Annotated in this window: 47 protein-coding genes and 8 pseudogenes (2 of these 55 running past the window's edge); 18 read left to right on the forward strand and 37 right to left on the reverse strand. The window is 44.2% G+C overall.

Annotated elements, in window-relative coordinates; translation table 11 throughout:
- The 13 genes from thiL to ACMAZD_RS13875 all read right to left on the reverse strand — a co-directional run.
- Nucleotides 1-634 carry the 5' portion of a thiamine-phosphate kinase gene (gene thiL, locus ACMAZD_RS13815; protein ID WP_435247651.1) on the reverse strand. The gene continues 341 nt to the left of window position 1, outside the view, so 634 of the gene's 975 nt are visible here — the first part of the coding sequence; it begins with the start codon at nucleotides 632-634; its stop codon lies beyond the left edge, outside the window.
- Between the two features lie 115 nt (nucleotides 635-749).
- Nucleotides 750-1217, reverse strand: coding sequence for a transcription antitermination factor NusB (nusB, locus tag ACMAZD_RS13820; RefSeq protein ID WP_004734399.1), 468 nt, complete (start codon nucleotides 1215-1217; stop codon nucleotides 750-752).
- On the reverse strand, nucleotides 1217-1687 hold the full coding sequence (ribH, locus tag ACMAZD_RS13825) for a 6,7-dimethyl-8-ribityllumazine synthase (protein ID WP_004734398.1): 471 nt from the start codon (nucleotides 1685-1687) through the stop codon (nucleotides 1217-1219). The genes nusB and ribH overlap by 1 nt, the downstream gene beginning before the upstream one ends.
- A 326-nt stretch (nucleotides 1688-2013) precedes the next feature.
- Nucleotides 2014-3123, reverse strand: coding sequence for a bifunctional 3,4-dihydroxy-2-butanone-4-phosphate synthase/GTP cyclohydrolase II (ribBA, locus tag ACMAZD_RS13830; RefSeq protein WP_017060784.1), 1110 nt, complete (start codon nucleotides 3121-3123; stop codon nucleotides 2014-2016).
- Nucleotides 3124-3231: 108 nt separating this feature from the next.
- Complete coding sequence (locus ACMAZD_RS13835) at nucleotides 3232-3888, reverse strand: riboflavin synthase (protein ID WP_435247652.1); 657 nt, start codon at nucleotides 3886-3888, stop codon at nucleotides 3232-3234.
- Nucleotides 3889-3972: 84 nt separating this feature from the next.
- Complete coding sequence (ribD, locus tag ACMAZD_RS13840) at nucleotides 3973-5082, reverse strand: bifunctional diaminohydroxyphosphoribosylaminopyrimidine deaminase/5-amino-6-(5-phosphoribosylamino)uracil reductase RibD (protein ID WP_435249382.1); 1110 nt, start codon at nucleotides 5080-5082, stop codon at nucleotides 3973-3975.
- Between the two features lie 40 nt (nucleotides 5083-5122).
- Nucleotides 5123-5572, reverse strand: a complete 450-nt coding sequence (gene nrdR / locus ACMAZD_RS13845) for a transcriptional regulator NrdR (protein ID WP_435247653.1) — start codon at nucleotides 5570-5572, stop codon at nucleotides 5123-5125.
- A 155-nt stretch (nucleotides 5573-5727) separates the two neighbouring features.
- Nucleotides 5728-6978 carry a glutamate-5-semialdehyde dehydrogenase gene (locus tag ACMAZD_RS13850; RefSeq protein ID WP_435247654.1) on the reverse strand — a complete coding sequence of 417 codons (1251 nt, stop codon included), beginning with the start codon at nucleotides 6976-6978 and terminating at the stop codon, nucleotides 5728-5730.
- A gap of 66 nt (nucleotides 6979-7044) precedes the next feature.
- Nucleotides 7045-8229: a glutamate 5-kinase gene (gene proB, locus ACMAZD_RS13855; protein WP_435247655.1), complete on the reverse strand. Its 1185-nt coding sequence runs from the start codon at nucleotides 8227-8229 to the stop codon at nucleotides 7045-7047.
- Nucleotides 8230-8305: 76 nt separating this feature from the next.
- Entirely contained in the window at nucleotides 8306-8695 is a 390-nt protein-coding gene (gene crl, locus ACMAZD_RS13860; protein WP_017091097.1) for a sigma factor-binding protein Crl, read from the reverse strand.
- A 144-nt stretch (nucleotides 8696-8839) separates the two neighbouring features.
- Nucleotides 8840-10093 (reverse strand): esterase FrsA, encoded by a 1254-nt coding sequence (gene frsA, locus ACMAZD_RS13865; protein WP_435247656.1) that lies wholly within the window; start codon nucleotides 10091-10093, stop codon nucleotides 8840-8842.
- A 90-nt stretch (nucleotides 10094-10183) separates the two neighbouring features.
- The gene (tet(34), locus tag ACMAZD_RS13870; protein WP_017084190.1) at nucleotides 10184-10648 is read right to left on the reverse strand and encodes an oxytetracycline resistance phosphoribosyltransferase domain-containing protein Tet(34); all 465 of its coding nucleotides are present in this window, start codon (nucleotides 10646-10648) and stop codon (nucleotides 10184-10186) included.
- 84 nt (nucleotides 10649-10732) lie between these two features.
- Entirely contained in the window at nucleotides 10733-12022 is a 1290-nt protein-coding gene (locus ACMAZD_RS13875; RefSeq protein WP_435247657.1) for an NCS2 family permease, read from the reverse strand.
- Between the two features lie 1060 nt (nucleotides 12023-13082).
- Between ACMAZD_RS13875 and ACMAZD_RS13880 the strand changes: the two genes are divergently transcribed.
- Nucleotides 13083-14555: an aminoacyl-histidine dipeptidase gene (locus tag ACMAZD_RS13880; protein ID WP_435247658.1), complete on the forward strand. Its 1473-nt coding sequence runs from the start codon at nucleotides 13083-13085 to the stop codon at nucleotides 14553-14555.
- Between the two features lie 303 nt (nucleotides 14556-14858).
- On the opposite strand, the pseudogene ACMAZD_RS13885 reads toward ACMAZD_RS13880, so the two are convergent.
- Nucleotides 14859-15409, reverse strand: a pseudogene (locus ACMAZD_RS13885) (DUF3332 family protein).
- A 270-nt stretch (nucleotides 15410-15679) separates the two neighbouring features.
- On the opposite strand from ACMAZD_RS13885, the gene ACMAZD_RS13890 reads away from it, so the two are divergent.
- Complete coding sequence (locus ACMAZD_RS13890) at nucleotides 15680-16726, forward strand: succinylglutamate desuccinylase/aspartoacylase family protein (protein WP_435247659.1); 1047 nt, start codon at nucleotides 15680-15682, stop codon at nucleotides 16724-16726.
- Nucleotides 16727-16860: 134 nt separating this feature from the next.
- Here the strand turns inward: ACMAZD_RS13890 and ACMAZD_RS13895 are convergent, their stop codons facing one another.
- Nucleotides 16861-17175: a DUF3622 domain-containing protein gene (locus tag ACMAZD_RS13895; protein WP_435247660.1), complete on the reverse strand. Its 315-nt coding sequence runs from the start codon at nucleotides 17173-17175 to the stop codon at nucleotides 16861-16863.
- A 362-nt stretch (nucleotides 17176-17537) separates the two neighbouring features.
- On the opposite strand from ACMAZD_RS13895, the gene ACMAZD_RS13900 reads away from it, so the two are divergent.
- The gene (locus ACMAZD_RS13900) at nucleotides 17538-18545 is read left to right on the forward strand and encodes an adenosine deaminase (RefSeq protein WP_435247661.1); all 1008 of its coding nucleotides are present in this window, start codon (nucleotides 17538-17540) and stop codon (nucleotides 18543-18545) included.
- A gap of 137 nt (nucleotides 18546-18682) precedes the next feature.
- On the opposite strand, the gene ACMAZD_RS13905 is transcribed toward ACMAZD_RS13900, so the two are convergent.
- Nucleotides 18683-19867: an NnrS family protein gene (locus ACMAZD_RS13905; RefSeq protein WP_435247662.1), complete on the reverse strand. Its 1185-nt coding sequence runs from the start codon at nucleotides 19865-19867 to the stop codon at nucleotides 18683-18685.
- Nucleotides 19868-20156: 289 nt separating this feature from the next.
- Between ACMAZD_RS13905 and ACMAZD_RS13910 the strand changes: the two genes are divergently transcribed.
- Nucleotides 20157-20708 carry a gamma-glutamylcyclotransferase family protein gene (locus tag ACMAZD_RS13910; protein ID WP_435247663.1) on the forward strand — a complete coding sequence of 184 codons (552 nt, stop codon included), beginning with the start codon at nucleotides 20157-20159 and terminating at the stop codon, nucleotides 20706-20708.
- 33 nt (nucleotides 20709-20741) lie between these two features.
- Here the strand turns inward: ACMAZD_RS13910 and ACMAZD_RS13915 are convergent, their stop codons facing one another.
- Complete coding sequence (locus ACMAZD_RS13915) at nucleotides 20742-21239, reverse strand: outer membrane beta-barrel protein (protein WP_435247664.1); 498 nt, start codon at nucleotides 21237-21239, stop codon at nucleotides 20742-20744.
- Nucleotides 21240-21684: 445 nt separating this feature from the next.
- Here ACMAZD_RS13915 and ebgR point away from each other — a divergent pair.
- Both ebgR and ACMAZD_RS13925 read left to right on the forward strand, forming a co-directional pair.
- Nucleotides 21685-22357: pseudogene (ebgR, locus tag ACMAZD_RS13920) on the forward strand (transcriptional regulator EbgR); the annotation flags it as partial.
- A gap of 343 nt (nucleotides 22358-22700) precedes the next feature.
- Nucleotides 22701-24040 (forward strand): annotated as a pseudogene (locus tag ACMAZD_RS13925) (MATE family efflux transporter).
- A gap of 400 nt (nucleotides 24041-24440) precedes the next feature.
- On the opposite strand, the gene ACMAZD_RS13930 reads toward ACMAZD_RS13925, so the two are convergent.
- Nucleotides 24441-25370, reverse strand: coding sequence for a LysR family transcriptional regulator (locus tag ACMAZD_RS13930; protein WP_435247665.1), 930 nt, complete (start codon nucleotides 25368-25370; stop codon nucleotides 24441-24443).
- Between the two features lie 101 nt (nucleotides 25371-25471).
- Between ACMAZD_RS13930 and chrA the strand changes: the two genes are divergently transcribed.
- Nucleotides 25472-26617, forward strand: coding sequence for a chromate efflux transporter (chrA, locus tag ACMAZD_RS13935; RefSeq protein ID WP_435247666.1), 1146 nt, complete (start codon nucleotides 25472-25474; stop codon nucleotides 26615-26617).
- A gap of 117 nt (nucleotides 26618-26734) precedes the next feature.
- On the opposite strand, the pseudogene ACMAZD_RS13940 reads toward chrA, so the two are convergent.
- Nucleotides 26735-27087: pseudogene (locus ACMAZD_RS13940) on the reverse strand (tetratricopeptide repeat protein); the annotation flags it as partial.
- 2 nt (nucleotides 27088-27089) lie between these two features.
- On the opposite strand from ACMAZD_RS13940, the pseudogene ACMAZD_RS13945 reads away from it, so the two are divergent.
- The 4 genes and pseudogenes from ACMAZD_RS13945 to ACMAZD_RS13960 form a co-directional block, all read left to right on the forward strand.
- A pseudogene (locus tag ACMAZD_RS13945) lies at nucleotides 27090-27356 on the forward strand (helix-turn-helix domain-containing protein); the annotation flags it as partial.
- An 83-nt stretch (nucleotides 27357-27439) separates the two neighbouring features.
- Nucleotides 27440-29128, forward strand: coding sequence for an AMP-binding protein (locus ACMAZD_RS13950; protein ID WP_435247667.1), 1689 nt, complete (start codon nucleotides 27440-27442; stop codon nucleotides 29126-29128).
- Nucleotides 29129-29195: 67 nt separating this feature from the next.
- Nucleotides 29196-29508, forward strand: a pseudogene (locus ACMAZD_RS13955) (LysR substrate-binding domain-containing protein); the annotation flags it as partial.
- Nucleotides 29509-29553: 45 nt separating this feature from the next.
- Entirely contained in the window at nucleotides 29554-29766 is a 213-nt protein-coding gene (locus ACMAZD_RS13960; protein WP_435247668.1) for a VF530 family DNA-binding protein, read from the forward strand.
- Nucleotides 29767-29990: 224 nt separating this feature from the next.
- Here ACMAZD_RS13960 and fusA read toward each other — a convergent pair whose 3' ends face one another.
- Together fusA and radA are read right to left on the reverse strand one after the other, a co-directional pair.
- Entirely contained in the window at nucleotides 29991-32078 is a 2088-nt protein-coding gene (gene fusA, locus ACMAZD_RS13965) for an elongation factor G (RefSeq protein WP_017106964.1), read from the reverse strand.
- 234 nt (nucleotides 32079-32312) lie between these two features.
- Nucleotides 32313-33695 (reverse strand): DNA repair protein RadA, encoded by a 1383-nt coding sequence (gene radA / locus ACMAZD_RS13970; RefSeq protein ID WP_435247669.1) that lies wholly within the window; start codon nucleotides 33693-33695, stop codon nucleotides 32313-32315.
- Between the two features lie 160 nt (nucleotides 33696-33855).
- Here radA and ACMAZD_RS13975 point away from each other — a divergent pair, with 160 nt between their 5' ends.
- On the forward strand, nucleotides 33856-36204 hold the full coding sequence (locus tag ACMAZD_RS13975) for a PilZ domain-containing protein (RefSeq protein ID WP_435247670.1): 2349 nt from the start codon (nucleotides 33856-33858) through the stop codon (nucleotides 36202-36204).
- A 127-nt stretch (nucleotides 36205-36331) separates the two neighbouring features.
- On the opposite strand, the gene serB is transcribed toward ACMAZD_RS13975, so the two are convergent.
- Nucleotides 36332-37312: a phosphoserine phosphatase gene (gene serB, locus ACMAZD_RS13980; RefSeq protein ID WP_435247671.1), complete on the reverse strand. Its 981-nt coding sequence runs from the start codon at nucleotides 37310-37312 to the stop codon at nucleotides 36332-36334.
- Nucleotides 37313-37421: 109 nt separating this feature from the next.
- On the opposite strand from serB, the gene ACMAZD_RS13985 reads away from it, so the two are divergent.
- Nucleotides 37422-38033, forward strand: coding sequence for a YtjB family periplasmic protein (locus tag ACMAZD_RS13985; protein WP_435247672.1), 612 nt, complete (start codon nucleotides 37422-37424; stop codon nucleotides 38031-38033).
- A 200-nt stretch (nucleotides 38034-38233) separates the two neighbouring features.
- On the opposite strand, the gene deoD is transcribed toward ACMAZD_RS13985, so the two are convergent.
- The 12 genes from deoD to ubiT form a co-directional block, all read right to left on the reverse strand.
- Entirely contained in the window at nucleotides 38234-38947 is a 714-nt protein-coding gene (gene deoD / locus ACMAZD_RS13990; RefSeq protein WP_435247673.1) for a purine-nucleoside phosphorylase, read from the reverse strand.
- Nucleotides 38948-39011: 64 nt separating this feature from the next.
- A complete protein-coding gene (locus ACMAZD_RS13995) occupies nucleotides 39012-40232 on the reverse strand; it encodes a phosphopentomutase (protein ID WP_435247674.1) in 1221 nt (406 codons plus the stop codon).
- A gap of 76 nt (nucleotides 40233-40308) precedes the next feature.
- Nucleotides 40309-41637: a thymidine phosphorylase gene (gene deoA, locus ACMAZD_RS14000; protein ID WP_029225893.1), complete on the reverse strand. Its 1329-nt coding sequence runs from the start codon at nucleotides 41635-41637 to the stop codon at nucleotides 40309-40311.
- Nucleotides 41638-41749: 112 nt separating this feature from the next.
- On the reverse strand, nucleotides 41750-42526 hold the full coding sequence (deoC, locus tag ACMAZD_RS14005; protein WP_435247675.1) for a deoxyribose-phosphate aldolase: 777 nt from the start codon (nucleotides 42524-42526) through the stop codon (nucleotides 41750-41752).
- Between the two features lie 520 nt (nucleotides 42527-43046).
- Entirely contained in the window at nucleotides 43047-44309 is a 1263-nt protein-coding gene (locus ACMAZD_RS14010) for a NupC/NupG family nucleoside CNT transporter (RefSeq protein ID WP_435247676.1), read from the reverse strand.
- A 204-nt stretch (nucleotides 44310-44513) separates the two neighbouring features.
- Nucleotides 44514-45326, reverse strand: coding sequence for a TatD family hydrolase (locus ACMAZD_RS14015; protein WP_435247677.1), 813 nt, complete (start codon nucleotides 45324-45326; stop codon nucleotides 44514-44516).
- Entirely contained in the window at nucleotides 45307-45462 is a 156-nt protein-coding gene (locus ACMAZD_RS14020; protein WP_435247678.1) for a DUF5363 family protein, read from the reverse strand. The genes ACMAZD_RS14015 and ACMAZD_RS14020 overlap by 20 nt, the downstream gene beginning before the upstream one ends.
- A gap of 98 nt (nucleotides 45463-45560) precedes the next feature.
- Nucleotides 45561-47141, reverse strand: a complete 1581-nt coding sequence (prfC, locus tag ACMAZD_RS14025) for a peptide chain release factor 3 (RefSeq protein ID WP_435247679.1) — start codon at nucleotides 47139-47141, stop codon at nucleotides 45561-45563.
- 171 nt (nucleotides 47142-47312) lie between these two features.
- The gene (gene rimI, locus ACMAZD_RS14030) at nucleotides 47313-47768 is read right to left on the reverse strand and encodes a ribosomal protein S18-alanine N-acetyltransferase (protein WP_435247680.1); all 456 of its coding nucleotides are present in this window, start codon (nucleotides 47766-47768) and stop codon (nucleotides 47313-47315) included.
- The gene (locus ACMAZD_RS14035; RefSeq protein ID WP_435249383.1) at nucleotides 47761-48159 is read right to left on the reverse strand and encodes a DNA polymerase III subunit psi; all 399 of its coding nucleotides are present in this window, start codon (nucleotides 48157-48159) and stop codon (nucleotides 47761-47763) included. The genes rimI and ACMAZD_RS14035 overlap by 8 nt, the downstream gene beginning before the upstream one ends.
- 155 nt (nucleotides 48160-48314) lie before the next feature.
- Nucleotides 48315-48818 carry a GNAT family N-acetyltransferase gene (locus ACMAZD_RS14040; protein WP_435247681.1) on the reverse strand — a complete coding sequence of 168 codons (504 nt, stop codon included), beginning with the start codon at nucleotides 48816-48818 and terminating at the stop codon, nucleotides 48315-48317.
- Nucleotides 48802-49329 carry a ubiquinone anaerobic biosynthesis accessory factor UbiT gene (gene ubiT, locus ACMAZD_RS14045; protein ID WP_435247682.1) on the reverse strand — a complete coding sequence of 176 codons (528 nt, stop codon included), beginning with the start codon at nucleotides 49327-49329 and terminating at the stop codon, nucleotides 48802-48804. Before ubiT ends, ACMAZD_RS14040 begins: the two co-directional genes overlap by 17 nt.
- A gap of 257 nt (nucleotides 49330-49586) precedes the next feature.
- Between ubiT and ACMAZD_RS14050 the strand changes: the two genes are divergently transcribed.
- The 5 genes and pseudogenes from ACMAZD_RS14050 (at nucleotide 49587) to ACMAZD_RS14070 (ending at nucleotide 55203) form a co-directional block, all read left to right on the forward strand.
- Complete coding sequence (locus tag ACMAZD_RS14050) at nucleotides 49587-51626, forward strand: EAL domain-containing protein (protein ID WP_435247683.1); 2040 nt, start codon at nucleotides 49587-49589, stop codon at nucleotides 51624-51626.
- 211 nt (nucleotides 51627-51837) lie between these two features.
- Nucleotides 51838-52497 (forward strand): annotated as a pseudogene (locus ACMAZD_RS14055) (peptidase U32 family protein); the annotation flags it as partial.
- A gap of 94 nt (nucleotides 52498-52591) precedes the next feature.
- Complete coding sequence (locus ACMAZD_RS14060) at nucleotides 52592-53785, forward strand: IS91 family transposase (protein WP_435247018.1); 1194 nt, start codon at nucleotides 52592-52594, stop codon at nucleotides 53783-53785.
- Nucleotides 53786-53952: 167 nt separating this feature from the next.
- Nucleotides 53953-54306 (forward strand): annotated as a pseudogene (locus ACMAZD_RS14065) (peptidase U32 family protein); the annotation flags it as partial.
- An 18-nt stretch (nucleotides 54307-54324) separates the two neighbouring features.
- On the forward strand, nucleotides 54325-55203 hold the full coding sequence (locus tag ACMAZD_RS14070; RefSeq protein ID WP_435247684.1) for a U32 family peptidase: 879 nt from the start codon (nucleotides 54325-54327) through the stop codon (nucleotides 55201-55203).
- An 82-nt stretch (nucleotides 55204-55285) separates the two neighbouring features.
- Here the strand turns inward: ACMAZD_RS14070 and ACMAZD_RS14075 are convergent, their stop codons facing one another.
- From ACMAZD_RS14075 to nlpI, 3 genes are all read right to left on the reverse strand, one after another.
- Nucleotides 55286-56623: an MATE family efflux transporter gene (locus tag ACMAZD_RS14075; protein WP_435247685.1), complete on the reverse strand. Its 1338-nt coding sequence runs from the start codon at nucleotides 56621-56623 to the stop codon at nucleotides 55286-55288.
- Between the two features lie 93 nt (nucleotides 56624-56716).
- Nucleotides 56717-57124, reverse strand: coding sequence for a MarR family winged helix-turn-helix transcriptional regulator (locus ACMAZD_RS14080; protein ID WP_029223253.1), 408 nt, complete (start codon nucleotides 57122-57124; stop codon nucleotides 56717-56719).
- A gap of 156 nt (nucleotides 57125-57280) precedes the next feature.
- Nucleotides 57281-57671 carry the end of a lipoprotein NlpI gene (gene nlpI, locus ACMAZD_RS14085; RefSeq protein WP_435247686.1) on the reverse strand. The gene runs 533 nt beyond the window's last position, so 391 of the gene's 924 nt are visible here — the last part of the coding sequence; the start codon falls outside the window, past its right edge; its stop codon occupies nucleotides 57281-57283.

A 57671-nucleotide genomic window follows, 5' to 3' on the forward strand; every position in this document is an offset into this window, starting at 1 on the left:
TATCAATGGCAGACGAAGCAAGGTTCACTAATGCCTGACCAGCCAAAACTCGTGGAGTGCTCAGATAGTGTCTCTCTTCAAGCTCTAACGCATAAGGCTTAGCTTTGTTCTGTTCAGGGTCTAATATCACCTTTAGGCCTGCTTTACTGTCGCCTAAGTTACCCGTTACGTAAATCCAGTCACCCACTTTCGCGCCATCTCTACGCAGTGCTCGGCCTTCTGGCACAAAGCCCTGCACAGTAAGCGTTAAACTCAGCGGTCCTTTGGTCGTGTCGCCACCGATTAGTTGAATACCAAAGTAGTCTGCAAGTTTGAAAAAAGAATCACAAAATGGAGCAAGCCACGCTTCATCGACTTCAGGCATGGTTAACGCAAACGAAACCCAAGCAGGCGTCGCGCCCATAGCCGCAAGATCGCTGATATTCGAAGCCAAGGCTTTGTGTGCCACCCAAGTTGGGTTTGCTTCCGCTAAGAAGTGAGTGCCCGCCACTAAGGTGTCCGTACTGATCGCAATCTGAACATTATTTGGCGCTTTGACCAAAGCACAGTCATCGCCCGCTGCCAGATGTACGTCTTTACGTTGTGGTTGTCGATTTACAAAATATTTTTCAATCAGGTTAAATTCGCCAGACATCACATGCCCTATCTTTAGTCTTCATACAAATCACCATAATTATTGATATTACAGAAATTTAGTTACAAAAAAGGCCAGCATGAAAGCTGACCTTTAGATTCATTATACGAACGTCTTATTTCTTACGAACGTGCGGTGCAGCTTTATCAAGCACACCGTTAACAAACTTATGGCTGTCTTCTGCTGCGAATACTTTCGCAAGCTCGATAGCTTCGTTGATAACCACTTTGTATGGTACATCTTCACGACGAGTCATCTCGTACATAGCTAAACGTAGAAGCGCTAGTTCCATCAAATCCAGATCTTGCATAGGGCGAGATACGAATGGACGAAGCTTGCTATCAAGTTCCATGTGGCTAAGAGCAACACCAGTTAGTAGGTCGCGGAAGTATGCAACGTCTGTTTCTGGCATAGCTAGAGCAGGTTCTGCGGCATGATGCTCTTCTTCATCATACTTACCACCAGATAAGAACTGTTCTTCAACGGTAGCAATATTTTCTTTAGTAATTTGCCAAGAATAAATTGCTTGTAGAGCAAATTGACGTGCGTTACGACGTGCGGCTGGTTTCACACTGGCCCCCATTAGGAATCGATTTCAGAAAGAACGTTGATCATCTCAAGTGCGCTAAGTGCTGCTTCTGCACCCTTATTACCAGCCTTGGTTCCTGCGCGTTCAATAGCTTGATCGATCGTATCAACAGTAAGAACACCAAACGCTACTGGAAGAGAAAATTCCAGAGACACTTGTGCCAAACCTTTATTACATTCACTACAAACATAGTCAAAGTGAGGTGTACCGCCACGGATTACTGTACCAAGAGATACAATCGCATCGAACTTACCCGTTTTTGCAACGCGCTGCGCTACAAGTGGAAGTTCTACTGCACCAGGGCAACGAACAACAGTGATGTTGTCTTCGCTTACTTGTCCATGACGCTTTAAAGTATCGATTGCACCAGAAAGTAAACTTTCGTTAATAAAACTGTTGAAACGAGCAATAACGATAGCAATTTTTGCATTTGGCGCTGGGAAGCCACCCTCGATCACTTTCATAAGCCTTCCTTTAACTATTTTCATCAAGTGAGAATCGCCGGATTCTAGCACAAAACTGTGAGCAATATCTAATGCTAATTTAGAAGAAAGGACACCGGATATGTAACGATGTAACGATGTAACGATGTAACGATGTAACGATGTAACGATGTAACGATGTAACGCAATGCTGCTCCCAACCGTATGGAACAACAAGTCGCTAAACTCATGTGTTTAACTCGCTGTAAATCTGGCTTAGCGACTTTGCTCTTTTGGTCTGGTTGGTTACCAAAAGAGCTATCGGTACCATCACTGATTTGTGTTGCTACAAACTCATATGCAAGTGACTACTCGCAAACGTATTCAACAACGTTAAGACCAAAGCCGCCCAATGCATGGTAACGCTTGGTGCTTGAAGAGAGCAAACGCATATCGTGAACGCCTAGGTCTTGTAGAATCTGAGAACCCACACCAACACGACGAGAAGTACCTTGCTTCTTAGCCATGGTAGGTTGCTCATTCTTATCTTGCGCTTCGAACGTCTTCACTTTGTGGATCAAAGAATCAGACGACTCTTCGTTACCCAGAATAACCAACACACCGCCTTCGTCGCCAATGCGCTTCATCGCTTTATCTAGCGACCAGCTACGCTCAGTACCGCGGTCGGAGTGAAGCAGATCGGTAAACGTATCATGCAGGTGAACACGCACTAAAGGAGCACCTTCAGACAAGTCGCCTTTTTGCATCGCATAGTGGATCTGGTTATCAATCGTGTCACGGTAAGTCACAAGCTCAAAGTCACCAAACTCTGTTGGTAAATGGCATTGTGCTACACGTTCAATCGTCGTTTCTGTATTGTTGCGGTATTCAATCAAGTCAGCAATGGTGCCTAATTTGATATCGTGTTTTTCAGCGAAGACTTCAAGATCAGGGCGACGTGCCATGGTGCCGTCGTCATTTAGGATCTCAACGATAACCGATGCTGGCTCACAGCCCGCTAAACGAGCTAAATCACAACCTGCTTCGGTGTGTCCAGCGCGAGTCAGAACACCGCCATCTTGCGCTGTCAGAGGAAAAATATGACCAGGTTGAACAAGGTCAGCCGCTTTTGCGTCTTTTGCCACAGCCGCTTGAACAGTAACGGCGCGGTCTGATGCAGAGATACCCGTTGTTACGCCCTCAGCAGCTTCGATTGAAACCGTAAAGTTCGTCGTGTATTGAGCGTTGTTGTCTTGAACCATAGGCGCTAGGCCCATACGATTTGAGCGCTCTTTGGTCAACGTTAGACAGATTAAGCCACGGCCATACATCGCCATAAAGTTAATCGCTTCTGGCGTGACATGTTCTGCCGCCATGATCAGATCACCTTCATTCTCACGATCTTCATCATCCATCAGGATAACCATTTTTCCTAGGCGAATGTCTTCAATAATTTCTTGAGGAGTACTAATTGGCATTGTTCTATATCCTTTGAAATGGTTCTGCTTCCTAGAACCGACACTATTTAAACCTGATGATATTGCTTCGCTTTACAAAGTCTCGCTTAACACACTTTGTATCAACGATTAGGCAAAACCATTCTGCTGTAAGAATTCCATAGTTAATCGAGATTCAGGCTCAGACTCTTGTTGCTGACCTTGCAGTAGACGCTCCATGTAGCGCGCTAATACATCGACTTCTAGATTCACTTTACGACCAACATTAAATTGATCAATGGTGGTTTCTGAAGAGGTGTGAGGAACAATCGTCAGCTTAAAGGCATTCTTGCGTAAATCATTCACAGTCAGGCTAATACCATCAACGGTGACTGAACCTTTTTGAGCCACGTACTTTGAGATCTCTGCTGGCATTTCAACCCAGAACTCAATAGCACGACCGACTTGATTACGCTCAACAATCTCACCCACGCCATCAACGTGACCCGATACAATATGACCACCAAAACGCGTGGTCGGTAGCATTGCTTTCTCTAGGTTGACCTTATCGCCAGCTTGGTAGTCCACAAAACCCGTTTTGTTCAGGGTCTCAAGCGAAAGGTCTGCACTGTAGCTATGGTCGTTATACTCAACAACCGTCAAACAAACACCATTGGTCGCAATACTGTCGCCTAAATTAACGTCAGCCATATCAAGACTACCAACATTAACCGTTACGGTGATGTCTTCTCCGCGGGGAGTGATTGCACTCAATGTACCTTCGGCTTCTACAATTCCTGTAAACATTTTAAAACTCTTTTTGTTGTCAACGACACGTATGTAGTTGGAGTAACTATTTCCACAGTGGTTTCGTCACGATTTACTGCGCGACTATTGGTTAGCCGCAATTGGTTTCGCGACAGTAGGTTTCGTAATAATAGGTTTAGCCACGATGCGAATATCCACACCAACCTGTCGAACATCTTTAATTTCTAGGTCAATAACATCAGACATTGAAGTGAGCCCTAATGCGCCCATCAAACCTCGTCCGTCACTACCCATAAATTTAGGTGCTAAATAGAGGATTAGCTCATCCACCAGCTGTTCTTCAATCAAGCTTTTTGCCAATGTCGCGCCCGCTTCGACCCAAATATGGTCGATATGATTTGCAGGTAATTGACGCATCAGATCGTGCAAATCGAGCTGACCAGCCTCTGTGGTTCCGACTTCAATATCAGCAGGCGCTTCAGCAACTCTCAATACCGATGTTGGAGTTTGGAATAACTTGAGCTCAGGACGCAGTTGATTTTGACGATCAAGAATCACACGAATCGGCTGACGCAGCTCGTCTTCAGCGTAATGATCTTTGATACTGCTTGGCAACTCTGCCCAACGAACATTCAACGACGCGTTGTCTTCAGTCACCGTCTGGCTAGTTGATAGTACAGCGCCTGACTTTGCTCGGTAATTCTGAACATCACGACGCGCTTCTGGTGATGTGATCCACTGGCTTTGACCATTTTCCAATGCCGTTTGGCCATCAAGGCTAGCGGCCATCTTTAACTGAACGAATGGCATGCCCGTTTGCATACGCTTGATAAATGCAGGATTCAAGTCGAGAGCATCTTGCTCTAATAAACCGATTTCAACCTCAATGCCGGCGTCGCGCAGCATTTTAATACCACGACCTGCAACTTTTGGATTTGGGTCCTGCATGGCACAAATGACTTTGGCCACTTGAGCCTTAATCAAACCTTCAGCACAGGGCGGCGTTCGACCGTAATGAGAACAAGGTTCTAGTGTGACATAAACAGTCGCACCTTTTGCTTTGTTGCCCGCCATTCGCATGGCATGTACTTCAGCATGAGGTTCACCCGCTTTAGCGTGAAACCCTTCACCAACGATCTGGCCATCAGTTTGTACAATAACACAACCCACATTCGGGTTTGGTGCTGTGGTGTAAATGCCGCGTTTCGCTAACTGAATAGCACGCGACATCATTTGAAAATCTAGGGGAGTAAAGTTAGACATGATTGAGGGGTTAGTCCTCCAATTTAGCGATTTCTTCGCCAAACTCTCGAATATCTTCAAAGCTGCGGTAAACAGAGGCGAAACGGATGTACGCCACTTTGTCCAATTCTTTCAATTGGTCCATCACAAGGTTGCCAATCATTTCGCTTGGTACTTCACGCTCACCAGTTGCACGGAGTTGTGACTTAATCGTACTGATTGCAAGTTCAATGGCGTCAGCACTCACTGGGCGTTTTTCCAGGGCGCGCTGTACGCCACCCACCATTTTATCTTCATTAAATGGTTCGCGGTTTCCATTCGACTTTATGACTTTAGGCATTACAAGTTCTGCCGATTCGAACGTCGTAAAACGTTCACTACATGCAAGGCATTGACGGCGGCGACGAACCTGATGGCCATCAGCTACCAGTCTTGAATCGATTACTTTAGTGTCGTTCTCTGAACAAAAAGGACAATGCATATCACCTCCAAATAATTGAATATCAGTGTAACGGAATTGCCAAACGTTAGGAAAGAAAAAGGGCCAATTAAGGCCCTTTTGTGTGGTAATTCATTGATTATTGCTCCGCGATAGCAATTTCTAAAATGAGCTGAGGAGTAAAATTAACGTGAACGTTAACCACGAACTAAATAGTTCGCCTTACCCACCCATTTGTAGCTCGTCAGTTCTTCTAAGCCCATTGGGCCACGAGCGTGTAGTTTCTGGGTAGATACTGCAACTTCTGCACCCAAACCAAACTGTGCGCCATCGGTAAATCGTGTTGATGCATTCACATAGACCGCCGCAGAACCGACAGAGTTAATAAAACACTCTGAGCTCTCTAGACTATTCGTCATGATCGCGTCTGAGTGGCTCGCGTTGTGGACGCGCATGTGGTCAATCGCTTCTGCCACATCTGCGACGACTTTCACGCCTAATCTATAGCTTAGCCATTCAGTGTCGAAGTCACCTTCAACCGCATCACGTTGGTCTTCAAACCCTGCTAGCAGCGATTTTGCGCTAGTGTCAGCAACCAAGGTAACCTTGCCCGCTAAACGCTGTGTTAGCTTTGCTAAGAAGGCTTCAGCAACCGCTTCGTGCACTAATAATGTATCTAGCGAGTTACACGCAGATGGGCGTTGAACTTTTGAGTTTTCAACAACATCAACAGATTTCTCAAGGTCAGCGCTCTCATCAACAAAGATGTGGCTGATACCGAAACCACCGATGATCACTGGAATAGTGCTGTTCTCTTTACACATTTTATGCAGACCAGCGCCGCCACGAGGAATGATCATATCCACGTAGTCATCCAGTTTAAGCAGTTGAGAAACTAGTTCACGGTCGGGTTTCTCGATGTACTGAACAGAGGCAGCAGGAAGTTCCGCCTTCTCTAATGCGGACTGGATTACTTTAACCAGCTCCATGTTTGAGAAGAATGTCTCTTTACCACCACGAAGAATGCTTGCATTACCTGTCTTCAAACACAGTGCCGCGATATCAATCGTTACGTTCGGACGCGCTTCATAGATAACGCCAACCACGCCAAGTGGCACGCGACGACGAGACAGCGACATACCGTTTTCCAATACCTTGCTGTCAATCTCGCTGCCGACTGGATCATTCAGGCTGATTACGTTACGTACATCGTTAGCGATACCCGTTAGACGTTCTTCGTTGAGCAATAGACGATCAAGCAGTGCGTCGGTCAGACCCGCTTCACGACCAAGTTCGATATCTTTCGCGTTCGCTTCTAAAATCGTTGCTGCGTTGGCTTCTAATTCATCAGCGATGATCACCAATGCCTTGTTCTTTTGCGCCGTTGAAGCGGTCGCTAGGTGGAAAGCAGCGTCTTTTGCTGCGATACCCATGTTAGTTAAATCCACGTTTAACTCTCCCTAAATTCTGTCTATTTTTGGATGCAAAAAGGCGATTCGCCTTACCATCACGAGCTATTCTTGAATCACAACCAGGTCGTCACGGTGAATGACTTCTGACCCGTAATCGTAGCCAAGAATGTCGCCAATATCTTTACTGTGCTTGCCTGCGATTTTTGCTAGGTCTTGGCTTGAATAACTGGCGATACCACGTGCAATGACTTTGCCTTTACTGTTGGTAACTTGGGTGACTTCACCACGAGAAAACTCGCCTTGAACTCGAATCACCCCTTTCGCCAACAAGCTACTGCCTTTGGTGTTAACGGCGTTTACCGCACCATCGTCGACCACGATGTCACCAGCAGAAGCTGGGCCTGCTAAAATCCAGCGCTTACGGTTTTCAAGCGCTTCTTCTAACGGCAAGAAACGCGTGCCTTGTGGATTATCACTCAATGAGTCAAACACCACATTTTCAGCACTGCCTGCTGCAATGATCACTTCAATACCCGCACGACGAGCAATATCAGCCGCCTGCAGTTTTGTCGCCATGCCGCCGGTACCTAACGTAGTACCACTGCCGCCTGCGATCTTACGCAGTGTGTCATCAATGGTTTTTACTTCTTTGATGAGTTCAGCGTTTGGATCTTTGCGAGGGTCAGCGGTAAACAGGCCTTTTTGGTCAGTTAATAGCAAAAGCTTATCAGCGCCGCATAAAATACCAACCAGTGCCGACAAGTTATCGTTGTCGCCCACTTTAATTTCGTTGGTGGCTACTGCATCGTTTTCGTTTACTACAGGAATAATATCGTGTTCAACGAGTGCGTTGATCGTGTCACGTGCATTCAGAAAACGCTCTCGGTCATCGAGATCAGCACGAGTCAGTAGCATCTGGCCAATTTTAAGGCCATAGATAGCAAACAAAGACTCCCAAACTTGAATCAACTGACTTTGCCCAACTGCCGCAAGCAATTGTTTGCTCGCCATCGAGTTGGGAAGTGCGGGATAACCAAGGTGCTCACGTCCGGCTGCAATTGCACCAGACGAAACCATAACCACAGAGTGGCCTTGTTTTTTTAATTCAGCACATTGACGAACCAGCTCAACCATATGAGCGCGGTTTAATGCCAATGTTCCACCAGTTAAGACACTGGTACCCAGTTTAACAACGACAGTTTTACTCTGTGTTGTTGTCCCGCTTTGATGATTTATTGTCATGAAATCTTTTATGAATAAAACAAATAAGAGGTGATGTTTTAGCAATCAACAAGAGAATTCACAAGTAGAAAAGGTGCGAAATCGCACCTTTTTGCTTTATAAAGAAGAGTAACCTTTAAAATCAGACGAATTCGACAGACTCTTCGTCTAACTGAACGCCGATTTCAAATTTCTTTTGAAGTTCGTCAACCAGCTTTTGGTGAAAGGCTTCTTGAGTTCGAGAGACCTCAGCGACAGCCTTTTTGGGTAATGGCAAAGGATCCCAGTTACCATCGATGTTGTATTTACCCGTGTTGTACTTCGCCGAAAATCCTTCTTCCGACTTATCCAACTCTAGCCACCATCCCCAGAACTCGCGCTCTTCTGGTGACTTTTTATCGTTCACACACACAGACAAACAATCAAAAATATAGTGGCCTTCTTCTGATTGCGGCTCCCTCAAATACGGACCGATGGCCTTTAAAACGTTTAACAAGCGATAATGTGTCGGTTGCTGTGTCACTTCTGACATATTGAATCTCCATTTTCAATGTTAAGAATGACTTTACTCAGACTGCAATACGTAGAAAGTACGCAGTTGGATTTTATAAATTTACTCTGAGTATCAGGTACTTACTTTGTACACTTTTCATGCTTAACTAATTTAGGAAAAATGTCATCTAAATAATTCATCCTCAAGCCACTTTATCGCTAATTCGAGGGATTGCTCATACCCCTGTGTAATTGATTTAGTTTTGATTTTCTTTGCTTTGCCGTAATCACTGTAAATGGCAACCAGTTGATTATCCAGATGCGGTGAAACAGGGTCACCTTCCAAAGCCAAAGCCAAAATAGGAACGCTGGTTTTACTGTTAGCCAGCAAGCCTTGCACCTTCAATGACCAAGCCATCAGTTGTCCAGAAAGGCTATTAATATCCACCGCCCCTTTACCAAGGCGAGAAGCCAACACATCCAAATGCATCTTAGGCATCTGCTTGAGTTTATCCGCATGAACAAAGATATCGTGGATCGGTGCGCCAAGAGAGATACAAGCTTTAAGTTTGTGCTGCTCAAGGAAGGATAACCTCACCATCGCGTTACCACCGAATCGGAAACCAAACAGACCGACTTTATGATGGTCCACCCAGGGAATGTTAGGCAGTTCATTCAACACGGCTTGATGCAGACAAGAAGAGTCTTCGGTTAGTGGCCAGTGTGAACTGTGCCCTATCGACGGCATATCAATCGTTAGCATCGCAATGTTTTTCGGTGCTAGGTAATCTCTAAACAAACGCCACATGTCAGTTTGCAAGCTATCTAAACCGGCACTCACGATCACGACAGGTTGTGGTTTGTCTGTTTTGGTTAGATGTAAGTTCGCCTTAATCTTTTTGTTTTGGTACGGCACTTCGATTTGTTTGACGATCAATTTGGTGTGTTTGATCGCTTCAGAATACGCCGCGTTCGCTAATACCTGTGCTTGAGCTGCAAGGTTATCGTTCTTTAGATGTGGATAGCCCGCAATGCTGAAGCACAAAGAGGCTGAGAAAAGCTCTTCAGCCATCTCTTCCCCACTCTTCTCATTAGAACGATTTTGGTGCTGCATACCCAGTTTGGTCCACTCGTATGCCCAGTTACCACTGCGGTAGCCCATCACGGTATCTAGCCACTCATCGGTGGTACGAGAATTATCGGATGAGGCGATGCGTGCCAGTACCGCTTCTTGCTCTATCGGGTTTACGCCTTGCCATGCCCACTGAAGACGTCTTAGGTTTCGATACCAAGATGAGTTCTGCTCTTCACGCTTTTTATCCAACAGTTCTTCTGAACTTGGCATGTAACGCGTGAGCATTGAGGTCTCTTTGGCCTGCTTGTGCTTTACAAACAAGGTTTCCGAAAGGTTCAAGCTCGTTTCTTCTGATTCAGACATTGGGGATACTTAATAAGAAATGGTTGTTACTAATCATATAAAAAAAAATGACCCTATAAAGGGTCATTTCTCAAAAAACTAAGTTTACGCTTATTTTGACTTGCGATTTACCGGCTCAACGAAGCTTAGGCTAGTATCCCAAGGTTGCTCAATCCATGTGTCTTGAGCGATATCAACAATGTATTCGTCTAACAAATCTGCGCCAGATGGTTTTGCACACACAGCGATCAGTTTCGCTTTAGGATACATTTCGCGAAGCTTGCGTGCAGTGTCACCACTATCAACAAGATCTTCAACGATTAGGAAACCTTCGCCGTCACCTTCAGGTGCTTTAACGACTGTCATATCACGTTGGTGATCGTGGTCGTAGCTAGAAATGCAAATCGTATCTACGTGACGAATACCTAGTTCACGAGCCAAGATTGCACCAGGAACCAAACCACCACGGCTTACTGCCCAGATACCTTTCCACTGTTCTGCTGGCATTTGCTTTTCAGCTAGTTGACGGCAGTAAGTCTGCATGTTGTCCCAAGTGATAACGAATTTGTTGCTCATAGTATAAAACCTAATAATTTTGTCATGTTATTAGAGGCTATGCCTTACATAACCTCTTCAGCGATTAAGCAGAAATCTAGACGATTAAGCGAAAATGTATTTAAGAATAAAGATAACCGACATTACCCACACAGCAGGTGAAACGTCGCGACCTTTACCACTCAGCAGCTTAATTGCAGCGTAAGCGATGAAACCTAGTGAGATACCCTCAGCGATAGAGTACGTCAGTGGCATAAGGAGGCATGTTACCACGACTGGTGCAGCTTCCGTAAGATCACGCCAATCAATGCCAACTAGGCCTGACATCATCAGAATTGCTACATAGAAAAGTGCACCTGATGTCGCGTAAGCCGGAATCATACCTGCAAGTGGCGAGAAGAAAAGAGCCAGTAGGAATAAGATACCAACCACAACCGCAGTTAGACCTGTACGACCGCCTTCAGCAACACCCGCAACACTCTCAACGTAAGATGTCGTGTTTGATGTACCTAGCAATGCACCTATAGACGTTGCTGTTGAGTCAGCAAGTAGCGCCTTGTTTAAACGAGGTAGTTTACCGTCTTCTTTGATTAGGTTTGCTTTCGTAGCAACACCAACCAGAGTACCCGCTGTATCGAACAAATCGACGAACAAGAATGCGAATACCACTGAAATCATACCAATTTCAAATACAGCAGAGAAATCAAGCTGCATGAACGTTGGCGCTAGGCTTGGTGGATTAGACATGATGCCGCCGTATTGAACGTCACCAATTGCAATGCCGATTGCCGTGATTGCTAGAATCGCAATCATTACCGCACCTTTCACACCACGGTGAACAAGAGCAATAGTCAGGAAGAAACCAAGTGCACCTAACATTGGCGCAATCGCAGTGATATCGCCAAGTGAAACCTTAGTCGCAGGGTTAGAAACAACGATGCCTGCATTACCAAGTGCGATGAACGCAAGGAAAAGGCCGATACCCGCAGAGATACCCACACGTAGAGACATAGGAATCGAGTTGATGATCCATTCACGTATCTTGAAAATGCTTAAGAAAATGAAGATTACGCCAGATACGAAAACCGCTGCCAAAGCAACTTGCCACGTGTAACCCATGCCCATAACAACAGCGTAGGTAAAGAAGGCATTCAGCCCCATACCTGGTGCTTGTGCGATTGGGTAGTTAGCGACAAAGCCCATAATGAAACAGCCAATAGCTGCCGCTAAACAGGTTGCTACAAATACAGCGCCATGGTCCATACCAGCATCAGCTAGAATCATTGGGTTTACAAAAATGATGTAAGCCATTGTTAGGAAGGTTGTTAGACCTGCGATGATTTCAGTGCGCACATTGGTGCCATTTTCACTGAGTTTGAATAGCTTTTCGAACATTATCGAATCCTATAAGGGTAAAGTAAACGGTTGCGTAAACGATTGGCCTTGGATTATAAAGTTATCAAATAACAAATTCCAGATAGAATTAAGGCTCTAATCGATATTTATCAGAATGCCGTATGAAACAAAGCGATTAAAAAGACAAAAATTAAAGATTAAAAGCCATTAAAAACAATAATTTAATCAATAGAAACACGATAAGATCACTTGGTTGTTTTTTCAACCATTGGTTACTTACATTGAGAATGTAGCCATCATATTCTCAATTTAAACCCACAAGAGTTGTGTATTTTTCAACAGGATCAGTAATAAGACGCAAATTGATATTTTAGCGTTTAAAAAACAACCACTGTGAATAACAAGAAATGATGAATTTAACAGGTAGGTAAAAGTAGCAGGCAAAAAAAACGCCACTCAAAACTGAGTGGCGGTAGAATCTGTCAACCAAAAGGGCTGTAAAAGAATTCCAATATATAGGGGTGAACAAAACTGTTCGAGTTACATACTTACGGTATTAGTAACCGAAGCTTGTAGGGTATGCAAAGTTGCTAGTGTAAACAGAGCTATTAAACCAGAACATTGCAGATGGTAAACCTTTCATAACTATCACCTTAATAAATCAATAAAAAACGAATTTGATTTCTCGGTTCCTTGGAGGCGATAAAACGGACTCATCCTTTGAGCATTTACTCTTCACTTCAGAAGTTGGTTATTAATATACTCTAAAGAAAAAAGATTACAAGTATTTTTTGCCATATGTCACACTTTTGGCTATTAATGGTTATTTAAGAAACTTATTTTTGTAATTAAATTACAAAAAAGACTTAAACAAACGTTTGCTCGCGCCATTTATAGGCATCAACGCACTTACTTGTGATCAAATGAACAAGACCGCTTTCAAAAATTAAAACATTTGACGTTTAGAAGCGCTACTCGTCAAAAGCCTCAAGTGGTATGCTGTTGCCATCAAAACAGACCCATACTTTAGATTTTTGTTCTAGGTTTTTACTCATAATAATCCTAAATATATGGTTACCAAATAAAAAAGGAGTCATCCGTGTCTGAATTCCATTCTGAGATCAGTAAATTATCCCCTGCCCCTATTTGGCAGTTCTTCGATAAGATTTGCTCAATCCCACATCCTTCTAAGCATGAGGAAGAGCTAGCTCAATACATTATTGCTTGGGCAACAGAGCAAGGTTTAAGTGTGCGTCGCGACCCAACGGGTAACGTATTCATTACTAAACCTGCAACGCCAGGCATGGAAAACAAAAAAGGTGTTGTGCTACAAGCGCACATCGATATGGTTCCACAAAAGAACGAAGACACGGTTCACGACTTCGCTAAAGATCCTATCCAGCCATACATTGATGGTGAGTGGGTTACAGCAAAAGGTACAACGCTTGGCGCTGATAACGGCATGGGCATGGCTTCTTGTTTGGCGGTTCTTGCTTCAAACGAAATCAAGCATGGCCCTATCGAAGTTCTACTAACAGTAGACGAAGAAGCAGGCATGACAGGTGCTTTCGGTCTTGAAGCGGGTTGGTTAGAAGGTGATATCCTTCTTAATACCGATTCAGAGCAAGAGGGCGAGGTGTACATGGGTTGTGCTGGCGGTATCGACGGTGCAATGACTTTCGACATCACTCGTGATGCAGTCCCTGCTGATTTTGTTACCCGTAAGCTAACGCTAAAAGGCCTTAAAGGCGGTCACTCTGGTTGTGATATTCACACGGGTCGTGCAAACGCAAACAAATTGCTTGCTCGTTTCCTAGCGGGTCATGCAAAAGAGCTAGACCTTCGTATCGTAGAATTCAAAGGTGGTAGCCTTCGTAACGCTATCCCTCGTGAAGGCTTCGTAACGGTGGCAGTACCGACTGCAAACCAAGAGAAACTGGCTTCGCTATACAATGACTATACTGAGCTTCTATCTACTGAGCTGGGTAAAATCGAAGACAGCATCGTAACATTCAACGAAGAAGTAACCGTTGAAATGGGTACTCTTGCTCAAGTAGAACAGGCTCGCCTTATCGCAGCACTTAACGCATGTCCAAATGGCGTGATGCGCATGAGTGATGAGATTGAAGGTGTTGTTGAGACTTCTCTAAACGTTGGTGTTATCACAACAGAAGAGAACTCAATCACTGTACTTTGCCTGATTCGTTCACTGATCGATTCTGGCCGTAAGCAAGTAGAAGGCATGCTTCACTCTGTTGCTGAACTCGCTGGTGCGAACATCGCGTTCTCAGGTGCTTACCCAGGTTGGAAGCCAGACGCAGATTCAGAAATCATGCACATCTTCCGCGACATGTATGAAGGCATCTACGGTCACAAGCCAAACATCATGGTTATCCATGCTGGTCTTGAGTGTGGCCTATTCAAAGAACCTTACCCGAACATGGACATGGTTTCTTTTGGCCCAACGATCAAGTTCCCTCACTCTCCAGATGAGAAAGTGAAGATCGACACGGTTGAGCTATTCTGGAACCAGATGGTTGCACTGCTTGAAGCAATCCCAGAAAAAGCTTAATTCGGTAAGCTATGTTTGTTGAGTAAATCGTGCTTTCAATAGATAGTATTTTTCAGTAAGCGCCGTTTATCCAAGACAAAATAAAACAGGTACTCAATGAGTACCTGTTTTTGTGTCTAATCTTTGTAGAAGACTATTTGTGACTAAAGAAGTAATACCAATCACAGTAAGTAAGTGTTCAGAAATAGCGCAGGAAAAAGGCTTGAGAACAAGGCGTGATTTTCTGATAAGTAGTTATTCTACAATCAAAAATCACAACGCAGTTATCGAGACTTTTAACAAGCTAGGGTGACCAGTTATTTACTACGATTGGTATAAATAAGCACGTGAATCCGCGTAGCTTTCTAGCTCATCAATTGAAGTTTGTGCCACAACTTCGCCATCAATGAAATAAGTCACCATCTCACCATCGTGAACACCGATTAACGTCGCGCGCTCACCAGATTGGTAAGTAATATCCATTTGGATCGTGTTTTCATCAACCTGCTGCATTTGACCTTTTTCAATCACATATGCACTCGTAATAGGGCCTACAGGCGCTTCCGTTAGAGACGGATCAAGTTGGTTATTAATGTCTAGGTACGTATCAGTTTTAGTATCAAAGATGTACGGAGAACCCGTTAGTGGGTTGCTACCAGTCCAGAAATCTAGTGAGTTGAATACCAGTTAATCGGCAGCAACCGTTAGGCCATAAACAGGCGCTAGTAGCATGTTCAAGCCACCGCTTAACGGTTATCAACAGCCTTAACGTTAAACTTCATTAGGTAACCCGTTACTGCGTTACTACCAACACAGCCTGATAAAGCGACAGAAACCACCGCCAGTACAACGACTTTTGAAATTGTTTTTTTCATTTTCATCACGATATATGAATTTGGCCGCAAAAAAATGGCGATGGATAACACCAATCAACCGAACGAAAAATATTAGAGTTAAATCAATGTATTGTAAAAAAATCACAATTTGAAACACCCTATAATTAACCAAATCAAAAACAAAAATCAATTCAGAAGCCCCTTCATAAAAAACTTTTGTCGTGACCGTAAGGCGATTGATTCGTACTAAAAATCAACGATTGATACATTCCGTGTTAACGAATTATCACCATGTTGAGAACAACCTAAATGGCAAGACTAAAACCGAATCAACCATTCAAATTACTTGGTTATACTGTTCAGCCAGGACAACGAATGGAGATTGAACTGCAAGTAGCTCAGCTTTATACCCATTCTCCACTTTCGATCCCAATTGAAATCATTCACGGTCGCCAATCCGGTCCAACACTGATGGTAAACGCGGCTATCCACGGTGATGAGCTAAACGGCGTCGAAATCGCAAGACAGCTCACCAACGCTATCGAACCTAAAAAACTGAAAGGTACGCTGATTGTTGTCCCTATCGTTAACGTGTTTGGCTTTATCCATAAATCTCGTTACCTACCAGACCGTCGTGACCTAAACCGTTGCTTCCCTGGCAGTGAGAAAGGATCATTAACATCACGCATCGCTCACACCTTCTTCGAGAACGTAGTAAAGCACTGTGATTACATTCTGGATCTACACACTGGCGCGATTCATCGTACCAATCTACCACAGATTCGTGCGAACCTATCGAATCCTGAAACACTGCGCATCGCAAAAGCATTTGCAACACCAGTGATCATTGATTCTCCAATGCGTGACGGCTCACTACGTAGCGAAGCAGAAAAGTTGGGGATTCCAGTATTAACTTACGAAGGTGGTGAAGCACTGCGTTTCGATCACTTAGCGATTCGCGCAGGTTACCTTGGCGTGCATCAAGTGATGAAAGAGATCGGCATGCTGCGCCCTAACCGTAAGAAGTTACCAGAGCCAATATTGAGTAAATCCACTAGCTGGATCCGTGCTGAATCAGACGGTATTTTGCGTAACATGGTAAGACTTGGCGAACAAGTTGAAGCAGGACAAACCCTTGCTTACATCAGCTCTCCATTAGGTCACCAAGAAGGCCAAGTGATCACAACCAAAGGTGGTATCGTGATTGGTCAACAAACTCTACCTTTGGTAAACGAAGGTGATGCTGTGTTCCACATCGCTTACTTCAAGCAAGACGATGAAGAAGTAGGACAATCAGTAGAAAGCTATATTGAAGAAGTGGCAGAAGACGATTGGCTAACTACGCTGAACAACTAAGTTTGCATAGTCCGTTAGCTGAATAACGCTCAGAAATGCAAAAGCCCCAATATACTTTTAACTAGAAAGAGAAAAAGTTATATTGGGGCTTTTTCTGCTCTTCTTCAAACAAGAAGAGCATAAATTATTACGACTTACTCGTCGTCTAGCTCTTCTGCGCGAGCTTTTGCACGTGCTTCACGCGCTTGCTCAGCTTTAAGCTCTTTAGTATGACGAATTTCATCACGCTCTTTACGTTGCTCTGATTTACGTTCGTTACGCTCAGCTTGGTTTGCAATGAAAGAAGCCAGTTCTTTCTCAGCCCACTCTTGTGCTAAAGCTTCAGTTTCGAAACCAGCTTCACGCTTTGATACTGTTGTGCTGCGAGACGTTACTTGACGAGTAATCTCTGCACACCAACCGTTGCGTTTTTCTGTAAGGCGGATATCAAATTTTTTGTTCTTAGACATGTTCTATTTATTCCTAAGGGAGATCATTAAGGGATCGGTCAACTTTGATAACTCCATCTAAGTGAGCATCTTTTAACACCATCCCTTGGTAAGCGCGATATTAGAGCACAAATCAATGAATATTGCTGCAAATATTTGCAGCGGATCACACTCCATTGCTGCAAATCGTTTGCGGCTCATTTCAATGCCTTCATAACCCTCTATTAACCATCAATTTCGCCGCTGTTTTATCGATAACATTATCGACAATAATGAAATGAACTATGCTCAAAAAGAGATAAATGAATCGTCTAAGACTTCATATTAATAGGCACTAATATCTCATCTACTCCGCCCATAATTAAAATAGCCAAGGAGTTGCTATGGATAGCTTTATCAAAAATTTACCGAAGGTTGAGCTGCACTTACATATAGAAGGCACACTAGAACCCGAGTTAATGTTCGATCTCGCCAAGCGCAATAACGTGTCGATTCCCTTTAAGAACCCAGACCAAGTTCGTGAAGCCTATCAATTTCACAACCTGCAATCCTTCCTCGATATCTATTACCAAGGCGCCAACGTGCTACTCCACCAGCAAGATTTCTACGACCTGACTTGGGCTTACCTATTGAAATGCCAGCAGGACAACGTGGTTCACACCGAAATATTCTTTGACCCACAAACTCACACCGAGCGTGGAATAGGATTCGACACCGTTGTTGGTGGTATTACTCAAGCTTTACAACAAGCTGAACAGGAACTCGGAATTAGCAGCCAACTGATCATGTGCTTTCTGCGCCACCTTGATGAAGACAGCGCATTCGAGACGCTCAAACAAGCCCAGCCCTACAAAGATAAAATCATAGCCGTTGGGCTAGACTCGTCGGAGCAAGGCAACCCGCCAGAAAAGTTTAAACATGTCTTTCAAGAGGCCATCAACCAAGGTTTCCTAACCGTGGCCCATGCAGGAGAAGAAGGCCCAGCACAAAATATAAGTGACGCGTTGAGCTTGTTAGGCATAACCCGAATTGATCATGGCATTCGCTGTGTTGAAGATGACGACTTGATGGAGCAGTTAATAGCAAAGCGCACACCGCTGACCGTATGCCCACTATCGAACACCAAACTCAAGGTCTTCGACACCATGCAGCAGCACAACATCGTAGAACTCTTAAGAAAAGGGCTGTGCGTCACCATCAATTCCGATGACCCGGCTTACTTTGGTGGGTACATGAATGATAACTTCCTCGCTGTCGCCAATGCTCATCCCCTAACAAAAAACGAATTAGCACAGTTCAGTATCAATGCCATTGAAGCGAGCTTTGTCTCCCCGCAAGTTAGACAAGAGCTCACCGCGCAAGTGTGCCAATATCTAACCGTGAATACTTAGCGATTTAATAGTTAATGCCTAACGAGCGAGTAGAGAGAGTAGTGAAATTGCACTTTCAGCTCGCTCAAAAAAGGGAAGCTCATTGCTTCCCTTTCATTATCTACGGGCTTAATTAGTAGGCTAAATCAATGCACTGATTACCCTGGATGACCATCCACTCGCGGGGTTAATAGCATCATACCGAATTTCCAGATAAACAGACCGAACGCCAACGTCCATAAACCCGCGCTGATGTTGACCATCTCAGACAAATAAGCTGGGAAGAAAGTCACACCCAAACTGCGCACTAACGCGGCAATGAAAATGGCTGCGAACGCTAACGCCATGCTTGGCCCTTTGTAAATCGCACGACCTGTGTGTCCCATGGTCACACGAGTAATCATAGCGAGAATCAAGCCACTCAAACCGCCAATCGCAAACAGGTGCAGCATGTTATGACTGGCAAATGGGTTGTCTAACAAACCTCTTAGCAACAAGCTTAAAGGAATACATAAGTAAGCCGCATGCAGTGACCACACCAAGGGCTCATATAACGTCGTCCAAGGCTTCCAACGAACAAAGCGCACTAACTGAGTGACACCCACAAAAACCATCAACTCATTGCCCACTTGAGCAAAGGTTAACGGGAAGAAGCTCAGAACAAACAATCCAACCAAAGGCAGGTTCGCCAGCCATTCCAACCAAACCAAAGGTTGCGATTTCTCAAAGTCAAAGCGACGTGCCGTGAAGAATGGAATCACTCGCCCGCCCATTACAGATAATAGCAAGGTAAACCACCACAACATCGCTTGCCATACCGCTGACGAAGGAAACGGCGGCATACCCTTAATGGTCGCATAACTCGCAAAGTTCGCCACAATCGCCAGTATAAAGAGCGGGATAAAGAACAGGTTCTTCCACCCTTTCGATTTTACAACTCGAAAGCCAATCTCATAAGCGGCGAAGATTAAGAACAGCGCCTCAACCGATGAGATCAACCACAATGGTGCTGATGTCCAAAACAAGATACGAGGTGCCAACCACAAGCCGACTAATACAGCTAATCGGTGATGCTTGGTGCCATTAACACCAGTCCACGTTTGTACGGCGGTTAAAACAAAACCCACCACAATCGCCATAGCAAAACCAAATAACATTTCGTGTACGTGCCACCACAACGCTGGCACTGTTAATATCTCAGGCTGACCGTTTTGAAACATGATGACCCACACCACAATGGCAATCACGGCATAGAGACTGCCAAGAAAGAAGAAAGGTCGAAAACCTAAACGCAGGTAAGCTGGAATCGCGTCTTCTACACTTTTATCTGTGATATTTAACAAACTCGCTCCTAATTCTCAGATAAGCGGTCAAGGGATTGCCTAAACCTAAATTTGGTGTGCATCAAGCTTGATGCAATATGCAGATCACATTGCATGAAACGCGCCAATTAGATAAAGCCAGTAAAAACAAGCACTCACAAGGTTCATTGACCAATAAAAAAGTCAAAATCACACAGTCCAAAGAGTCATAAAGACCTATAGATGTGTAAATAGAAACTTACTGACTTTTATGATTGCGCCACATATAGTAAGACTAGACTTAAATGGCAGAACTCAGACAAGGAACGCGATGTATATTTTTGGTTATGGTAGCTTGATCAACTCCTCTTCTCGTCAACTTACCGGTCAAACAGGGCAAGCGATCCCTGCGATTGTGCACGGCCTAGTGCGTCACTGGAGTAAAATCGACGACAGCTATGTTTTGTCACCGTTGATCATCAATCTTGGTGAGGGACAAGTGAATGGTGTTTTACTTGAGGTCGATGATGTTGCGTTGGCTGAATTTGATCGTCGTGAGCGTGGTTATCATCGAATTGAGTTAAGAAACGATCAGATAGAGAGCCAAACCGAGTTTAAAGCAGATCAATCGATATGGGTATACATCAAAGACGAAATCGAAGCGCCTTGTGAAAACAGCCCTATCGTTCAAACCTATGTCGATACCGTCATGGCTGGATGTTTAGAGGTGTCTGAAAGCTTTGCAGCGCACTTTGTGGAACATACACAAGGTTGGCACCATCCATTAGAAAATGATCGCCACCAGCCGAAATACGGCAACCTAGCAGGAGTGTCTGAGCACCATTACAGCGTGATTGACCGACTCATCAAAAAAGGAGCCTAAAGGCTCCTTTTAATAATGCAGATTGAGTTCTAACTAAGGACCGAAGTGATACTCTACACCAACGAAAAAGCTGTCGAAGTCCAAATCGACCTCACCACCGCCTTCCACACCAATTGCCACTGAAGAAGCACGGTAGCCACCAGAAACAACCACACCCGATGTAAATTGATAGCCGGCTTCTACACCATAGTTAAAGCTGAAGTCACTTCCGTCATCTGAATAAGTTTCGTTTACTTTATTAGGTAAGTTAGTCTCATATGTCAATGTGAGATCTGCCTTCGTGACTCCTACACCTGCGATCGCACCCAAATAAAAACCTGAGCCAGAAAAATAATACTTAGGTTTAACATTAAAGTTGAGTGACTGAGCTTCAATATCAGGTTTTACTTTGTCGAAATCAGGATGCTGTACCATCCAGGATTGAGTGAAGGTCTCAAAGTGAATGTACTCAAACTCCCAAGCCAGACTTAAGCCATTCGAATATTGATATTCCGTACCAAGTGCAATACCGACACCAGTACTTGAGCCCATCTTAGACGATTATGCAACCAACTCTGTCTTGAATACACCAGCTGCAACATACCAATTTTCATTCGCTTGAACTGACGTAGAAGCAACAACTGTACCTAAAGCCATTAATGACAGCGCTTTTTTCAAAATAATTCCTTATTTACCAATGTCTTATTAAATATTGAAAGCCCACAAGTATAAGTAAAAAAGCACATAAACCAATGCTAATATTTATAAATTTAAATGTAATACATAAACATTGTGAATGTTCCATTCACGGTAAGTGTGAAACCACTCGAATTTCTGCTGGCATTGTGCTTTGAGATAACTCTGTGCCGCTGCGGTTGCTATCATCGATTCATGTCGGTTCTACGCTTGTGTCATTCAAGAATCCTAGCACCGCCAGTCAGGATCCAATCCTAGAACAAAAAGTTGTACATTCGACTTGGCCATGAGCTCTTCTATCAACTGTTATGAAAGTAAAATACAGACAAACTCATGCCAAGTTAGCGGTATTTTACTCGTTGGCAGGATGACTAAAGAAGTAATTAAACAAGCGAAGAAGCTCACGAGTAACATCTGCTTTGTTAAATTTACAGATCACTCAGAACTTTATGACTCCGTTGATATTGACCTCTCCCGCATCAGCAAAGAAATCACCAATTTTTTCATTAACCAAGGTTACGAGCGCATTGGTTTCATTGGCGGGCAATACGACAGTCGCACCCCAGATCTTCGTGAGATAGCCTTTGCAGAATACGGTCATTTGAAGAACGACGTCAGCGAGCAAGATATCTACCGAGGCGAGTTCTTCAGGCTACAATCTGGCGAATCAAATGCTAAAAAGTGGTAACTACCCAAAAGCAATATTTATCACATCAGACTCAATCGCAATCGGTGTTTTACGTGCCGTTCATGAACATGGATTAAGCATTCCAGATGATATCGCGATGATCAGCATCAATGATTGCCCAACAGCTAAGTATACCTTCCCATCTTTATCAACCGTCCGTATTCATTCTGAATTAATGGGAACTCAAAGTGTTAACTTATTGATTGAAAAGTCTCGCGACGCCCGAAGCATACCATTGAGAGTTTACGTGCCGAGCGAGCTCAAGCTACGAGACACGACAAAGTAGCTTATCTTTCATTTAAATAAAAAGGCTGCCAACTATGGATGGCCCGACACATAGAAACAAAATAAGCAAGCGGCAAGCTATCATTGCAATTGGCCTATCATGATCCTTTTACTCTCATACGTGCACATTGAGCTCTTATTGCTATTTCTCAGTGGCGGAAATCCGATCGAATCACACTGTGAAACATGCGAATAGGTTTCACCACAAAGAGCTAGAGTGTGGGCAACGCTGGTTTATTCAAAATATCTTTACCCTTATTCGCAATCCGGACATTAATTTGATAGTCGTTTACTCAATAATGGCTAAACTATAGTGTCGCCTCCCCTTTTTTGAGAAAACCTAAATGCCTAATGCTGATTCCACCCTAAACAAACGCATGGGAATCGTTGCGCTCACTTGGCCAATTTTCATCGAAGTACTGCTTCGAACTGCACTAAACACCAGCGATGTATTCATGTTATCTGGATTCTCAGACAAAGCCGTGTCTGCTGTTGGTGTTATCTCTCAGATATCCTTTTTCTGATCATCGTATCCACCATGGTCAGTAGTGGCACAGGCATTCTCATCGCACAATACAACGGTGCATCTCGTAGCCAAGAGAGCGCTCATGTGGGCGTGGCGAGTATTATCTTAGCCATTATTACTGGTGTGTTGTTGAGCATTATCGCCGTTCTTGGCGCTGAATATTTTATCCCGCTCTATCAACTGGAAGCTCAAGTCGAACAGTACGCTCAAGAGTACCTTTTCATCAGTGGTGCGCTCACCTTTAATGTGACGATAGGTGTGGTTCTCACCACGATTCTACGTAGCCATGGTTATTCAAAATCGCCGATGGTGATCAATTTGATTGCTGGTGTTATCAACGTATTCGGCAACTACTGCGCACTCTATCAACCTTTTGGACTGCCCGTTTACGGCGTGCAAGGGGTGGCTACCGCAACGGTGATTAGCCAACTAATTGGCATGTTTATCTTGATTGGCATAGTGAGAAGTAAAGGCATTGAGCTACCAATAAAGCAATTCAAATCTGTGCCTAAAGCCATCTATCAAAAGATCATCAAGATTGGTTCTATGAATGCAGGAGAAGTGCTCTCTTACAACATGGCGCAGATCAGCATTACCTTCTTTGTGGTACAGATGGGTACATCTTCACTGGCTGCGTTTACCTACGCACAAAACATCGCACGTCTCTCATTTGCCTTTGCCTTAGCCATCGGTCAAGGTAGCCAAATCCAAACGGGTTATTACATTGGCAAAGGTTGGATAGATGAAATAGCCAACCGTGTACAACGCTATTTTGTGGTTGGCTTCATCGCCTCTATCAGCATCACCTGCATGGTCTATATTTTCCGATTCGAGATTTTGGACTTATTCACTAAAGATCCAGATATCATCGCGTTGGCTGCCGCACTGATTGCAGGTTCGATACTTTTAGAAGGTGGTCGCGTGTTTAATTTGATTTTCATCTCTTGCTTGAAAGCCGCAGGCGATATTCAGTTTCCTATTAAAATGGGAATACTCAGTATGTGGGGCATTGGCGTTGCGATGAGCTACTTACTGGGCGTGCATTGGGGTTATGGCGTGTTAGGAGCGTGGATGGCGATAGCAATGGATGAATGGTTCCGAGGAATCATTATGGCGTATCGTTGGAGAACAAGAAAATGGACTCGTTTCTCTTTGTAGATAGATCGTTGAGAAGCTGTGCAGTTTACTTCGAATAAAAGAAAAAGCGCTAGGGGGAGCTAGCGCTTTAAGACCAACTAAGTCCGTTTAGCCTGGTAGTTCTTTAAGCTATATCATGAGGATATAACCAATTTTTTACTTAGGTAAATCAAAAATCCTATTCTTTACGACTGCTTTTAGTCGTAAATTAAGTATAGTCGGGTTGTGAAAAATGGAAGGGTTTATTTCGTTTATTTTTACCTCTGACACAAGGTTGAAAAGTAGAAAACCAGCTCAAATGAACTAACCTTTAAGCATGATAGGAAATCGTGATGACATCATTCAAATTGAATAAGAAACTCGGTTACATGCTTAGAAGATAGGCTAGATACTCAGAAGACAATCACCATCAATCAATCAATCACTCAACAGCAATGACAATCTCAACCGCCTGGGAGATCACTTTTCTCAAGTGAGTATTCTTGTCGTCTAATTGCTTTCCCTTACGATAAACAAGCTGTATATCAAAATCAGGGACGTCTATTGGCGGGGTGACAGCTATCAGTGGACTGTCTACATTAGGGGCATTTCTAGCGACTAACTTCGGCACAATACACAATAGCTTCCTGCCACTGATCAATCGTTTTACCGTTAAAAATTTGCTCGATGCGATTGCCACTTTTCTGGTGTAGCCCATCTCAGCCAATTTAGTATCAACTGCGGTTTTTAGGGCGCCATTGGACGATACCAAGGCGTGATCCACAGAGACAAACGATTGTAATGACATAGGTAACTCAACATACAACACCGATTCATCAAGCAAGCAGACATGTTGCTCAGTATAGAGAAGTTCTGTGCCATACAATTTAGGCACTTCACCAAAACTGCCTATCGCAATATCTAGCTTAGCCTCTTCAAATACCTGCTGATAATTGGTTCGATTAACGTTGAAAAACACGACTTGAGAACTTGGCGAAACTTGCTTAATAAAGTCAAAGATCATTGGGCCAAACATCTGTTCAGCGTAATCGGTCAGCCCTATTTTCCAGCTGCCTCTATAACTATCAACTTCGAACCTTTTGGACAACAGAACTTCAGATTGAATAGTATTAAGCAACGCATCGACGGTGCTTGATAATTCAATGGCTCGGTCGGTCGCTTCCATCTTACTACCAACTCGCTCAAACAAAGGGTCATCAAACAGCTTTCGCAATCTTTGTAGGCTATGGCTCATTGCAGATTGGCTAACATAGCAACGCTCAGCTGCCTTGCTCACACTGTTCGTTTTATACAATGCCTGTAGTGCAATCAACAAGTTAAGGTCGATCCCTTTCCACTTAAAATCTGCCATACATAAGAACCCATTTCATTAATAGTTATAATTAAAATAATTAATTTGAATCATAGTTCAACTCCACCTAAATTACGCTAAACATTTATCTGGAATCGATCATGCTTTCAATTTTTAAAACCTTTTTCTGGCTTGGCTTGATCAGCTTTGGTGGACCAGCTGCACATATTGGCTACTTCCGTAAAACCTTTGTTGAGAAACTGAATTGGTTATCCGACGAAGAGTACGGGCAAATTGTCGCCCTCAGTCAATTTTTACCGGGTCCAGGATCTAGTCAGGTTGGCTTCGCAGTTGGTTACAAAAAGGGAGGCTTAACGGGTGCGATTGCCGCATTTGTAGGCTTCACCTCCCCTTCTGTCATCCTAATGTTGATATTGGCCTTGGTGAGCAACCAGTTGTTGGAAGCGCCGCTTTTCATTTCAATCATCCACGGACTTAAGCTACTCGCGGTCGTGGTTGTAGCTGACGCCACTTTCGGCATGTACAAAAACTTTTGTCAGTCAAAGATAGCAACAGCACTGTGTGTGATCGCCACAATTATTCTACTTTTGATTCCTGGGATCTGGCCTCAAGTCTTAGTACTTCTATTTGCAGCAATCATTGGCATCAAGTTCTTAACCTCGCAAGACTTAAAAACAACGCCTTCGACACATAAGATGTCCATAACTCCGCTTGTAATTTTTGTAGCACTACTGGTTGGTTTGCCAATGTTTAGTGCATATTCCCAAGGAATAGAAGTATTTGGTTTATTCTACCAAGCAGGCAGTTTGGTATTCGGTGGCGGTCACGTGGTTCTTCCGCTGCTACAGAGTGGTATTGGCAACCAACTGTCTCAAGATGCATTCCTCACGGGCTATGCCGCAGCACAAGCCGTACCGGGACCGATGTTTACGTTAGCCACTTACCTCGGTTATGTATTAATGCCGTCAGCGCCGATTACAGGTGCACTGCTCGCTACAATTGCAGTGTTTTTACCGGGCTTCTTATTGCTACTGGGTGTACTAAAGAACTGGCAGGCAATTGCGAGCAAGCCTTTAGTGGTTGGGGCTCTTACTGGTGTGAATGCAGCCGTTGTTGGTCTATTACTTTCTAATCTATATCAACCGATCTTTACAAGCGCAGTGAGCAACGGCATAGACTTCGCTCTAATCATTGTTGGAGTGTGGTTATTGAAAACAATGAAGATGCCGATTGTAGGTTTAGTTGGTACCTTTATCGCAGCTGGTGCGATACTTAACTATTTATAATTAAGTACTTAGATACCAAACTGAGTTACAAAAAATAGCCCCTAATAAGGAGACTCATCAGGGGCTAATTTCATTTACGTATTTACTTTAGGGAGAGTCATTATCCATAGAGCAACACTATATTGATGTGCTCGCCTTCATTTCTCTTACCTCTGCCACAGCTCGATTTAGATTTTCATTGGCGATTTTGTAATAAGACGTTTTTTATCTATGGTTTGTTGGAGGTAAGGAATCGCTTCATCAGGTCGACCTTGAATAATTAAAAAGTAGCCGACATGATTCAGAGCTTCTGCCGCATCCATATGGCGCATGAACACATTTATTGCTCTTTTCACATCACCTGATGCCAAATAAATGAATGCAAACTTATTCTGAGCCTTCTCATTGTTAGGTTCTATTTCTAAAGCCGAACGAGTGTATTGATACGCTTCTTTATAATTGCCGTACATGTAATGGGAGTAACCCATGTTCGGTCGCTGAAAAGTGCCACTGTTCAACAACCTACTTTTCTAAGAAGTTTCATCTACACTTTAGGGTAAGCTTTAGAGACTTTGTATGCGATAAACGAATCCCATTAGCCAAAAAGTTGATCGAAGCCGATACCGAATCAAAAATCGCTGTTATTTCTTACCAATGTGGATACAAGGATGTGTCATATTTTTCAAGAATCTTTAAGAAAAGGACCGGAGTAACACCCGCAAGTTACAGACGTGCCTGCACAGATAACAGAAAACGCTAATTTTACTCCCTAAAAGAAAAAATCATGGTACATTTAACATGATTTTAACAAAAATAACTTAGCGAAAAACATGGAGTTAGACAATGATTCAGCCTAACGAGTTTAGCCAAGAAAAAGCAACAGCTCTCCCTACACCCAATGACATGATTTTAAAATGGGCAGAAGAACGCCCAGATGAAGTCTATTTAAAACAAATAATTAACCGCCAATTTGTTGAATTCACTTATAAAGAAGTGGCCGACAAAGCACTAAAATTGGCGTCAGCATTAGAAGGACTCGGAGCCCAACCCGGCGATCGAGTCGCTCTCATTTCAAAAAACTGTGCAGAGTGGTTTATCTGTGATCTTGCCATGATGTTAGGAGATTTTGTCAGCGTCCCAATCTTTCCAACAGCGGGTGCAGACACCATTCAATACTGTATTGAACACAGTGAAAGTAAGATCGTAATTGCAGGTAAGCTTGATGATCCTGCAGCGACTCAAAAAGTAATCGATGATAATCCAAGCTTAGTTAGTATCTCGTTACCCTACGATACCGCGGCGAAGTGCCAACATACATTTGAGCAGCTCATCGAGACACATGAACCCTCAACCAACAGACCTCAACATCACGATAATAAGCTAATGTCACTTGTGTATACGTCTGGCACCTCTGGACTGCCAAAAGGCGCAATGCTCACGTACGGTGCCTTTACATGGTCTGTTCAAAGGTTAATCGATCACATTGGTATACAACCAGGTGACCGTCTGTTTTCTTATCTGCCGCTTGCCCATATAACCGAACGAGTGTACATCTTTGGTTCTTCCGTAATGGGCGGAGTGGTCACAGCTTTCCCTGAATCTTTAGACACGTTTATTGACGATGTGAAAATGCACCGTCCAACCTTGTTTATTTCAGTCCCTCGCTTATGGACTCTATTCCAACAACGAATTCAGGATAAGCTGCCACAGAAAAAACTGAACTTCTTACTTAAAATTCCATTTGTGAATAACATCATTAAGAAGAAACTGGCTGATGGTCTGGGCTTAGACCAAGCTCGTGTTCTTGGTTGTGGATCAGCACCTGTTTCACCGGCTTTACTCGCATGGTATGAAAGCGTTGGTTTACACATTACCGAGGCTTGGGGGATGACAGAGTCTTTCGCCTACAGCACGATTAACCACCCGTTTAGATCAGACAAAATTGGTACTGTGGGTAATTCAGGTCCAGGCATCGAACTAAAAATTGCAGAAGACGAAGAAATTTTAGTTCGAAGCAAAGGCATGTTCTCTGGTTATTACAAAAATGACATTGCGACTCAAGAGTCTTTTGACTCCGAGGGTTGGCTACATACGGGTGATATTGGTGATATTGACAGCGAAGGCTACTTAACGATTCGTGGACGTAAGAAAGACACTTTTAAAACCGCTAAGGGTAAGTTTGTTGCTCCCGTTCCAATCGAGAACAAACTCTTTGAATACAGCCGTGTAGAAATGATGTGTTTGATAGGCTTAGGCTTACCAGGTCCTATCCTTCTTGTTGTACCCCATGACTTCCCTAACTTTGATAGAGCACGTTACGAAAGAACAAGTAAACGAGTCATTGAAAAAATGAACGAACAACTTGCCTCACACGAGAAGATCAAAGGCGTATTAATGATTAAGGAACCGTGGAGTATTGAGAATGGCGTGTTAACACCAACGCTTAAGATCAAACGACATATCCTTGAGCAGAAATATCACGAAGTCGGTCATAACTGGCCGAAAGATAAATTAGTAGTTTGGGAAGAGTAATCAAAATTAAGAAGGAGCCAGTACGGCTCCTTTTTTGTAAGTTCAACTCATAAGTAGTTACATCTGAACATCACTGCAATTTGATGGTTCGCATTTTGTTTTAGAAGCCGCGTTATCCGTTCAAGGTGTCGCACTGGTTAAACACAGCTTGGTTTATCGGTATTTGCAGGAAAAAGAAGCTGGTACGGATAGGTAACATCGCACTTAAGCCCAAATACAATTATTTCCTATGTGCGCAAGCTGGGTACTTTCATCGCGAGAAAATCAAACGCTTTGAAGCTTGGATGCAAAGTCAGGTTCAGTTGTTTGTAAATAAAGCTCGAGAAGAACTTTCTATTATCGAGACAGATTACGAACTCAAATGGTCGGGTAATTCATAGGGCGAAACTGATATACTGAGCTCAAATAAATAGCGAGAACATCTCATGACACAAGAAAATAACCCACTTCACGGCATCACATTGCAGAAGCTACTGACTGAATTAGTTGAGCATTACGGTTGGGAAGAGTTGGGTTACATGGTGAACATCAACTGTTTCAAAAAAGACCCAAGCATCAAATCTAGCTTAAAGTTTTTGCGCAAAACAGACTGGGCTCGTACTAAGGTAGAGCAAATCTACATTGATTTGAAACGCTAGTCTCTCTCTTTTTTTAGATCTCTCTAAATTTGTCCCGTATTCACTTAGTATGGGGCTATATCACTGAATGTTGAGCTAGTCAACTAAACCCCTGTGTCTACTTTGTAGGGGCCACCTCGCACCTCGCACCTCGCACCTCGCACCTCGCAATATGTTACAAGCAACAAAAAGCCCCGTAAGCTTTCACTTGCGGGGCTTTTTACGTTAATTTAGAAAAGGGCTAATTACTTACCAGCTTCTTTTTCTGCTTTAACTTTAGCGATTACTTCTTCTGCCACGTTCATTGGACATGGAGAGTACTGCGCGAATTCCATAGAGAATTGGCCACGGCCTGAAGTAATTGTACGCAGGTGACCGATGTAACCAAACATTTCTGAAAGTGGTACGTCAGCTTTAATACGAACGCCAGTTACGCCAGCTTGCTGATCTTTGATCATGCCACGACGACGGTTAAGGTCACCGATAACATCACCAACGTGATCTTCTGGAGTAAATACGTCAACGTTCATGATTGGCTCAAGAAGTTGCGCGCCAGCTTTAGGCATAGATTGACGGAATGCACCTTTCGCTGCGATTTCAAATGCAATTGCAGATGAATCGACTGCGTGGAAACCACCATCGTAAAGTTCAACTTCAACGTCTAGCGTAGGGAAGCCAGCTAGTACGCCGTTTTCCATCATGCCAGCAAAGCCTTTCTCAACAGCAGGCCAGAATTCTTTAGGTACGTTACCGCCAACAACTTTTGAAGAGAACGTAAAGCCAGAACCAGGTTCGCCAGGCTTGATACGGTAATCGATCTTACCGAATTGACCAGAACCACCAGATTGCTTCTTATGCGTGTAGCTATCTTCAATTGCTTGAGTGATAGTTTCACGGTAAGCAACTTGAGGAGCACCAACTGTTAGGTCAACACCGTAAGTACGCTTAAGGATATCTACCTTGATGTCTAGGTGAAGCTCACCCATACCTTTCAGGATAGTTTCGCCAGTTTCTTCGTCAGTTTCAACTTGGAAAGATGGATCTTCTGCAACCATTTTACCGATCGCGATACCCATTTTCTCAGAACCGCCTTTATCTTTTGGAGATACAGCGATTGAGATTACTGGAGTTGGGAAAACCATTGGCTCAAGCGTTACTTGATCTTTAGGATCACATAGAGTGTGACCTGTTTGCACGTTCTTCATACCAACGATCGCAATGATGTCACCAGCTTGTGCACTAGTTAGTTCGTTACGGTCATCAGCTTGCATCTCAACCATACGGCCAACACGCTCAGTTTTACCTGTGAATGAGTTAAGAATCGTGTCGCCTTTGTTCAATTTACCAGAGTAAATACGAACGAAAGTTAGAGCACCGAAACGGTCATCCATGATTTTGAATGCAAGCGCTTTAAACGTTTCTTCAGTAGAAACGATAGCGTGCTTACCAGTTTCTTCACCGTTCTCATCCATTAGAGGTTGAGGATCAACTTCAGTTGGGGAAGGTAGGTAATCTACAACAGCGTCAAGGATGATTTGAACACCCTTGTTCTTGAATGCAGAACCACAGTAAGTTGGGAAGAACGCTAGGTCACGAGTACCTTTACGGATACAACGCTTGATGTCTTCGATAGAAGGCTCTTCACCTTCCATGTAAGCTTCCATTAGGTCATCGTCTTGCTCTACAGCAGTTTCGATTAGCTCTTCACGGTATTGCTCTACGTCGTCTACCATGTCCGCAGGAACATCTAGGATTTCGTAGTTTTCAGGAAGACCAGTGTCATCCCAAACGTATGCTTTACGGCTTAGAAGGTCTACAACACCCACGAATTCATCTTCGCGGCCGATTGGTAGAACCATAACTAGAGGAGTTGCACCTAGAACGTTTTTAACTTGGTCAACAACGTTGTAGAAATCTGCACCCATACGGTCTAGTTTGTTAACGAAGATCAGGCGAGATACTTCTGATTCGTTAGCGTAGCGCCAGTTAGTTTCTGATTGTGGTTCAACACCGCCAGAACCACAGAATACACCGATACCGCCATCAAGTACTTTAAGAGAACGGTATACTTCAACTGTGAAGTCAACGTGTCCAGGAGTATCGATAACGTTTAGACGGTGACCGTTCCAGAAACAGCTTACAGCTGCTGATTGGATAGTAATTCCGCGCTCAGCTTCCTGTTCCATGAAGTCAGTAGTTGATTCGCCATCATGTACTTCACCAGTCTTGTGGATCTGACCAGTTAGCTTAAGGATACGCTCAGTGGTAGTTGTTTTACCCGCATCAACGTGCGCGAAAATACCAATGTTTCTGTATTTCGATAAATCTGCCATTGTCTTACTCTGTTAATAGGATATAAAATGCGCGCAGAGTATATCACAATCTGTGAGGACTGATAGCTTTGCATGCATTTGGGACTAAAAAACTTTGCCTTTTCGTAACAAAAACGAAAAGGCAATCTGTAGAAACAATCTAAATGATTGTTAGGTTTAGTGCTAACCTAAAGCGCAATTAGCGTTCAAGTCAGACTGATTTTCTGCTGTATAGAGTAGCTGAAGTGAGCTCAATTACAACTCATCAAAAGCATTAATTGCCTCTGATAATTTTTTGACCCCGTGGATCTGCATTCCAGGAATGCCGCCCTTAGGCATGTTAGCAGCAGGCACTATCGCCCTCTTAAAACCATGCTTAAACGCTTCATTCAAACGCTCTTGTCCACTCGGTACTGGTCGAATCTCACCCGCAAGGCCTACTTCACCAAACACAACCACATCTTTTGGTAGTGCTCGGTCTCTAAAGCTAGAAAGTAACGCCATCACTAATGCTAGATCGGCACTGGTTTCGGTTACTTTAACACCACCGACGACATTCACAAACACATCTTGGTCAGCCATTTGTAAGCCGCCGTGTTTATGCAGCACCGCTAATAACAATGACAGTCGATTTTGCTCAAGGCCAACCGCGACACGACGCGGATTTGCCAACTGCGAATAGTCCACCAGCGCTTGGATTTCAACAAGAAGTGGACGCGTCCCTTCCCAAACCACCATCACTGAACTGCCAGAGGTTTCTTCTTCACCACGAGAAAGAAAAATGGCTGATGGATTGCTGACTTCTTTAAGGCCTTGGCCTGTCATTGCAAACACACCCAACTCATTGACCGCACCAAAACGGTTCTTGTGACTGCGCAGCGTTCTAAAGCGGCTATCGGTTCCGCCATCTAACAGCACTGAACAGTCAATAATGTGTTCAAGCACCTTGGGGCCAGCCAGAGTGCCATCTTTAGTTACATGTCCAACTAAGAATACAGCAACGTTGTTTTGTTTCGCATAGCGCGTTAATGCCGTTGCTGACTCACGAACTTGAGCAACACTGCCTGGAGACGACTGAACATCAGCGACATGCATTACTTGGATCGAGTCGATAACCATGATCTTAGGCTGCTCTTTTTCAGCGACCTGACAGATTCTATCGACGTTCGTTTCAGAGAGCATTTTTAAGTGCTCTTTTGGTAAGCCAAGTCGAGACGCTCGCATCGCTACCTGCTGTAAGGATTCTTCCCCAGTGACATAGAGAGTCGGTAATTGCGAAGAAAGCTGACACATGGTCTGCAGTAACAGTGTTGATTTACCTGCACCGGGGTTACCACCGATCAGAATCGCAGCGCCAGGGACGACACCGCCACCAAGTACGCGGTCGAGCTCTTTGAAGCCGCTACTAAAGCGAGGGACTTCTTGCAGGTCAATCTCAAAGAGTGTTTGAACCGAAGATTCTGTTGTGCCACCCGCGTAACCACCACTGAGTCGTTCATTACGCGCAACTTGAGGTGAAGCCGCTAACCTAACTTCGGTAATCGTGTTCCAAGCACCACATGCATTGCACTGCCCCTGCCAACGTGGAAAGTCAGCACCACAGTCATTACACACATAAGCTCGCTTTGCCTTAGCCATAAAACCTCAATAATTTGCTTGGTAACTGGAAATGTTGCTATTTTGTGACCCTGTTGACCGTACGCATGAAAATAAAAGTTGCAGTGGGGCCACGAATACCTAAAGATCAAATACAACTTGTCGATAACAATAATGCACCGTTCATTCTAACAAGAAAAGTATGCAGCAATCTGAAATTCTATCTGTAGCAGAGCGACTCATCCCAGCCTACCACGCTGAGGATTTCGACTTCCTTCTTTCTCAAATGACAGAAGGTGAATCCCCGTCTCTGAAATTGCTCGTTAAAATGGAACTGAATCGTATCATGGCTCCGTGTACAAAGAGTATTGATTTACGCGGACGTATTGATAATGAGTGCCGTCAGTTTACGCTCGACGGTCGTAAGCACTGGCTTGATGACATTGCGTTAAATGCTTATCAGCGTGGTACCAAAAAGTTTAAAGGCTATACAGAAGGCACGTGGGAGTTAGTCATGACCCCGCGAACTCAGCCGCTTCGTAATATTGTTAAAACGTCTTCCCAAGACAACAACGACATCACCAGTGCGAATAGCCCTTATGAAGCCGAGGCCATCAACCTAGGCTATGACCTAAAACGTCAAGAAAACCGACTCAAAATCAGTTCTCAGGTTGAGATCACCACATCTAAAGGCCAAAGCCTTCACGGTGTGACAGTCGACATTTCTCCTTCAGGTGCCAAATTCAAAGTACCAAGTACCTTTAGATATAACCTTGGCGAAATCATCGAAGTAAAATTCACAGAGCTTGTTGAGAAGTCTTTGGAAACAGACAGCAACGACATCGTGGAATTTCGAGTGCTGGGCATTGACGAGTCATACGAAAATAATGCCGTTAAGTTTCTGAGAACGATCAAGATTTGCGATTCAAGCCTCGTTGCTCGTTTGCTTGATGAATCTTTGAATAGCTCTAGCAAGAAAACCAGTCACGAGAATCAAGACCGGTTTATTCGAACTCGCACTCGAGGTATCGAACACACCTATCTCAAGCACACCTGTAATCTTCCTCTTTTCTTTAGCGGCAGTGAACTAAAGCTTGCTCTACTTACGGATAACAACCATCCGCTGTGGCAATACTGGCACGATGAGCGAAACCAACAAGCTCTGGGTACCCTGTTCAACAAACAACGAATGAACTTGCTGGCTAAACCTGGCGTAAAGGGAACCAGTAACGTTATTTACTCGTTTACTCATGAGCATCAAAACAAGACCTTGTTCTACTCAATGATGCTTCCTGAAGCCTCTCGTGAGCAAAGACAGTTGTTCTGGCACATCGGGGGTAAACGTAAAAGCTGGAAGGCGTTCAAGTTCTCGGTGTTCGAACTTTCAGACACCGAGAGACAAGCCTTAGCCAAGCACTCGGATACGTTAGCTCAAAGCTCAGCACAACTGACGCATTGTGGTATCTTGCAAGAGATTGGCGATCACGAAAGTGCGGCTGACTATCTATTGAGTGAAAAACCACGTATTCCAAGCAGTGAACTGAACCGCTTCCGTCATCCGCGCTCTGTAGTGGGGAATATTCAAAGTATCTACTTCGACTCTCAAACTCGTCGCAAAGAACCGAGGTATCAATTTAAGTCACCGTTACAGCTCACCTCACAAAATGGCACCGCGGCTAACGGACATACCTTAGATATCTCAAAACGTGGACTCAGCATTGCTCTTGAGCATCCGATGGTATTCAAGATTAATGACCCGGTATTAGTAAACTTCAATGAACTGCAACTCTACGACAAAAACCTGCCATTAAGCACCGTGCCTTACCACGTGATTCGAGTCAGCCCCAACGGTCGTAATGTGCAATTGGTTATCGCAGAAAACGCCAAAACAATGCGTACCATCGCATTCTTAAATGGCCTGATTGATCAAAACCAAAGCAAGCTAGTTAAGAAACAAGAGATATTACCAACCCACTCGCTCCTTGAATCTCTGCATAATATTCTATTGAGCAAGATGGTCAGTAACCCAATATTCATTGATAAACCAAGTTCAACATTGCGTTGTAAGATCATTGGTGTGAACTTCCCGCTGAATAAACACTTAGCACTGCTCGCTAAACTTGGCCACAACCAAAAGTTCTCACTCGAACCTATTTTTAAAGGGCACTCCAACTCGCTGTTGGCTGAACCACTGAAAAGAATTGAAGGTACTGAACCTAAACACCATGATGTCTATATTGCTGCGGTTAAATTTGGCGACAAGCTCCAATCCGTGCATACTAAATTGGTCAAAGATTTCGCGTCTGCAAAAGAACGCATCTTATTCATTAAGAAGGCACAGCACTTAGGTGATGTGTATGTATTGCGAGTTACAACAGCGCCGATCTTCAATCCTTTGACAAGCTTGTTCCAGTCAGATTTAGAAGAGTTGTCTCGAATTAGCATGCATCAAGCGAAAAAACTAGAGAACGAGATTACTGCTTTTATCGGCTATGGCGAGATAGAAGATATTACTGATGAAGTGTTGATTCGATTAGAGCTGACTCGCTAATCCAAGCCTCAGATATATCGATCTAAGTCATCCATATTCCAGAGACAAAAATAGAAAAAGCAGGCTCATCGCCTGCTTTTTTGTATCCGTTGTAAATGCGCTTTTGTTTAGCGATCACCGAATATGACTAAGGCTTCGCTTGCCAGCTAATTTTTTGCTGCTTAGCTAATACGCCAGACAAGATACACAACACGCCGCCTAAACCTGCGTAACGCACAGCAGTTTGAGCTTGTTGCTCTACTTTCGGTTTCGCATGGTAAGCAATGCCTAAGCTTGCAGAACCCATCATCACCAAATCATTGGCACCATCACCAACAGCAACAGTGTTGTGCAGTTCCAATTCATACTCTTCAGCAAGTTCTACCAAGATATCCGCTTTAGTTTGCGCCGAAACAACATCGCCTAGGACTTCACCTGTCAGTTTGCCGTTAACGATTTCGAGAGTATTTGACTGAGCGTGGTCAAGATCAAGCGTATCTTTTAAGTAATCAGAGAAGTATGTGAAACCACCAGAAGCAATCGCCGTTTTCCAACCCAGCTTATTCAGTGTGTTCACAAGTTCTACTAAGTCAGGCATAAAAGGCAGAGATTGACGAACCTGCTCCAAAATAGCTTCATCAGCACCTTTCAGTGCGCCTACTCGCTGGCGTAAGCTCTGTTCAAAATCGAGTTCACCTTGCATCGCTCGTTCCGTGATCTCAGAGACTAACTCTCCAACACCTGCTAGCTTTGCTATTTCATCAATACATTCAACCTGAATCGCTGTGGAATCCATATCCATAACAATCAAACCTGGCTTAGATAAGTCTGGGACCTCGCTAAGGCAAGCATAATCAAGCTTTAAGGCCTGTAGGATTTCTTCGTGCGCTGGGGTTAAATTTCCAGACATCAACGCCACTTCATAATGCCCTACCTTCCACGTATCAAGAAGGGTGTTGTAAGTGCCTGTGAAAAAGTCGATGTCATCAAAAGATTGAGGAGACAAGTACTCGCCGAATACAATCCAGTTGGCTTTGGCTTTAGCGAGTTGAGAAGCGAAACGAGTCTCGGGGAGTCGAGTTAATAATGTTGTATGCCTTTTAATCGGCAGATATTTCTGAGCGTCCATGTGTATGATTCCTAATTAACTATGCTAAACGTTAACCTATTGCAATTTAAAAACGCAAGTCTCAATATGTCTTAATCATAACATTTGTTTATTTCAGGCTTCGTGAAACATGAATGAATCATTGTTCTCAATACGTAACGCTTTACGAATGCTAGCCCTCATTTTGCTGGCTACTATGTTCGTTGTAACGATTAAAAATACGGTCGTGATCAGTAAAGGTAACGAGAAAATCCAAGCAAAACAGCTAGAGACGCTGACTAAATTACTTATCTCACAGGCTTCGCTTTCGGCCAGCAAAGCAATCACCCAACAAGATCAAGAACGACTGCTTGAACTGACCAATCAGCTTTCTCAAGATCGACTGGTATTCGATACCACCATCTATGATACAGAGGGGATTCGACTAGCTTCAAGCGAAAAAGCACTCTCGGTACGCGAGGTTCTTGGCTTAGACACGCCACTTTCAACAGCAAGTATCGGCAGGCAGCAATTAGTTGAACCTATCTACTCGCCAGAAAAAACCATCATCGGCTTTATTAGAGTGACCTTCGAAACCGGTAAAATGACGGCGATTTCTGATCACCATTATCGCAAAAGTGATCGTTACATGATTGGTATGGTCTTGATGGGGTTTGTGAGTGGCGTGCTGTTCGTCATGCTCATTCGTAGAAGAAAAACCAAGTCTGGTGAGAACTTACTGCTTAAGAATGCAAACTCATAAGCTCTGTCATAGAGCCTTGGACCTGGGGCCTTGGAATAAAACCTCGAATTAGGCAAGATGAATTATTTCGATTGAGATCACAAGGCCTTCAGAATCCAAGAAATAGCACTCAGTAATAAACCATTACTAATAGAAAGCCCCGACGCTCAGGCAGCACGGGGCTTTTTGTTATCTGTTGGTTGATAGAGCCGCTCTTACTCTTAGTCACCAAGAAGCACAGAATCCAGTGCAATAATCATCATGTCATTGAAGGTCGTTTGACGTTCATCTGATGTAGTTTGCTCACCGGTTTTGATGTGATCAGAAACAGTACAAATCGTCAGAGCTTTTGCGCCGTATTCGGCACAAACGCCGTAGATACCTGCCGCTTCCATCTCTACGCCAACAATGCCGTATTTGTCCATCACTTCAAACATCTCTGGATCTGGCGTGTAAAACAACTCAGCAGAGAAAAGGTTGCCGACTTTGACGTCTACACCACGAGCTTTTGCTGCATCTTCTGCCGCACGCACCATTTTGTAATCTGCGATAGCCGCGAAGTCATGACCTTTAAAGCGAATACGATTCACTTTTGAGTCGGTACACGCACCCATGCCGATAACTACATCGCGCACTTTGATATCTTCGTTCACTGCACCACAACTACCGACACGAATGATCTTTTTCACACCAAAGTCTTTGATCAGTTCAGTTGCGTAAATAGAACAAGATGGGATGCCCATACCGTGCCCCATTACTGACACCTTACGACCTTTGTAAGTACCGGTGTAACCAAACATATTACGAACATCACACACCTGAACCACTTCTTCTAAGAAGGTTTCAGCAATGTATTTAGCACGTAGCGGATCGCCTGGCATTAGAACTACATCAGCGAAATCACCCATTTCAGCATTAATATGTAGAGTAGCCATTGAAAATATCCTTGATCTCAAAACAAAAAAGAAGAGAGAGGTTTCCCTCTCTCTTCGTTAACCATTATAGGAAGCTTGTACCGTATCCCATTGGCGATGTACCAAAGTATGACGCTAAGCTTTGACCAATATCAGCGAAGGTATCACGACGGCCTAGAGAGCCAGCAGGAACCTTGTTACCGTAAACAATCACTGGGATATGTTCACGAGTATGGTCGGAACCCGGCCATGTTGGGTCACAACCGTGGTCTGCTGTCAGGATAAGCACGTCATCTTCTTTCATCATATCGATGATTTCATTGATGCGACCATCGAAGTACTCAAGCGCCGCTGCGTAACCAGCAACATCACGGCGGTGGCCGTATGCTGAGTCGAAATCAACGAAGTTAGTGAACACGATAGTGTTGTCGCCCGCTTCAGTGATCGCTTCTTTGGTTGCTTCAAATAGCGCAGGGATACCTGTTGCTTTGGTTTTCTGAGTGATACCACAACCCGCGTAGATATCAGAGATCTTACCGATTGAGTGAACGTTGCCGCCCTTCTCATCAACCAGCTTCTGAAGGATAGTTGCCGCAGGCGGCTCTACAGAAAGATCGCGACGGTTACCAGTACGTTCGAATTGACCTTTACCAGCACCAATAAACGGACGAGCGATAACACGACCAATGTTGTAGTCAGCTAGCTCTTCACGAGCAATCTGACAAAGGTCTAATAGATTTTGTAGGCCGAATGTCTCTTCATGACATGCGATCTGGAAAACAGAGTCTGCAGAAGTGTAGAAGATTGGCAGGCCAGTCTTCATGTGTTCTTCACCTAGGTTATCTAAGATTTCTGTACCCGATGAGTGGCAGTTACCTAAGAAGTCAGATACACCAGCACGCTCAAGGATTCGGTCAGTCAGTTCTTTTGGAAAGCTGTTCTCTTTGTCGGTGAAGTAGCCCCAGTCAAACAGTACAGGAACACCTGCGATTTCCCAGTGACCTGATGGCGTGTCTTTACCAGAAGACAGCTCAGCAGCGTGACCGTAAGCGCCAATGATCTCAGCGTCTGCATCCATACCAGGAGCAAAACGACCTGTAGACTCTTTGTGAGCCATTGCTAAGCCTAGCTTAGACAGGTTTGGCAGCGTTAGTGGACCTTTACGATCCGCGTTATCTGCAAGACCTTGATCACAATGGTCTGCAATGTGACCCATTGTATCCGAACCTACATCGCCGAATGTGTCAGCATCCGCTGTTTCACCGATACCGAATGAATCTAAAACTAAAATAAATGCTCTTTTCATTTTCTTCACCAACTTATTGCTCTTTGCACCAGAACTCTGTTTATCGGTATACACGAGGTATACCGATATCTGTTATTTACACGTCTTCAGAACGAATCTGACGGTAAACGTCTGGCGTTGCTGTATATTCTCCGCCCACAGTGATTGCATTTTGTAATGCCGTCGCAGCTTCTTGCCACTGTTGTTCATTGCGAGCATGAATCATTGCTAATGGTTTATCGTCACTTGCTACTTCGCCAAGGCGAATGAAGCTATCAAAACCGACTGCGTAATCAATGCTGTCTGTTGCTACGCGGCGACCACCGCCCATACCAACGACAGCCATACCAATGGCACGCGTATCCATCGCAGATACTACACCGCTTTCGAGTGCGTACACTGGTTTAACAATTTCTGCTTTTTCTAGGTAGTTGTCGTAGTTCGTTACGAAATCTGCTGGACCACCAAGGCCCGCTACCATCTTACCGAAGCACTCTGCTGCTTTACCGTTATCCAGTACTGCCATCAGTTTTTCACGCGCTTCATCTGAATCTTTTGCTAGGTTACCCAGCACCAACATTTCCGCACACGACGCTAGCGTAATTTCCAACAAACGTGGGTTGCGGTATTCGCCAGTTAGGAATTGAACCGCTTCACGTACTTCGACTGCGTTACCCGCTGAAGAAGCTAGAACTTGGTTCATGTCGGTTAGGATTGCTGTTGTTTTAGTGCCAGCACCGTTTGCTACTGCAACGATAGATTTCGCAAGTTCTTCAGAAGCTTCATACGTTGGCATGAATGCGCCTGAACCGACTTTTACGTCCATCACTAGAGAATCAAGGCCAGCAGCCAATTTCTTAGATAGGATTGAAGCTGTGATTAGCGAGATGTTATCTACTGTTGCTGTGATATCACGAGTCGCGTAAACACGCTTGTCAGCCGGTGCTAGGTCGCCCGTTTGGCCAATAATCGCCACGCCAGCTTCTTTGGTTACTGCACCAAACACATCGTTGGTAGGTGTAATGTTGTAACCAGGGATAGATTCTAACTTGTCTAGCGTACCGCCAGTGTGACCTAAACCACGACCAGAGATCATTGGAACGAAACCGCCACATGCTGCCACCATAGGGCCAAGCATCAAAGAGGTTACGTCGCCAACACCACCAGTAGAGTGTTTATCAACGATTGGGCCATCAAAGTTCATATGGCTCCAGTCAATCACCATGCCTGAATCGCGCATTGCACATGTTAGTGCTATACGTTCTGGCATCGTCATTTCATTAAAAAAGATAGCCATTGCGAATGCAGCAATTTGGCCTTCAGAAACCGTGTTTTTAGCGACACCTTGGATGAAGAAGTTAATTTCTTCTGTGGTCAGTACTTCGTTATCACGTTTTCTGCGAATAATTTCTTGAGGTAGATACATTAGTGCCTCCCAAACTCTGAGCGAGTATGGTTGTAGGATAAAGAGGTAATATGGAGTGACTTAACGCCACTCCATCAAACAGACTTAATTTTTATATACCCGAATGGGTAAATTAGTATGCTGCTGGATCAGCAGTTTGGTCTGTTACTTCTAATGTATTAAGAAGGTTAGTCAGTAGGCTTGAGGCACCAAAACGGTAGTGCATGTTGTCTGCCCACTCAGCGCCTAATAGCTCATCAGCCATTGCTAGGTAAGCTTGAGCATCTTCAGCTGTACGAACGCCACCAGCTGGTTTGAAACCAACTGTTTTAGCAACGCCCATGTCACGAATAACTTCAAGCATCATGCGCGCGAACTCAGGAGTTGCGTTTACTGGCACTTTACCTGTTGAAGTCTTGATGAAATTTGCACCCGCTTCGATACAGATTTGAGAAGCTTTCTTGATCAGTGCTTCTTCTTTAAGCTCACCAGTTTCGATGATCACTTTAAGCGTGATGTCACCACAAGCTGCTTTACATTGTTTAACTAGCTCAAAGCCAACTTCTTCGTTGCCAGCAATAAGAGCACGGTATGGGAATACTACGTCAACTTCGTCTGCGCCGTACGCTACCGCTGCTTTTGTTTCTGCAACAGCAATTTCGATGTCGTCATTACCATGAGGGAAGTTAGTTACAGTCGCAATGCGTACTTCTGGAGTACCTTGCTCACGCAACGCTTTCTTAGCGACTGGGATAAAGCGAGGGTAAATACAGATTGCAGCGGTGTTGCCAACTGCCGTCTTCGCGTCATGACAAAGCGCCACTACTTTCTCAGTAGTATCGTCGTCATTTAGCGTCGTTAGGTCCATAAGTTTAAGTGCACGTAGAGCTGCTGCTTTTAAATCGCTCATTTCTATCTCCGATCAATATATTCAAATAGTTAACTACTTCGCCTTCCATCCGGTATAGATGGATATTTAGTAATGCTCAGTAGCCACAAATGAACGGACTTGGTTCCCTGAAGACTTGATAACTTTCGCTACCAATTGCAATCCTTGTCACCGCACAGTACCAGTTTGGTCTATGGCACAACAAATCAGTCATGTTGTGTCTAACATCTATAGCGTATCGCTAAGTTTGGCTTAATCCCAGAAGAATAACCTTTAGATAAATCCAAGCGGTTACTTTCTTGCCAACAAGAGACGTCCTATCCCTTAAGCTTATACATTATAGGTATCCATCAATAAATTGTAGTGCTCCTTAGAACGCAAACGGTTTGTATCTCAAAAAAAATTCTAGACCCATTTTCAACTCCGAGCATATATTCATGCTATTGCAAAAATCACGGGGCCTAAAAACAAAAAAGCCCCGCAGCAATTTCTTGCTACGGGGCGATATTATTATGGCGTCTATATATCGATTTCTAACTGATTAGAAAGACAGGAAGAAGCCAGCAATTGTTGCTGCCATCAGGTTAGATAGAGTACCAGCAATAACCGCTTTAACACCCATACGAGCGATGTCTTGGCGACGGCCTGGTGCAATACCACCTAGACCACCTAGAAGAATCGCAATTGAAGAAAGGTTTGCGAAACCACATAGAGCGAACGAGATAATTGCTTGAGTCTTAACAGACATTACTTGGCCAGTCGCTTCAACGATTTGAGCGTTCTCACCGATGTATGGTACGAAGTTTAGGTATGCAACGAATTCGTTAACAACTGTCTTCTGACCAATGAAAGAACCAGCGATAGTTGCTTCTTCCCATGGAACACCAATGATGAATGCTAGCGGTGCGAAGATCCAACCTAGAAGAAGTTCTAGAGTTAGGTGTTCCATACCGAACCAACCACCGATGCCACCAAGGATACCGTTGATTAGAGCAATTAGACCGATGAATGCTAGTAGCATTGCACCAACGTTAAGAGCTAGTTGTAGACCAACTGATGCGCCACCTGCTGCTGCGTCGATAACGTTAGCTGGTTTGTCATCGCCACCGTCCATTTCGTCAGCGATGTTATCGTCTGGCGTATCTGTTTCAGGCTTGATGATTTTAGCGAATAGTAGACCACCTGGTGCTGCCATGAATGACGCTGCAACTAGGTACTCTAGAGGTACACCCATAGATGCGTAACCTGCTAGTACACCACCAGCTACAGAAGCCAAACCACCACACATTACTGCGAATAGTTCAGAGTTAGTCATTTTAGGAACAAAAGGACGAACAACTAGAGGTGCTTCTGTTTGACCAACGAAAATGTTTGCTGCTGCAGACATAGACTCGGCGCGAGAAGTACCTAGAGCTTTCTGAAGACCACCACCAAGAACTTTGATTACAATTTGCATTACACCAATGTAGTAAAGTACAGAGATAAGTGCAGAGAAGAAAATCAGAGTTGGTAGTACTTGGAAAGCAAAGATGAAACCGATACCGTCAACTGAGAAGTTAACTAGGCTGCCGAATAGGAAACCAGTACCGTCTTTACCGTAGTCGATCACTTTTGCTACACCAGCAGAGAAACCTGCAAGTAGATCACGACCCCAAGGGATGTAAAGTACGAATGCACCAAGTGCGAATTGGATAGCGAAAGCGCCACCCACTGTTCTTAGATTAATAGCTTTGCGGTTGTCAGATAGTAGTACTGCGATTGCAATCAGTGCAACCATTCCGACGAGGCTCATAAACAGGCTCATAGTTTATGACTTCCTTATTAGTTATTTATTGGCGTGATACAAAATGGGGCTATAAAGCGGAGGCAATTATACTCATGCGACCACTAATAAAGTAATGCCATCCTCACACTTTCGTACAAGATTCATGTACCATTCACACGCAAATGTGAGCCAAATCACAAGCTCAATGCAATTTACGCAAACGATAAACAAAAACCTTCGATTTTATTCACATATACTGAATGCACGATGGCTATTTTGCCATATTTGCGCTGCAACCGATTGCTTTGTCTCATTTCTAAGCAGAATAAGTTCATTTAATATCGTAACTAAATATTTGGAATGATTAACATTTCCTTGGTTCCCGAACACAGGCATGTCGGGAGCATCCGTTTCCAACACCAAGCATTCAAGGGGCAATTTAGCGATGGTTGTGCGCGTTTTTTGCGCTCTTGGGTAAGTTATCGTTCCACCGACCCCAATATAGAAACCGAGCTTGATCCATGCCAAAGCTTGCTGCTCACTCCCAGAAAAGCCGTGAATCACGCCACCCAAAGTGAATTTGTGCTGCTTTATTAGCTCAATAAGTCGGTTGTAAGACTTCCTTTCATGGATGATTAACGGCAGTTCAAATTCCTTCGCGAGTTCCATTTGTTGGATGAAAAATCGCTCTTGCTTGTCTCTATCTACATCAACAAAAAAGTCGAGTCCGCACTCTCCTATCGCAACACATTGACTCGTTCTTGAAGAGAGTAATTGGCGAAGTTCCGAAAATTTCTCCTCATTCGCTCGCTCTAGAAAGTACGGGTGGAAGCCTAATGCATAGTAAATATTGGGGTGAGATCGAGCGATCTTAGCGAGTTTTTTCCAGTTACTTTGACCAATAGAAGGAATCAGCAGCTTCTCGACATGTGCTTGTTTCGCCTCTTTAACGTAACCTTCAATACCTTTATCAAGTGCAATACCTTGCTCAAAGGTGTCAAAGTCCGCATGGCAATGGGTGTCAAACAGCGTAAATTCACTTAATTGCGGCGTCATCTTCCCTACTCTCTGTTTGTTGCCCTTGAGGATCACGGCGATAAGCCACGCAGCTACGCTTATTTTCAGGCGTTAAGCCAAGATCTTCGCACCACTTATCGTATTTATGAATCCAAGCCTTTATCCAACTGAACATACTTATCTTAAGCCTCTAACCTCAAATGATACGAATAAAAAAACGCCTATTGCAAAACAATAGACGTTTTTGTTTAACTCGAATAGAGCGCAGACTGATTAGTGCTCGCGCGTCGCTCGGAACTGAACGTCAGGGAAACGTTCAGAAGCTAGGTTCAAATTCACCATAGTCGGTGCGATATAAGACAGGTTATCACCACCATCTAACGCTAGGTTAGCTTGGCTCTTACGTTTGAACTCTTCTAGTTTCTTAGCGTCATCACATTCAACCCAACGTGCAGTTGCAACGTTCACGCCTTCGTAAATCGCTTCAACGTTGTATTCCGCTTTCAAGCGCGCTACAACTACGTCGAACTGAAGTACACCAACCGCACCAACGATCAGGTCGTTGTTCTGCATAGGACGGAATACTTGTACTGCGCCCTCTTCAGAAAGCTGAACCAAACCTTTTAGAAGTTGCTTCTGCTTTAGTGGATCGCGCAGACGTATACGACGGAATAGCTCAGGCGCGAAGTTTGGAATACCAGCGAACTTCAAGCTTTCGCCTTGCGTAAAGGTATCACCAATCTGGATTGTGCCATGGTTATGCAAACCAATGATGTCACCAGCATACGCTTTTTCAGCTCGCGCACGGTCGCCAGCCATGAAAGTTACCGCATCTGAAATACTTACGTTCTTACCAGTACGAACATGATTCATCTTCATACCTTGGTTGTAAGTACCCGAAACGATACGCATGAATGCGATACGGTCACGGTGTTTTGGATCCATATTTGCTTGGATCTTAAAGACGAAGCCAGAGAACTTCTCTTCTGTCGCTTCAACATCACGCTCGTTAGCTTGACGAGTTTGAGGACCTGGAGCCCACTTAGTCAAACCATCTAGCATGTGATCAACACCAAAGTTACCTAATGCTGTACCGAAGTAAACAGGCGTTAGTTCACCAGCAAGGAACAGTTCGTGATCAAATTCAGGACATGCGCCGATAACCAATTCAAGCTCTTCACGAACGCTGCTCGCTAAATCTTCACCAACAGCTTCGTCTAGTTCAGGGTTATCTAGACCTTTGATGATACGAACTTCTTGAATCTCATGGCCGTGGCCAGATTCATACAAGATCGTTTCATCACGGTGAATGTGGTAAACGCCTTTAAACTCTTTACCACAACCGATAGGCCAAGAGATTGGAGCACAAGCCATACCTAGCTCGCTTTCCACTTCATCTAGCACTTCCATTGGGTCACGAACATCACGGTCAAGTTTGTTCATAAACGTTACGATTGGAGTATCACGTAGACGCGTTACTTCCATCAGTTTACGAGTACGATCCTCGACACCTTTCGCAGCATCGATAACCATCAAACAAGAGTCAACCGCTGTTAGTGTACGGTACGTATCTTCCGAGAAATCTTCGTGTCCTGGAGTATCGAGTAGGTTTACTAGGCAATCATTGTATGGGAATTGCATTACCGACGTGGTTACCGAAATACCACGTTCTTTTTCCATCTCCATCCAGTCAGATTTAGCGTGCTGGTTAGAGCCACGACCTTTTACGGTACCCGCTTTTTGAATTGCGTTTCCGAATAAAAGAACTTTTTCAGTAATCGTGGTTTTACCCGCATCCGGGTGAGAGATAATTGCAAACGTTCTACGTTTGCTCACTTCTTGTTGGAAAGACATAGTCGCCCTTTGCTGATCTAAAGCGTAAAAAGGGCAAGTAGATAATACTTGCCCTTGAATTCTGTGTGCGGATTATACAGAAAGCGTATCACTTTCTAAAGGGTCAGTTTACACCCTATTTTATCGCTGATTCTGTAGTTAGCTATTTAGTAGGCTAAAAACGTAACATGGCTAGCTAAAGGCCATAAAAAGATAGCTCATAATGATCGCATCTTCGTTGCCTTGCTTGGTTGGGTAATAGTTACGACGGCGATCGACTTCATTAAAGCCGACCTTCTCGTAAAGATTAAAAGCATTCACATTACTTTCGCGAACTTCCAGCCAAGCACTTTCGGCGCCAGCCTGTTCACACATATCAAGAAAGTGCTTAACCAAAGCTTTGCCGTAGCCTTTACCTTGCTGCTTGGGGTCAACCGCTACCGTCAGCAAAGTCACTTCACCGACAATGTTCTGAGCATAGAAATAGCCGACAACTTCTCCATCCACCTCAAGAACACGGTGGCTGCCTCCACGGCTATTAAGATCACGGATCATGTTTTCAGACCAAGGATGAGAATGCGCGGTCTGCTCAATCTTCCAAATAGCGTCGAGGTGTTGTTCTGAAGTGGGTAATAATTGATTAGTCATAAGCACAAATTTGTTGCCATAAGTCGCGGCGATGTTGGTTATTACCGTTAATGTCAGACAGTAAAGGAGATTGAAGTGTTTTTGCCTTCAGTTCATGGGCTGATTCACAACCAGCAAACCACACCCATTCAACCGAACCCAAATCCACAGCAGATAAGTGTTGGGGCTGAAGGTGTAAAGCCTGAGATAAGTCGAGCTTGATACTTTTAAGTACGCGTTCAAACATCACGGCGAGATCTTCCTGAGGCTTTTCAGGCGAAACCAATAATAACTTGCAGTTGCTCGATAGCGGAATCAATTCAGATTCGTAGCCAGCCAAACGCTCTGGGTGGCTGAGCTCCCATTGGTTGATGCCCATCTCTTGCAGGTATTGCGCATGTGTTTGTGACATATCTAGCGGTGTAACCTTAGGTTTGTTGGTATTGGTCTTGTTAGAGCGAACTGAAAAGAAGCTCATTGGGGCTGATACTAACAAAAAATAAAGGAGCATCAAGCTCCTTTATTTAGACTAAATCAGTTGGCATCATATTGCTTAGTGAACAAAGCCTATAAGTCGTTAAACTCAGGGCTGTAGGCAATCTTACCCGAATAGCCAGCAAGTACGCCGTCGACTAACTCGATAGCTTGGAAGGTACCTTCAGGTACATCCCAAGTGCAGCTGAAGCCAAACTCACTTGCCGCTTTAAAACCCAAACGACCGTAGTAAGCTGGATCACCAAGCACAACACAGGCTGGGTAACCAAAATCCACCAAAGTAGAGAAAGCTTCTTCAACCAAAGATTTTGCGATGCCTTGGTTTCTGCACTCTGCTTTTACCGCTAAAGGAGCCAATCCTTGCCAGTTGTGGTCTTCGCCATCAAGCGTCACAGGGCTGAACATCAGGTGACCAACCACCTCGCCGTCATCTGAACAAGCCACCAGCGACAAGGTTAAATGACTATTCTCACGTAAGCTCATAACCAAATTAGCTTCTGCATCTGTTTCAAAAACAGATTTCAATAAACGATCAATGACAAGTATATCTGCCGGTGCTTCAGTTCGAATAAGCATTCATTACCTCACTTTGTGTATCTAGGGATTGTACTCCCTTCTGCACAAAATCAGCTAATTGATTTAACAAAGTTTTCATCGGAGTCGGCAATAAGTCCAAATCTACACTATCCATCAAGTTTTTGACCTCTAAACCAAGCTCAGTATCACCCTCAATCGACAGTCTACGCTGGAAAAAAAGCGTATCTGGGTCTTCTTTACGCCCTGCAATAAGCACAAGATCATTAAGGTTACCGCTAAAGCTTACATCTTCAGAAACCTCTTTATCAGCTACAATTAGTTGCTCATTGTGATAGCTAATACACCAACTTAATCCCATATCTTTAATTGAAACTTTAAGCCACTTATCTTCAAGGAACTCAAAGTCACCGTCTTCTAGAGCTTCTTTGAATACACTTTTCAGCGCTTCCAACAAGGCTCTTTTTTGTACTGTTTTCGGCAATAACTGGACTGGAGATCGCAAAATTGATGCGGCATTTTGAACTAGTTGAGTGCGAATCTTGTTTATCACGTGACTTATCCGTAACTTTGTCAATAATATAGAATGCATCATAAATGATGTTAAAAACTCAGTTACTGTTATGTATCAAATTTACTCCTCTTTGATACTCGACCTTTAATATCCTGAAAATCACAGTTATAGTAACTCAGGAAATGAGAATTACAGCGAATCGCTACGCTCACAGGTAAACACTGACAATCACACACAAATAATAAGTATTTATCTATAGTGAATATTCAAGCTCTTGGAGAATTGGTAGTACTTTGATGCCTCCCCAGCAACTACAACATTGGTTTACTCAGTTAACTGCGAACAGTCCGTTCTTTTTTGCAGTTCTTGATACTCAACATAATTACCTTATGGTTAATGAGCGTTACTGTGATATTGCTGGTTTAACTCAAACTGAGCTTGCAGGCATGAATGATCGCCAAACCTTAGGCGAGCAATTCTACCAACATCTAAAGCCTTATTATGAGCGTGCATTCAATGGTGAAGCGATTGAAGCTGAAGTCACTCTCAACGAGACTGACCTCGATACCAGCCTTCACTTCAGCCTTGCCCCCCTAACTAGCGGCAACAAAACCGATTATATCGTATTTCACGCCTTTGACACCTCAGAAAATCAAGTCCTCGTTCGCTCTCTGGAAGAATCTGAAACGAAATTCCACAAGCTTTCTCAACTGCTGCCAGACGGGCTACTTTTGGTTGAGAACGACTACATTTTGTCATCTAACCCTGCAGCAGCAAGATTACTTGGTTTCAACTCACCCTCAGAGTTGCTAGGTGAAGAACTGGGCCGACTGTTTATCGATGAACAAACCAAAACTGTCTTCAACAATAGCCTGAGTTCTATTATTTCTGAGTCGGGTTTGATTTGTTTAACTGGGGCTCGATGTGGCTTTGAACGTAAGGTTCAACTTCATATCGATTCGACCGCTGTGCTAGGAAACAGTACACAATTAGTACTCATCCAAGATGCACAGGAAACAGCAAAGCAGTTTACTCCGGCAAACAGTGAAGATGCCTATATTGATGCGCTCACCAAACTCTACAATCGAGTAGGATTTACCAAACGCCTTGAGCAATTCATTCATAACATTACACCCGTTGTGATGCTCTACTTAGACATTGATAACTTCAAGAATATCAATGATTCACTTGGCCATCACATCGGTGATAAGGTCATCAAAGAGGTCGCATCTCGCCTAAAACGCCTACTCCCTCGTCAAGCGGTAGTCGGCCACCTTGGCGGAGATGAGTTTGGTATAATCCTACCAGAGCCGGAACATCAACAAACACCTGAAGCCTTATCTGAAAAGATCATTGCTCTGATCAATCAACCCTTCGACCTTCACCATTTTAGTAAACGCTTAGCCTGTTCTATCGGCAGCGTGAGCTTTCCTCAAGATGGTACAGACGCACGTATTCTGCTGCAAAATGCTGATACCGCGATGTATGAAGCCAAAGATCGTGGTCGTAATCGTCTGATTAAGTTCAACGAGCAGATGAACAAAGAAGCGCGTATGCGACTTTGGCTTGAGATAGAGCTTCAGAAGGCATTGCAACAAAATGGACTTGAGGTTTGGTATCAACCAAAGGTAAATGCCCGTGATTTCACCATCAACGGTGCAGAAGCTCTGGTTCGTTGGAAACACCCTGTTGAAGGTTACATCAGCCCTGCCGCATTCATCCCTGTTGCGGAACGTGCTGGTCTTATCGAACAACTTGGTCGTGTGGTGATGCGTGAAGTGTTCGCGACGGTTAAGCGTTGGAAGATGCAAGGTATCCTGCCTGGTCGAGTGGCTATCAACTTATCTCCAGAGCAGTTTGGCAATCCAAAGCTAATTGATTACGTTGAAAAGCTACTCCGTTCAACAGAGCTTGATCCAAGCGCGATTACTTTTGAGCTAACAGAAAGTGCTGTGATGAGTGACAGCGAACACACGCTACAAATGCTCAACGCTATCAAGAAATTAGGGTTCGCCTTGTCCATCGATGACTTTGGTACAGGCTATTCATCGCTGTCTTACTTAGCTCGCTTCCCGATTGATGAACTTAAGATTGACCGTGCGTTTATCTCTGATATCGACACTCTACCAAAGCAAATCACTGTGATTGAAAACATCATTAACCTTGGTAAATCTCTCGATTTAACCGTGGTTGCAGAAGGTGTCGAAACCAGTGAGCAAGCGACTTTACTGTCTAATCTCAACTGTAGTTCCATTCAAGGCTTCCACTTCTATCGCCCACAGCCAAAACAAGATGTTGAAGAGCTGTTCGCACAAAACCGCCGCCACAAGAACTAGCAAAACAATGCAAATGGCTTCATTATAAAAACAAGCCAACCCATAATAACTCGCTAATCGAAAACGACTCAAAGCACAAAAGCGTCGCTCGTCAGTACCTCAGACGGAGTAAAAGCAGATTTATCCATCTAAACCTGCCTTATATCAATTCCGTCATTAATAATTCTTCATAAAATGCCCGCTTCAATTTCATTTTACTGGTAGTGAGCAAATGGAACTCTTATGCCCAGCGGGTAACTTACCTGCTTTGAAAACCGCCATTGATTGCGGTGCGGATGCTGTCTATATCGGATTCAAAGACGATACCAATGCCCGACACTTTGCAGGCCTTAACTTTGCGGGTAAAAAGCTCGATCGTGCCGTGCAATACGTGCATGATCGCAACAAGAAAATTCACATAGCCTTAAATACTTTTGCTCACCCAAATGGTTTCGAACGTTGGACCAATGCCGTAGACAACGCGGCAGCGCTAGGTGTTGATGCGTTGATCATCGCGGATATTGCGGTTCTTGAATACGCAGCAAATAAATACCCAGATCTAGAACTGCACCTCTCAGTTCAAGCTTCTGCGACCAATGCAGCTGCAATCGACTTCTACCACAAGAACTTCAATGTAAAGCGTGTGGTACTGCCTCGCGTATTGTCGATTCATCAGGTCAAACAGCTTTCTCGTAACATCACCTCTGACGTTGACCTTGAAGTATTCGCTTTCGGTAGTTTGTGCATCATGGCTGAAGGCCGTTGCTACCTCTCTTCATACATGACCGGTGAATCCCCCAACACGGTGGGCGCTTGTTCTCCAGCGAAATATGTACGCTGGCAAGAAACAGAAACAGGACTAGAGTCGCGCTTGAATGAGATTCTTATCGAGAACCGGCGACGGTGTCGCCTGAGCGGCCTACGGCCGAAAACAAAGAGACTCAACCGACTAGGGTGCTTTACATGGATCGTTTATCCTATAGGTCATGCATCCGAATAAGCCCATCAAACAACTCTTCAATGCCAACGATACTTGGCTGAACTACCTCAATAAGTACCGAGAAACCCTCCGAACCGTCGTCATTGAAAACGTCACCAAGATGCTCGCTTGCAGTACCGCTGCTTTTGGCTCTAAAGAGTATCGATGCACTCATGCTGACTGCACCCATCACAAATACATTCACCAGACGTGTAAATCTCGCTTTTGCAGCAGTTGTGGCATAAAAGCCACAGAGCGGTGGATACGAAAGCAACAACATGTCTTTCCTGAGTGTGAGTATCAACACGTTACGTTGACGCTACCACACACGTTGTGGCCCATCTTTCGGGATAATCGTTTTCTTCTCAATCATCTCTTTAGCTGCGCAGCCAAAATCTTCTTAGGATGGGCAAAGCAACTCGATATCGATATTGGCGTGTTCTGTGCACTTCATACCTACGGCAGAAAGCTGAATTGGAATGTGCACATCCATTTGTCTGTCACCCGTGGGGGTTTATGTAAGAAGACTGGTCTATGGAAGCCGATTTTCTTTAAAGCTAAGACCACTGAGAAGTGTTGGCGCGGTGCCATCACTCAACTTCTCAGCTCCAATTACTCAGAGTTAGACTTGAGTGGAGAGGACTGCCCTTTCATTCGTAATGAGCAAGATTGGTCCCGATTTTTAACCAGCCAATATTGCCGTCGATGGAAGCTGCACTTTGCAAAGAAAACAGCCAACGTGACGCCAACCATGACTTACCTGGGTCGATACCTAAAACGGCCACCGATATCGGCGTCGCGTTTACGACATAACTTCCAGGGAGGCTTGGTGACGTTTGATTACCTCAACCATAGGAATGGTCGAACGGAATCCCTCATTTTGAGTCCAGAAGCTCTGATAGAACGCATGATTGAGCATATTCCAGATAAGCACTTCAAAATGATTCGATACTTCGGTTTTCTATCAAACCGACGTCGTGGTGAGATGCTCCCTAAGGTCTACGGTGCCTTGGGTGTCGCACCTAAAGACGCACCTGAAATGCCCGGTTACGCAGCTATGCTGAAAGGGTATGTGAAGGTTGATCCGTTTGAGTGCATTCTTTGTGGGCACCGTTTAACGTTTCTTCGCTTTAGGGCTGGGGAGCCGCTGTCAGAGCTGGTCCACCATGCTCTGGTTCAAGCCCAAATCAGGTCAATTTAGGCGTTTCACAGGATGGGTGTATCTGAAATAGCGAAAACAGCATGAAAGTGTTCAACAAACATCCGTGTTTAGATTGTAGAGCAGAAGTTAGGTCTGTCCGGGACTCATTCTGACGTGAGTTATGCCGCGATTGTTCAGGTCAGGAAACATTGAGATTCCTTACCTTCAAGTACGTAGCAGGCGAAAACGCGGGCTACCCAACACTGTGTAAGGGTCGTTTTGAAGCGGATATCGATGGTGAACGTAAGCGCTACCATGCACTTGAAGAGCCAACTAGCCTTAACACGCTATCAATGCTGCCAGAGCTTTTTGCTGCAAATGTTGCTTCTGTGAAGATTGAAGGCCGCCAACGCAGCCCTGCTTATGTATAACAAGTGACTCGCACTTGGCGCGCAGCCATCAACAGCTACTTAGCAAATCCTGAACAATACCAAGTAGAAGCAGCTTGGAATGCGACACTGGCGAACATATCTGAAGGCACACAAACCACCCTTGGTGCTTACCACCGTAAATGGCAATAGCGCCAAATGGAGAACTCAATGAAATACGCATTAGGCCCTCTACTTTACTTTTGGCCAAAACAAGACGTTGAAAGCTTCTATGAGCAAGCAAAGTCTAGCTCTGCAGATATCATCTACCTTGGTGAAGCGGTGTGTTCAAAGCGCCGTGAGATGAAAACCAAACACTGGATGGACATTGCCAAGGAGCTGTCTGCTTCAGGCAAGCAAGTGGTGCTATCGACGATGGCCTTGTTGGAAGCGCCAAGCGAAGTTCACATCATGAAGAAGTACATCGACAATGGTGACTTTGCGATTGAAGCCAACGATGTATCTGCCATTCAACTAGCCAGCGAAAGAAAAGTACCTTTCGTGGTTGGCCCTGCAGTTAACACCTACAATGCACGCACTCTGAACCTGTTCTTGAAGCAAGGTATGACGCGCTGGTGTATGCCGGTTGAGCTTTCTCGTGAATGGCTGAACAACGTCATGACACAATGCGAAAAGCTTAATATTCGTAATAAGTTCGAAGTCGAAGTGTTTAGCCACGGCTACTTACCGCTTGCTTACTCAGCACGCTGCTTTACCGCTCGCGCTGAAAACAAAGCCAAAGACGATTGCGAAACCTGCTGCATCAAATACCCAATAGGTCTGCAAGTCGATAGCCAAGAAGGTCAGTCGGTCTTTAACCTTAACGGCATCCAAACCCAATCGGGTTACTGCTACAACCTAGTCAATGACTTGCCGAGCATGCATGACTTGGTCGACGTGGTTCGTTTGAGTCCGTTAGGTATCGATACCTTCTCTGAGATCAACAACTTCAAAGCCAATGAGCATGGCCACAAACCGATGACCATTGAAAGCCGTCAATGCAACGGTTACTGGCACCAACTTGCAGGTTTAGAAGTTAAGAACATCTAACTTCTCATTGAATAAATCAGAAACAGATACAAAAAGGTCTAGCATTTGCTAGACCTTTTTCATTCAGTTCAAGAAAAACGATCTATGCTGTCGCGGTTTCCAGTGGCGCAGCATAGAGCTTCTTTACGTCTTTGTAGAGCATGATCGTAACAACCACGCTTAGCGCGATATTAGACAGTGGGTATGCAATCCAGATCCCCGGTACACCGTACAACTTAGGCATAATGTACAAGAAAGGTAATTGGATAAGCATGTTGCCTATCGTCACAAACATCGCCTTACTGCCCTTATTCACCGCTTGATAGTAAGCACCCACTACCACTAAGAAGCCATCAAGAGCCAATGCAAACATATGTAGTCGAATACCCAACACTGTGTACTCAACTAGTTGAGATTCATCCGAGTTAAAGACAGAAACAAATTCACGTGGGAACGCGTTCAGCAGCAACACAAACGCCACACCAATCAAGACCGAGCTCACCATCGCAATCTTCAGTAACTTACGAATATTCGCTTGATTACGAGCGCCATGGTTGTAACTGACCAAAGGCTGCATACCGTTTGCGATACCTTCAGCTGTGAGATAATAAACCGTCACGATATAGCCCAAAATAGCGTAAGCACCAATCATCAACTGGTCGCCATATTGAGAGAACAACGCATTGTGCAGCGCCACCATCATCGAGCCATAAGCGTACATAAAGAAGCTGGATGTCCCGATAGCGAAGATGTCAGGAATAACCGATAGCTTCAATCTCAGTTCATTCCAAAGTAAACGCAAGTTTGCTCGACGTGAGAAGAAGTAAGCCAGGCCCAGACCGGTTACCACAAACTGAGCAATTGCAGTTGCCAATGCAGCCCCCTTCAACTCCCAGCCAAACTGAACGATAAACAGGTAATCCAATACAATATTGATCACCGCACCAACAATCATCAGTATCGTGGCTAAGTTCGGGCTGTCATCGTTACGCAGTAAAAATGGCATCGCAATAGAGCCTAAGGTAAAGACACTTGCGCCAATTAGGATATGTAAGTACTGCAGGCCAAGCTCATACACTCGACCTTCTGCGCCTTGCCAAAGCAAAAAGTTGTCAGCAAACAGAAACAACAATCCAGAGACAATTGGCGTTATCGCCAACAGCAAAGTTAGACCCGTGGCTAAGATCTGCTTAGCGCCTTTGGTGTCTTTTTCGCCTTGGCGAATCGAGACAAGGGCACCCGTACCCACGCCCACTAGCATACCAATGCCTAGAATTGAACCAATAACAGGCCACGCGATGTTAATACCCGCAAGCCCATCAGCACCTACATAACGGCCGATAAAGATGCCATCTACCACTTGGTAAAGGCCATTAACCAACATAGCCGCTACTGTAGGAATCGTGTATCGCCAGAATTGGCGACTAATTGAGTTACTCATTTCTTACTCTACTTTCTTCATCTATTGAGCCACACTAGAATGAGATACGACTCTAAAAATTAGTTAATAAGGCTAACTAAGCATTTAAACTAATTACTTCAACGCTTTATCTAACAGCTGATTCAGCAGTTGGGATTCTTGCTCAGATAAACGACTCTCAAGCGTTTGTGCCATCACCTGATAAATCTTACTTTCTTCTTGCAAACCAATTTCAGCTTTCTTGGTTAAAATGACCAATTTAGAGCGTGCATCCTCAAGTGAGGCTTGGCGTTCTACGAGTCCTTTTCTTTCTAGCCTTTGAACCATAGTCGTGGCTGAAGGTTTTGTCACCTGCATCTCAATAGCAAGGTCTGTTAGCCGAATAGGCTCTGGTGAAGCTTGAATGACCTTCAAATAATCGTACTCATTGAAGCTCAATTGGCAGATAGGATCTTCATTCACTTGAGTTCGCCATATCTTAGAAGCAAAGCGTTCAATTTTTTCTAGATTCTGATCCAACATAGATTTCCAACCACAGAATTCACATTTAGTTAGCAAGGCTAACTATTTTAATGTTGTTTAAATAAAAAGCAATCAAAAACGAGGCCCCCGTTTATAAAAAAGGAGCATAAAAAAACCGCTGACAGGCAGCGGCTTTTCGGAATAAAAATGTATCGCTTACTTAGCGTTAGCTTCTTCTTCAGCAGCGGCCAACTTAGCTTGCGCTAAATGTTCGGCCTTAAGCGTACTAAAAATACGGCTTAACTCTAAGAAAGAGTAACGGTGTTCTACGTATTCATACACGTTAAAAGAAACCGCTAACTTGTACAAAGAGATAGCATTCGCGTAATCACCATTCATGTGGTGACGCTTAGCAAGGTAGAAGTACGTTTCAGTCAGGCGTTGAGCTAGCAGCGTATTGTCACGAGTCCCCGTTAGGATAGCTTTGAACGCCTGCTCTTCAGTAATATCTTCAAGCATGATCGCAACTAATACCCAGCCCCACTGTTCATCACGACTCTCGTAACGCTTTTGCAAATCAAGCTTCGCTTGTTCTGGCGTGAGTTCA

This window comes from Vibrio sp. nBUS_14 (assembly GCF_051201655.1).
Classification (GTDB): domain Bacteria; phylum Pseudomonadota; class Gammaproteobacteria; order Enterobacterales; family Vibrionaceae; genus Vibrio.

Bases quoted from the DNA above. Each gene is read 5' to 3' on its own strand.
- fusA (WP_017106964.1), bottom strand. From the start codon at position 32,078: ATGGCAGATTTATCGAAATACAGAAACATTGGTATTTTCGCGCACGTT.
- deoC (WP_435247675.1), bottom strand. From the start codon at position 42,526: ATGAGCGATTTAAAAGCAGCAGCTCTACGTGCACTTAAACTTATGGAC.
- chrA (WP_435247666.1), top strand. From the start codon at position 25,472: ATGCTTTCAATTTTTAAAACCTTTTTCTGGCTTGGCTTGATCAGCTTT.
- ACMAZD_RS14075 (WP_435247685.1), bottom strand. From the start codon at position 56,623: ATGAGTAACTCAATTAGTCGCCAATTCTGGCGATACACGATTCCTACA.
- ribBA (WP_017060784.1), bottom strand. From the start codon at position 3,123: ATGCCAATTAGTACTCCTCAAGAAATTATTGAAGACATTCGCCTAGGA.
- ACMAZD_RS14015 (WP_435247677.1), bottom strand. From the start codon at position 45,326: ATGACGCCGCAATTAAGTGAATTTACGCTGTTTGACACCCATTGCCAT.
- ACMAZD_RS13915 (WP_435247664.1), bottom strand. From the start codon at position 21,239: ATGGGCTCAAGTACTGGTGTCGGTATTGCACTTGGTACGGAATATCAA.
- crl (WP_017091097.1), bottom strand. From the start codon at position 8,695: ATGTCAGAAGTGACACAGCAACCGACACATTATCGCTTGTTAAACGTT.
- ACMAZD_RS13895 (WP_435247660.1), bottom strand. From the start codon at position 17,175: ATGTCTAAGAACAAAAAATTTGATATCCGCCTTACAGAAAAACGCAAC.
- deoD (WP_435247673.1), bottom strand. From the start codon at position 38,947: ATGGCTACTCTACATATTAATGCTGAAATGGGTGATTTCGCTGATGTA.
- ACMAZD_RS13910 (WP_435247663.1), top strand. From the start codon at position 20,157: ATGTATATTTTTGGTTATGGTAGCTTGATCAACTCCTCTTCTCGTCAA.
- nusB (WP_004734399.1), bottom strand. From the start codon at position 1,217: ATGGGGGCCAGTGTGAAACCAGCCGCACGTCGTAACGCACGTCAATTT.
- prfC (WP_435247679.1), bottom strand. From the start codon at position 47,141: ATGTCTTTCCAACAAGAAGTGAGCAAACGTAGAACGTTTGCAATTATC.
- ACMAZD_RS13995 (WP_435247674.1), bottom strand. From the start codon at position 40,232: ATGAAAAGAGCATTTATTTTAGTTTTAGATTCATTCGGTATCGGTGAA.
- ACMAZD_RS14040 (WP_435247681.1), bottom strand. From the start codon at position 48,818: ATGCTTATTCGAACTGAAGCACCGGCAGATATACTTGTCATTGATCGT.
- ACMAZD_RS13900 (WP_435247661.1), top strand. From the start codon at position 17,538: ATGGATAGCTTTATCAAAAATTTACCGAAGGTTGAGCTGCACTTACAT.
- ACMAZD_RS14035 (WP_435249383.1), bottom strand. From the start codon at position 48,159: ATGTCACAAACACATGCGCAATACCTGCAAGAGATGGGCATCAACCAA.
- ACMAZD_RS13930 (WP_435247665.1), bottom strand. From the start codon at position 25,370: ATGGCAGATTTTAAGTGGAAAGGGATCGACCTTAACTTGTTGATTGCA.
- ACMAZD_RS14020 (WP_435247678.1), bottom strand. From the start codon at position 45,462: ATGTTCAGTTGGATAAAGGCTTGGATTCATAAATACGATAAGTGGTGC.
- ACMAZD_RS13875 (WP_435247657.1), bottom strand. From the start codon at position 12,022: ATGTTCGAAAAGCTATTCAAACTCAGTGAAAATGGCACCAATGTGCGC.
- ACMAZD_RS14080 (WP_029223253.1), bottom strand. From the start codon at position 57,124: ATGTTGGATCAGAATCTAGAAAAAATTGAACGCTTTGCTTCTAAGATA.
- ACMAZD_RS14050 (WP_435247683.1), top strand. From the start codon at position 49,587: ATGCCTCCCCAGCAACTACAACATTGGTTTACTCAGTTAACTGCGAAC.
- ribD (WP_435249382.1), bottom strand. From the start codon at position 5,082: ATGATGTCGCGTGCTATTCAGTTAGCGAAACGCGGCATTTACACCACA.
- ACMAZD_RS13835 (WP_435247652.1), bottom strand. From the start codon at position 3,888: ATGTTTACAGGAATTGTAGAAGCCGAAGGTACATTGAGTGCAATCACT.
- ribH (WP_004734398.1), bottom strand. From the start codon at position 1,687: ATGAAAGTGATCGAGGGTGGCTTCCCAGCGCCAAATGCAAAAATTGCT.
- ACMAZD_RS14060 (WP_435247018.1), top strand. From the start codon at position 52,592: ATGCATCCGAATAAGCCCATCAAACAACTCTTCAATGCCAACGATACT.
- nrdR (WP_435247653.1), bottom strand. From the start codon at position 5,572: ATGCATTGTCCTTTTTGTTCAGAGAACGACACTAAAGTAATCGATTCA.
- radA (WP_435247669.1), bottom strand. From the start codon at position 33,695: ATGGCTAAGGCAAAGCGAGCTTATGTGTGTAATGACTGTGGTGCTGAC.
- rimI (WP_435247680.1), bottom strand. From the start codon at position 47,768: ATGACTAATCAATTATTACCCACTTCAGAACAACACCTCGACGCTATT.
- ACMAZD_RS13985 (WP_435247672.1), top strand. From the start codon at position 37,422: ATGAATGAATCATTGTTCTCAATACGTAACGCTTTACGAATGCTAGCC.
- ACMAZD_RS14070 (WP_435247684.1), top strand. From the start codon at position 54,325: ATGAAATACGCATTAGGCCCTCTACTTTACTTTTGGCCAAAACAAGAC.
- frsA (WP_435247656.1), bottom strand. From the start codon at position 10,093: ATGTCTGAATCAGAAGAAACGAGCTTGAACCTTTCGGAAACCTTGTTT.
- deoA (WP_029225893.1), bottom strand. From the start codon at position 41,637: ATGTATCTACCTCAAGAAATTATTCGCAGAAAACGTGATAACGAAGTA.
- ACMAZD_RS13960 (WP_435247668.1), top strand. From the start codon at position 29,554: ATGACACAAGAAAATAACCCACTTCACGGCATCACATTGCAGAAGCTA.
- ACMAZD_RS13950 (WP_435247667.1), top strand. From the start codon at position 27,440: ATGATTCAGCCTAACGAGTTTAGCCAAGAAAAAGCAACAGCTCTCCCT.
- ACMAZD_RS13890 (WP_435247659.1), top strand. From the start codon at position 15,680: ATGGCAAGACTAAAACCGAATCAACCATTCAAATTACTTGGTTATACT.
- ACMAZD_RS14010 (WP_435247676.1), bottom strand. From the start codon at position 44,309: ATGAGCCTGTTTATGAGCCTCGTCGGAATGGTTGCACTGATTGCAATC.
- ACMAZD_RS13975 (WP_435247670.1), top strand. From the start codon at position 33,856: ATGCAGCAATCTGAAATTCTATCTGTAGCAGAGCGACTCATCCCAGCC.
- serB (WP_435247671.1), bottom strand. From the start codon at position 37,312: ATGGACGCTCAGAAATATCTGCCGATTAAAAGGCATACAACATTATTA.